We start from the raw sequence: 55,945 nt of genomic DNA, 5'->3' as shown, positions 1-55,945 counted from the left end.
CCCCAGTGGTCCCTGCTGATACGCGCCCTGGGGCAAGGGGCCGACGCCACACCCGGCATGTGCCTGCACGACGCCCAGCAGGGAGACCGATACCTGTTCTGCTCCGACGGCCTGTCCACCGTCGTGCCGACCGAAGAGATCCGCCGGGTGCTCTCCAAGTCGGCTCCCCGATCCATGCCGACGAGCGCATGGCGACCGACTCCACAGCGCCTGCCGGCTTGGCTCCGCGGGTGAACCATCACGCTGCCTACGGTTGAGCGGGACACCGACCGCCGACCTGTCCCAATGGCCGGGCAGGGCCGGCGAGATTCACAGCGGTCGGCCGTCGGGGTCGGTGACGACCCGCACGTTTCGCGCGAAGTCCTCATTCACCCGTCACGCGAACGTGCGCAAGGGCGCGTCGAGGTCCTCCGTGCCCCTCTCGCCTCCCGTGCGATCTCCGTTGTCGAGCCGTTGGCGGCATGCTACGGTTACACGTGTCAGACAAAACTTACACATGTAGAGGCGCTGTGACGGCAAGCGGGCCGAGCGGAGACGACCTGGTCGAGATGCTGGCGGCTCTGGCCAACCCGATACGGCTGCGCATTGTCGCGACGTTGGCCGACCGCCGTGACTACGTGAGCCATCTGGCCCGCGAGATCGGTGTGAGTCGTCCGCTCCTGCACATGCACTTGCGGCGGCTGGAAGCCGCGGGGCTGGTCGTCGGCCACCTGGAGCTGTCCGAGGACGGCAAGGCCATGAAGTACTACGACGTCACCGACTTCAGCCTGCATCTGACCGCGTCGGCGTTGGCCGAGGCGGCCAAGACCCTCACCAGGCCGGACTCCGAGAAGGGTCCCGGACTCAAGGAGCAAACCTGATGGACCCCTTTGGAGGGGAAATGAGCTGGCCGTCGGCGATCTTCCTCCTCGTCGTGGTGATCGTGGCGGCCTTCCTGGTCGCCATGGTCATCGTCGGCATGTTCGAAACCCGCAAGGAGAAGCAGCGGGCTGTTCAGGCGGACGCCCTGCGTCAGCTCATAAACCGTTTCGAGCAGCTCGCCGAGAAGACCCTCGACACCCAGCAGCGCACAGCCGGCGATCTCGCGGAGCTGCGCGCGCGGACGTCGTCGATCGAACAGATACTGCGCAGCGTCGAATGAGTGGGACGAGAGGCGGCTCCATGCAAGGGATCCGGTTTCACACCTACGGTTCGCCCGAGGTCCTCAAGCTTCAGGACCTCGACATGCCCGTCGTCGGCGACGACGAGGTGCTGGTGCGTGTCCGGGCGACTTCGGTCAACCCGGCGGACTGGCATTCCATGAGAGGCATGCCGTATGTCATGCGGGCCCAGGGAGGGCTGTCGCGGCCCAAGGCCGGCGGGCTGGGCCTCGATCTGGCAGGGCATGTCGAGGCGGTGGGGAGGAACGTCACCACGTTTCAGGTGGGAGACGAGGTTTTCGGCTGTCAGGACCTCGAACGCGCCGGTACGTTTGCCGAGTACGTCACGATTCGACACGACGCCGGAGTGCTGAGGAAGCCGGACAGCCTGACCTTCGCGCAGGCTGCCTCCGTTCCGGTGGCGGCAGTCACCGCCTACCAGGCTCTTCGCCACCATGGGCGGCTGCAACCCGCGCACAAGGTCCTGGTGAACGGGGCGGCAGGCGGTGTGGGGACGTTCGCGGTGCAGATCGCCAAGGCACTGGGTGCTGAAGTGACCGGCGTGTGCAGCACCAGGAACGTCGAGATGGTGCGGTCCATCGGCGCCGACCACGTCATCGACTACACCAAGGAGGACTTCACCACGGGCGGGAAGCGGTACGACCTCGTCCTCGACAATGTGGGTAATCATCCGCTGTCCGCGTGCAGGCGTGCCCTCACCCCCCAGGGGTCCCTCGTCCTCATCAGCGGCGAGGGTGGCCGCTGGCTCGGCCCTCTGGGCCGCATCATGCACGCGCTCGTGCTGTCGCTGTTCGTGCGGCAGCGGCTGGTCTTCTTCATGGCGCGCCCGACGAAGGACGACCTGGAGGCGCTCCGCGAACTGCTCGAATCCGGAAAGGTCACGCCGGTCATCGACCGGACGTATCCGTTGAGCGAGCTTCCTGAGGCCATCAGATACCTCGAGACAGGACACGCCCGGGGAAAGGTCGTCATCACCGCCTGAAGGCCTCAGGCCGCCCGTGGCTGTTGGCCGGAACTCGTGGCGCGGTGTGCGGGCGGCGCCGCGGCGCGAACGGCTGAAACCGGTCGCCGGACACCTCTTGCGCGCGGGCGTGGAGCCGCGTCCCGGCACTGGTGGCTGTCGCAATCCCTGCCTGGTCTTCCGGTGGGCTTCTGACACCACCCGGCCTGCAGCGCCCGCTCGGCGGTGGTGCCCTTCCCCGCCGGGTAGTCGGTGACCTCCTGGCGGTGGTCGGGAAGGCCGAGCGTGGTGAAGAAGCGGGAGTTGAGGCGGTCGTTGCTCAGCGGGTGGTCGGCGGCGAGGTCAGCCGGGGAGGCCCCGGCGAGGGAGAGAAGCAGCAGGGTGACCGGCCCGGCGCGGTCCCGCCCGGACCGTTGCCGCACACGTTCCAGAACCCGGCGATCGGGGCCGGCGCATCGTCCAGAACGACGTCGGGCTGGGGAAACGCCCGGCGGCTGAGTTCGCGCATCGCCCGGTGTGGACCGCCTGGCAGGGCGGCGGCCGGCGGGTGGTGAACACCGCCACCGGCGACGACGAGATCCGGTACGCCGAGCAGGGCGCACGCCGACTCCCCGACGGCACCGCCATGACCCTCGCCGCGTACCGGACCGGGCGACGGCCGCCTACGGCGACAAGCTGTCCGGCTCGGAATACGCCGGCGCGGGCAAGGCGGGCGGCTACGACCGCGCCGACGGTACGGGCAGGACCAGCAGTACGGGCGGCACCGACCGTACGCGCGACACCGACCAGTCCGGCCGCGCCACGTCGGCCGCCCGGCCTGCCGAAGCCGGGCTCTCCGGTCCGGTGACCGCCCCTGCCATCTGTACGGCCCTGCCGGCGGCGGCCCCGGCCCGCGGCCCCCGGCCTCCCGCCCGAGGCCGGCCGCGCGCCCCCGGGCTGTCGGTGGCCGCCAGTAGGGTGTGAGGTATGGCAGACCCCTCCAGCTACCGCCCCAAGCCGGGACAGATCCCCGACTCGCCGGGGGTCTACAGGTTCCGCGACGAGCACCGCCGGGTGATCTACGTCGGAAAGGCCAAGTCCCTGCGCCAGCGGCTCGCCAACTACTTCCAGGACCTGGCGGGCCTGCACCCGCGCACCCGGACGATGGTGACCACGGCCGCCTCCGTCGAGTGGACGGTCGTCTCCACCGAGGTGGAGGCGCTCCAGCTGGAGTACTCCTGGATCAAGGAGTACGACCCCCGCTTCAACGTCAAGTACCGCGACGACAAGAGCTATCCGTACCTCGCCGTCACGCTCAACGAGGAGTTCCCGCGCGTTCAGGTCATGCGGGGCCACAAGCAGAAGGGCGTGCGCTACTTCGGGCCGTACGCGCACGCGTGGGCCATCCGCGAGACCGTCGACCTGCTCCTGCGCGTCTTCCCCGTACGCACCTGCACCTCCGGGGTGTTCAAGAACGCGGCCCGCACCGGCCGCCCCTGCCTCCTCGGCTACATCGGCAAGTGCTCGGCGCCCTGCGTGGGCCGCATCGGCCCCGAGGAGCACCACGAACTGGCCGAGGAGTTCTGCGACTTCATGGCCGGCCGCACCGGCACGTACCTCCGCCGCCTGGAGAAGGACATGACGGTGGCCGCCGAGGACATGGAGTACGAGCGGGCCGCCCGCCTCCGCGACGACATAGCGGCCCTCCGGCGGGCCATGGAGAAGAGCGCCGTCGTCCTCGCCGACGCCACCGACGCCGACCTGATCGCCGTCGCCGATGACGAGCTGGAAGCCGCCGTCCAGATCTTCCACGTCCGCGGCGGCCGGGTCCGCGGCCAGCGCGGCTGGGTCACCGACAAGGTCGAGGCCGTCGACACCGCCGGGCTCGTCGAGCACGCCCTCCAGCAGCTGTACGGCGAGGAGAGCGGCGACGCCGTCCCCAAGGAGGTCCTCGTCCCGGCGCTCCCCGAGGACCTCGACGCCGTCACCCAGTGGCTCAGCGACCGCCGCGGCTCCCAGGTGTCCCTGCGCGTCCCGCAGCGAGGCGACAAGAAGGACCTGATGGAGACCGTCGGGCGCAACGCCCAGCAGGCTCTCGTGCTGCACAAGACCAAGCGCGCCAGCGACCTCACCACCCGCTCCCGTGCCCTGGAGGAGATCGCCGACGCCCTCGGCCTCGACACGGCCCCGCTGCGCATCGAGTGCTTCGACATCTCCCACCTCCACGGCGAGGACGTCGTCGCCTCGATGGTCGTCTTCGAGGACGGTCTGCCCCGCAAGAGCGAGTACCGCCGCTTCCAGATCAAGGGCTTCGAAGGGCAGGACGACGTCCGCTCCATGCACGAGGTGATCGGCCGCCGCTTCCGGCGCTACCTCGCCGAGAAGGAGCGGACGGGGGAGTGGGTCGGCGGGAACGGCCGTACCGCCACGGACACCGCCACCCACGTGGACCCGGCCCTTGCCGCGGACACCGCCGCCGACCCGGACCTCTCCGACGCCGGTCCGGCCGAGGAGAACGGACGACCCAAGAAGTTCGCCTACCCGCCCCAGCTCGTCGTCGTCGACGGCGGACAGCCCCAGGTGGCCGCCGCCCGCCGCGCCCTGGACGAGCTCGGCATCGACGACGTCGCCGTGTGCGGCCTGGCCAAGCGCCTGGAGGAGGTCTGGCTGCCCGGCGAGGACGACCCCGTCGTCCTGCCCCGCACCAGCGAGGGCCTCTACCTCCTCCAGCGGGTCCGTGACACGGCTCACGACTTCGCCATCCGCTACCAGCGCAGCAAGCGCAAGAAGCGCCTCAGGACCAGCCCTCTGGACACCGTCCACGGCCTCGGCGACGCGCGCAAACGGGCGTTGATCAAGCATTTCGGTTCGGTGAAACGGCTCCGGCAGGCGACAATCGAGCAGATCTGCGAGGTCCCGGGCTTCGGCCGCAAGACCGCCGAGGCCGTCGCCGTGGCCCTCGCCCAGGCCGCCCCGGCCGCTCCCGCCGTGAACACGGCGACAGGAGAGATCATTGAAGACGACGACGGGGGGACCACGCATGGACGGGGATCCGGACATGAATGACCACACCGCGCACGGCGAAGACCCAGAAGACCGCGAAGACCGAGAAGACGGAGCAGCAGACGTGAGTACGGGCACGACACTCGAGCCCGGGCAGGCCGCCGATGCGGCCATCCCCGAACTGGTGATCATCTCCGGCATGTCCGGGGCCGGCCGCAGCACCGCCGCGAAGTGCCTGGAGGACCTCGGCTGGTTCGTCGTCGACAATCTGCCGCCGGCCCTGATCCCCACGATGGTGGAGCTCGGTGCCCGCTCGCAGGGCAATGTGGCGCGGATCGCCGTCGTCGTCGACGTCCGCGGCCGCCGGTTCTTCGACAACCTCCGCGAGTCCCTCGCCGACCTGGACGCCAAGCAGGTCACCCGCCGGATCGTCTTCCTGGAGTCGTCCGACGACGCGCTCGTCCGCCGCTTCGAGTCGGTGCGCCGCCCGCACCCGCTCCAGGGCGACGGCCGGATCGTCGACGGCATCGCGGCCGAGCGCGACCTGCTGCGCGAGCTGCGCGGCGACGCCGACCTGGTCATCGACACCTCCAGCCTGAACGTGCACGAGCTGCGCGCCAAGATGGACGCCCGGTTCGCCGGCGACGAGGAGCCCGAGCTGCGGGCCACGGTCATGTCGTTCGGCTACAAGTACGGGCTGCCCGTCGACGCCGACCTCGTCGTCGACTGCCGCTTCCTGCCGAACCCGCACTGGGTGCCCGAGCTGCGGCCCTTCACCGGTCTCAACGAGGAGGTGTCCGGTTACGTCTTCAACCAGCCGGGCGCCAAGGAGTTCCTCGACCGCTACACCGAGCTTCTCCAGCTGATCGCCAACGGCTACCGCCGCGAGGGCAAGCGGTACGTCACCGTCGCGGTCGGCTGCACCGGCGGCAAGCACCGCTCCGTCGCCATGTCCGAGAAGCTCGCCGCCCGGCTCGCCTCGGAAGGGGTCGAGACCGTCGTCGTGCACCGGGACATGGGGCGCGAGTGAAGCGCCCGTACCGGCGGCGTACGAGCACCCTCTCCGCTCGTACGCTGCGCAGACGCGGCGCACAGCCGAAGGTCGTCGCCCTCGGCGGCGGCATGGGCCTGTCTGCCTCGCTGGCCGCGCTGCGCCGTATCACCGGTGACCTGACCGCCGTGGTCACCGTCGCCGACGACGGCGGCTCCAGCGGTCGGCTCCGCGAGGAGCTCGGCGTGCTGCCCCCCGGCGACCTGCGCAAGGCGCTCGCGGCGCTGTGCGGCGACGACGACTGGGGCCAGACCTGGGCCCGGGTCATCCAGCACCGCTTCCAGTCCAAGGGCGATCTGCACGAGCACGCCGTCGGCAATCTGCTGATCGTCGCGCTCTGGGAGCAGCTCGGCGACCACGTCCAGGCGCTGGACCTGGTCGGCAGGCTGCTCGGCGCGCACGGCCGGGTGCTGCCCATGTCGGCCGTACCCCTGGAGCTCCAGGCCCTGGTCAAGGGCCACGACCCGGAACGGCCCGACGCGGTGGACACCGTGTGCGGCCAGGCGACCGTGGCGCTCACGCCGGGGGAGGTGCAGTCCGTCCACCTGGTGCCGAACGACCCGCCGGTGGTCCCCGAGGCGGTCGCCGCCGTGCTGGACGCCGACTGGGTGGTGCTCGGCCCCGGCTCCTGGTTCTCCTCCGTGATCCCGCACCTTCTGGTGCCCGAGCTGCTGGACGCCCTCGTCGAGACCAAGGCCCGCAGGGTCCTCTCGCTGAACCTCGCGCCGCAGCCGGGCGAAACCGCCGGATTCTCTCCGCAGCGTCATTTGGAGGTTTTGGCCCGACACGCCCCTAAACTCGCCCTGGACGTGGTGCTGGCCGACGAGGCCGCCGTGCCCGACCGCGAGTCGCTCGTCGACGCCGGCAAACGGCTCGGTGCGGCGGTCGAGCTGGCCCCCGTGGCCAGGAAGGACGGCCTGCCCAAGCATGACCCGGAGCTGCTGGCCGCCGCGTACGACCGTATTTTTCGGATGCATGGAAGGATCGGCCCATGGCGATGACGGCAGCGGTGAAGGACGAGATCTCCCGGCTCCCCGTCACCCGCACCTGCTGCAGAAAGGCCGAGGTCTCGTCGATCCTCCGGTTCGCCGGCGGCCTGCACCTGGTGAGCGGCCGGATCGTGATCGAGGCGGAGCTCGACACGGCGATGGCGGCGCGCCGCCTGAAGCGGGACATCGCGGAGATCTTCGGCCACGGCTCGGAGCTGATCGTGATGGCCCCGGGCGGGTTGCGCCGCGGCTCCCGGTTCGTGGTGCGCGTGGTGGCGGGCGGCGACCAGCTGGCCCGTCAGACGGGGCTCGTCGACGGCCGGGGCCGCCCCATCCGGGGCCTGCCCCCACAGGTCGTGTCCGGCGCGACATGTGACGCCGAGGCCGCCTGGCGCGGTGCCTTCCTGGCGCACGGCTCGCTCACCGAGCCCGGCCGCTCCTCGTCGCTGGAGGTCACCTGCCCCGGCCCGGAGGCCGCGCTCGCGCTGGTCGGCGCCGCCCGCCGGCTCTCCATCGCCGCGAAGGCCCGCGAGGTGCGGGGCGTGGACCGGGTCGTCGTCCGTGACGGTGACGCGATCGGCGCTCTGCTGACCCGGCTCGGCGCCCATGAGTCGGTGCTGGCCTGGGAGGAGCGGCGGATGCGCCGCGAGGTCCGCGCCACGGCCAACCGGCTGGCCAACTTCGACGACGCCAATCTGCGCCGCTCGGCCCGCGCCGCCGTCGCCGCCGGGGCCCGAGTGCAGCGCGCACTGGAGATCCTCGGCGAGGAGGTGCCCGAGCACCTGGCCGCGGCCGGCCGGCTGCGCATGGAGCACAAGCAGGCGTCGCTGGAGGAGCTCGGCGCTCTCGCCGACCCGCCGCTGACCAAGGACGCGGTCGCCGGCCGTATCCGGCGCCTGCTCGCCATGGCCGACAAGCGCGCTCAGGACCTGGGCATTCCGGGTACGGAATCGAACCTGACGGAGGAAATGGCGGACGGTCTCGTCGGCTGACCGCACGCCCCTGATGCCCCCGCCGCGCCCGACAGCCGTGCGCACGGCGGGGGTTGTCGTGTCCGTACGCGATTCGTATACGGGCTACCCGGTAGTAGGTTGCGAGGTCGGAGTCGTACGGGTGCGCTCGATGTCACTCCGGCGGCCCGGGAGAGGTAGGGTCGTAAGCGGTCGGGGACATCCCATACAGCTCGCCGGCGTCGAAACCCGGCGTACCTAACGAGGAGATCGGTTCGTGACGATCCGCGTAGGCATCAACGGCTTTGGCCGCATCGGTCGTAACTACTTCCGCGCGCTGCTGGAGCAGGGTGCAGACATCGAGATCGTGGCTGTCAACGACCTGGGTGACACCGCGACCACCGCTCACCTGCTGAAGTACGACACCATTCTGGGTCGCCTCAAGGCCGAGGTCAGCCACACCGCCGACACCATCACCGTCGACGGCCACACCATCAAGGTGCTCTCCGAGCGCAACCCGGCCGACATCCCGTGGGGTGAGCTGGGCGTCGACATCGTCATCGAGTCGACCGGCATCTTCACGAAGAAGGCCGACGCCGCCAAGCACATCGCCGGCGGCGCGAAGAAGGTCCTCATCTCGGCTCCGGCCACCGACGAGGACATCACCATCGTGATGGGCGTCAACCAGGACAAGTACGACGCGGCCAACCACCACGTCATCTCGAACGCCTCCTGCACCACCAACTGCGTGGCGCCGATGGCCAAGGTCCTCGACGAGAACTTCGGCATCGTCAAGGGCATGATGACCACGGTCCACGCCTACACCAACGACCAGCGCATCCTGGACTTCCCGCACAAGGACCTGCGCCGCGCCCGCGCCGCCGCGGAGAACATCATCCCGACCTCGACCGGTGCCGCCAAGGCCACCGCCCTGGTCCTCCCGCAGCTCAAGGGCAAGCTCGACGGTATCGCCATGCGCGTCCCGGTCCCGACCGGCTCGGTCACCGACCTGGTTCTGGAGCTGGACCGCGAGGTCACCAAGGACGAGATCAACACCGCCTTCCAGAAGGCCGCCGAGGGTCAGCTCAAGGGCGTCCTCGAGTACACCGAGGACCCGATCGTCTCCTCCGACATCGTGAACTGGCCGGCCTCCTGCACCTTCGACTCCTCCCTGACCATGGTCCAGGGCAAGCAGGTCAAGGTCGTCGGCTGGTACGACAACGAGTGGGGTTACTCCAACCGCCTCGTCGACCTCACCGTCTTCGTCGGCGGTCAGCTCTAAGCATCACGGCAGGCACTTCGATGTGAGCACAGGGCTCGGGCAGCGCAACGCCGCGCTGTGCGAGCCCTGTCGCTTGCGCCGGTTTCTCCAAGGAGTCAGTACGAGATGAAGACGATCGACGAACTTCTCGCCCAAGGGGTCGACGGCAAGCGGGTATTCGTACGCGCCGACCTCAATGTGCCGCTGGACGGCACCACCATCACCGACGACGGCCGCATCCGCGCCGTCCTGCCCACGATCAAGGCCCTCACCGCGGCCGGCGCCAAGGTCGTCGTGGCCTCGCACCTCGGTCGGCCCAAGAGTGACGGGGACCTGGCGCTCTCCCTCCGCCCGGTCGCCGCGCGCCTCGCCGAGCTGCTCGGCACGTCCGTGGCGTTCGCCGCCGACACCATCGGCAGCGAGGCCCACGACGCCGTCAACGGTCTGGGACCCGGCGAGGTCGCGGTCATCGAGAACCTGCGCTTCCAGCCCGGTGAGACGTCCAAGGACCCCGCCGCCCGCGCCGAGCTGGCCGCCCGCCTGGAAGCTCTCGCGGATGTGTACGTCGCCGACGGCTTCGGCGCCGTCCATCGCACGCACGCCTCCGTGTACGAGCTGCCGCGCAGGATGCCCGCCTACGCCGGCTACCTCATCGCCGGCGAGGTCGGCGTCCTGAAGAAGCTCACCGACGATGTCCGGCGGCCGTACGTGGTCGTCCTCGGCGGCGCCAAGGTCTCCGACAAGCTGGGCGTCATCGACCACCTGCTGGAGAAGGCCGACCGCATCCTGATCGGCGGCGGCATGGCGTACACCTTCCTCAAGGCCAAGGGTCACGAGGTCGGCATGTCCCTGCTCCAGGAGGACCAGATCCCGGCCTGCCTGGAGTACCTGGCCCGTGCCGAGAAGCGCGGCGTGGAGTTCGTACTCCCCGTCGACGTCCTGGTCTCGTCCGAGTTCCCGGACCTGAAGACCAAGGCCCCGGCCAACCCCGCCACGGTCGGCGCGGAGGCCATCCCGGCCGACCAGGAGGGCCTGGACATCGGCCCGAGGACCCGCGAGCTCTACGCCGCGAAGCTCGCCGACGCCGCCACCGTCTTCTGGAACGGCCCCATGGGCGTCTTCGAGCACCCCGACTACGCCGAGGGCACCAAGGCCGTAGCCCAGGCGCTCGTCGACTCCCCGGCCTTCACCGTGGTCGGCGGCGGCGACTCCGCCGCGGCCGTCCGCATCCTGGGCTTCGACGAGAACGCATTCGGCCACATCTCGACCGGCGGCGGCGCGAGCCTCGAGTATCTCGAAGGCAAGACGCTTCCCGGCCTCGCCGCACTGGAGGACTGAACACCGTGACCGCACGTACCCCGCTGATGGCGGGCAACTGGAAGATGAACCTCAACCACCTCGAGGCCATCGCACACGTCCAGAAGCTCGCCTTCGCCCTCACCGACAAGGACTACGACGCCGTCGAGGTCGCCGTCCTGACGCCGTTCACCGACCTGCGCTCCGTGCAGACCCTGGTCGACGGCGACAAGCTGAAGATCAAGTACGGCGCCCAGGACCTCTCGGTCCACGACTCCGGCGCGTACACCGGCGAGATCTCCGGCGCCATGCTGGCCAAGCTGAAGTGCACCTACGTCGCCGTGGGCCACTCCGAGCGCCGCCAGTACCACGGCGAGACCGACACCACCTGCAACGAGAAGGTGAAGGCCGCGTACAAGCACGGCCTGACCCCGATCCTCTGCGTCGGCGAGGGCCTGGACGTCCGCAAGGCCGGCGACCAGGTCGCGTACACCCTCGCGCAGCTCGACGGGGCCCTGAAGAGCATCCCCGCCGAGCAGGCCGAGTCGATCGTGATCGCCTACGAGCCGGTGTGGGCCATCGGCACCGGCGAGGTCGCCACCCCCGAGGACGCCCAGGAGGTCTGCGGTGCCATCCGCGGCCGCCTCGCCGAGCTGTACTCGCAGGAGCTGGCCGACAAGGTCCGCATCCAGTACGGCGGCTCCGTCAAGGGCGGCAACATCGCGGCGATCATGGCGAAACCGGATGTCGACGGCGCCCTGGTCGGCGGCGCCTCGCTGGACGTGGAGGAGTTCGTCAAGATCGTCCGCTTCCGCGACCAGTGAGTATGCGGTAGGGCGGAATCGTCGTACCCTTGCGGGGGCCCGGGGCTTTTTGTGAGCCTGGGCCCCCGTCGTCCATCCAGTCCGAGAGAATTGCCAGGAAGTAGGGTCCAGCCGTGATTATGGGGTTCTCGATCGCCCTGATCGTGTTCAGCCTGCTGCTGATGCTGCTGGTGCTGATGCACAAGGGGAAGGGCGGCGGTCTCTCCGACATGTTCGGTGGCGGTATGCAGTCCTCCGTCGGTGGTTCCTCGGTCGCCGAGCGTAACCTCGACCGCATCACCATCGTGGTGGCGCTGCTCTGGGTCGCCAGCATCGTCGTCGTGGGTCTGCTGATCAAGCTGGACGGCTGAGCCGGCCTTCCTCGTCCCGCGTCCCGTGTCCGGTGAGAGGGGTAACTCCCGTCACTGGACGCGCGTTGGGCCTTACGTAGACTGGGGCATCCTCGAGCACCATCACGCAGGGAGTGACGACCGTGGCAAGTGGCAACGCGATCCGGGGAAGCCGGGTCGGAGCGGGGCCGATGGGGGAGGCCGAGCGCGGCGAGTCCGCACCCCGGCTCCGCATCTCCTTCTGGTGCTCCAACGGGCACGAGACACAGCCGAGCTTCGCCAGTGACGCGCAGGTCCCGGACACCTGGGACTGCCCCCGGTGCGGCTTCCCGGCAGGCCAGGACCGGGACAACCCGCCGGACCCGCCGCGCACCGAGCCGTACAAGACGCACCTCGCGTACGTCAGGGAGCGGCGCAGCGACGCGGACGGCGAGGCGATCCTGGCCGAGGCGCTCGCCAAACTGCGCGGCGAGATCTGACTTGGCACACCACAGCACGGGCCCTGCCCGCGAAATCCACCGGGTTTCCGCGAGCAGGGCCCTTTCGCGTCCGTGGACACGCCGGTTGTGGACAAGCCGGTCGTGGACAAGTCCCCTGTGGACAAGTCCATGAGGGGCCCCCAGATCAATTAAGTTGGAGGGGCAGCGGGGCAAGCAGGCAGGTACGAGAAGAAGTGGGCTATCAGTGAACGCACAAGGCCGTACGAGGCTCAACCGGACGCCGGAGTGGGCCGCCCTGGGCAAGCACCGTGAGCAGCTGGGCCGGACGCATCTGCGCGAGCTGTTCGCCGCCGACCCGGCGCGCGGCACCGGCTACACCCTGCGCGTCGGCGATCTGTATCTGGACTACTCCAAGCAACTCGTCACCGACGAGACGTTGACGCTGCTGCGCGAGCTGGCCGCAGCCACCGGGGTCGCGCAGCTGCGGGACGCCATGTTCCGCGGCGAGAAGATCAACACCACCGAGAAGCGAGCCGTCCTCCACACAGCGCTGCGCGCCTCGCGCGACGCCGTCATCGAGGTCGACGGCGAGAACGTGGTGCCCGGCGTGCACGCCGTCCTCGACAGAATGGCCGCGTTCTCGGAGCGGATCCGCTCCGGTGAGTGGACCGGCCACACCGGGAAGCCCATCAAGAACGTCGTCAACATCGGCATCGGCGGCTCCGACCTCGGCCCGGCGATGGCGTACGAGGCACTGCGCTCCTACACCCGCCGCGATCTGACGTTCCGTTTCGTCTCGAATGTCGACGGCGCCGATCTGCACGAGGCGATCCACGACCTGGACGCGGAGGAGACCCTCTTCATCATCGCGTCCAAGACGTTCACCACGATCGAGACCATCACCAACGCCACCTCCGCCCGCGAGTGGCTGCTCGGTGAGCTCAAGGCCGGCCAGGAGGCCGTCGCCAAGCACTTCGTGGCCCTGTCGACGAACGCCGGGAAGGTCGAGGACTTCGGCATCGACACGGCCAACATGTTCGAGTTCTGGGACTGGGTCGGCGGCCGCTACTCGTACGACTCCGCCATCGGCCTGTCCCTGATGGTCGCCATCGGCCCGGACCGGTTCCGCGAGATGCTCGACGGCTTCCGGCTGATGGACGAGCACTTCCGCACCGCCCCGCCGGAGGAGAACGCCCCGCTGCTCCTCGGACTGCTGGGCGTCTGGTACGGCGCGTTCTTCGACGCCCAGTCGCACGCGGTGCTTCCGTACTCGCACTACCTGTCCAAGTTCACGGCGTATCTCCAGCAGCTCGACATGGAGTCGAACGGCAAGTCCGTGGACCGCGACGGCAACCCCGTCGACTGGCAGACCGGCCCGGTGGTGTGGGGCACTCCCGGGACGAACGGGCAGCACGCCTACTTCCAGCTCATCCACCAGGGCACGAAGGTCATCCCGGCCGACTTCATCGGCTTCGTCAAGCCGGTCGACGATCTGCGGCCCGGGCTCGTCGCCCAGCACGACCTGCTGATGGCGAACTTCTTCGCCCAGACGCAGGCCCTGGCCTTCGGCAAGACCGCCGCCGAGGTACGGGCCGAGGGAGTCGCCGAGGAGCTGGTGCCGCACAAGACGTTCCACGGCAACCACCCGACGACCACGATCCTCGCGGACGAGCTGACCCCGTCCGTGCTGGGCCAGCTGATCGCCCTGTACGAGCACAAGGTCTTCGTCCAGGGCGCCGTCTGGAACATCGACTCGTTCGACCAGTGGGGCGTCGAGCTCGGCAAGGTCCTCGCCAAGCGCATCGAGCCCGTTCTGACCCAGGGCGTGGGCGGCGAGGACCTCGACAGCTCCACGGCGGCCCTGGCCGACGCGTACCGGGCACAGCGGGCGGAGTGAGCTGATGGCGGGGGAGAGCGCGGTGCGGCTGAGGCCGCCCAGGAACACACTGGACGAGCGGGCCATCGCCTGGTGGCGCGCGCAGTGGCTGGTGGCGACGGCCGTGCCCGTGGTCGCCCTGGTCGTCCTGGGTGGCCTCGTGGAGCCCGCGAGGGTGTGGCTGCTGGCCACCGCCGCCGCCGCGGCGGCGGCCGGGCTCGCCTGCACCGCGTTCTTCCCCCGCTGGTGGTTCAAGGTCCATCGCTGGGAGGTCACCGAGGACGCCGTGTACGTCAGGACCGGCTTCTTCTGGCAGGAGTGGCGGATCGCCCCCATGTCCCGCATCCAGACCGTCGACACGGTACGGGGCCCGCTGGAGCAGGCGTTCCGGCTGGCCACGGTCACGGTGACCACGGCGTCCGCCAAGGGCGCGGTCACCATCGCGGGGCTCGACCACCAGCTGGCCGCCGACCTGGCCGAGCGGCTGACCCGGATAACCCGGGACACACCCGGGGACGCGACATGAGCGACGCGGCGGCCCCGCGGGACACCGCCACGAGCGGCCTCGACGCGGTGAGCGGCTCCGGCGCCCAGGGCGGCTCCGGTGCCGGGGGCCGCCTCGCCGCGGGCGTGGAGTGGCGGCGGCTGGACAGGCGGACGCTGCTCGTCACGGCGCTTGTCTTGTGCGGGGTCGCCGCCGGTGGCGCCGTGCCCGCGTTCCTCGCCCTGTCCAGGGGGATGGCCGTGTGGCGTGCACTGCTGCTGGTGGCCGTCGGCGCGGTCGTCCTGGTGCTGGGCGGCACGGGGATCGACTACGTACGGTGGCGCAGGACGCGGTATCGGATCGGCGCCGAACGGGCCGAGCTGCGCACCGGGCTGCTGCTCGTCAAGCGGCGCTCACTCGCCCGGGAGCGGATCCGCAGCGTCGACCTGACGGCGAACGTGCTGTTGCGGATACTGGGCCTCGTCAAGGTCCGCATCGGCACCGGCGAGCACACCGGCGGCGGCGAGTCCACGCTGGAGCTCGACCCGGTGACCCGAGCCGAGGGCGAGCGGCTCCGCCGGGAGCTGCTGCGCCGCGCACCCGAACCGGGCGCCGCCCCTGAGCAGGACGGTGAGATCGCCGTCCTGGACCCCGCCTGGATCCGGTACGCGCCCGTCTCGTTCGTCGCCCCGCTGCTCGGCGGTGCGGCGGTGGGCGCTGTGATGCAGGTCAGCGAATGGTTCGGGGTCCAGAGCGAGGTCCTCGACTGGATGGCCGACCTCTTCCGGGCGACCCCGCTCGTCTGGGTCGTCCTCACACTGGGCGCCGCGGCGCTGCTCGCAGGAGTCGTCGGCGCGCTCGCGCTGTGGGTCGAGATGTGGTGGAACTACCGGCTGGAGCGTGAACCGGGCGGCACTCTCCGGGTCCGGCGCGGGCTGCTCACCGCGCGCTCGCTGTCCATCGAGGAGCGGCGGCTGCGCGGCGTCGAGCTCGTGGAGCCGCTCGGCGTCCGGCTGTTCCGCGCCGCACGGATAGACGCCATCGCCACCGGCCTCGTCAAGGAGGACGACGACAAGGGCTCCGGACACAAGTCGCTGCTGCCCGCCGTGCCCCGCGCGGTCGCGGACGGCGTCGCCGCGCGCGTCCTGCGCGAGCCCGAGTCCCCGACGGGTGCCCGGCTCACGGCACATCCCCGGGCGGCCCGCACCCGGCGCCTCCGCTGGTCACTGGCCGCCGCCCTGCTCCCCGTACCGGTGCCGGCGGTGCTCGGTGCCGTGCTGGACGTCTCCACCCTGCTGTACGCGGCTGTGGCCTGTGCCCTGGTGCTGCTGCCGGCCGCGGTGGCCCTCGCCGTCGACGCGTACCGGAACCTCGGCCACGGCATCGGGGGCGGTTACCTCGTGGCGCGCTCCGGGACCGTACGCCGCACCACCGTCGCCCTCCAGCGCGGCGGCGTCATCGGCTGGACGGTGAAGCAGTCGTACTTCCAGCGCCGCGCCGGACTGCTCACGCTCACCGCGACCACGGCGGCCGGCGACGGCGCGTACGACGTGTACGACGCCGACGAGAGCGAGGGCCTGCGCTTCGCGGCCACCGCTGTCCCGGGACTCCTGGAGCCGTTCCTCGAACGGCCCGAGTGACGCACGCCACATTGCCGGAATGGTCTCATCCGGCCGGACTTGGTGATCATGAGGCGCATGACGTTCACCAGCCGACGCACCGTCCTCACCGCACTCGCCACCGCCGCCGTCAGCGGCCCTGTCCTGGGCACGCTGACCGCGTCACCGGCCCACGCCACCGGTGAGTTCGACATCTACACCTCGAACACCGACCTCTACACAAAGCTGGCCGGGCAGGAGGGCGTGGACTTCGCCCGCCGGTACAAGCGGCACGCGTACGCCGACCACAGCCTGAGTGACAGATACCCCTACAACCGCACCACGGTCATGGCGATGCACGGCGGCGGCATCGAGATGGGTACCTCCGAGCTCTGCCTCGGCATAGCCGGCTACCACCCCGCCACCCTCCAGCCCGCCGACGACGGCCTCGGCGCGCACGACTACTGGATGTTCGAGGGCCTGCGCAGCTCCAACAACCGCGAACTGCACGTCACCGCCAAGAACAACGACGACCACGTGGCCATCTCCATGGCCCTCTCCAGCCTCAACGTGCTCAGCCTGCACGGCTGCACCGCCGCTCAGGCGGGCACCGCGAACCCGCAGGCCGTGGTCGTCGGCGGGCTCAACGAGCGGTTCAAGACCCTCCTCAAGGCCGAGTTCGACAAGGTGAACATCGCCTGGCGGGACGGCAACGACCCCGAGGTCCGCAACCTCGCCGGCATCAACACCGACAACCCCTGCAACCGCACCATGCTCGGCGAGGGCGGCCAGCTGGAGCTCACCACCGACCTGCGTGCCGCGATGTTCTCCGTCAACACCCGAGCCGGGCGCGCCGGCAGTACGACGGACAAGTACTGGGACTTCGTCCGCGCCTGCCGTACCGCGATCGCCGCCCTGCACCAGGACCCGGAGCAGGTCATCCTCTGACGCCCGGGCCCCGGCCCACCGGCGGACGACGGAGGCCCGGTCCGCGCACCACCGCGGACCGGGCCTCCACCCACGCTCAGCCGACCTGCCGTCAGGGCGACGCCACCGGGTACAGGTCGCGGGGAAGCCGCGCGGCCGCAGCCGCGTCCAGCAGCCACAGCGTTCTCGCCCTCCCGTACGCGCCCGCCGCGGGGGCCTGCACCGCGCCGGCACCCGACAGGGAGATCGCCACGGCCTGCGACTTGTCCTCGCCCGCCGCCAGCAGCCACACCTCACGGGCCGACCGGATCGCCGGAAGCGTCAGCGAGATACGGGTCGGCGGCGGCTTCGGCGCGCCGTGCACGCCCACCACCATGCGCTCGCTCTCCCGGACCGCGGGGTGTTCGGGGAACAGCGACGCGACATGCGTGTCCGGTCCGACGCCCAGCAACAGCACGTCGAACGTCGGCACCGGGCCGTGGTTCTCCGGGCGCGCCACCGTGGCCAGTTCCTCCGCGTACGCCGCGGCCGCCGCGTCCGCGTCCTTGCCGTACGCACCGTCCGACACCGGCATGGTGTGCACCCGGGCCGGGTCCAGCGGCACGCTGTCGAGGAGAGCGGCCCGCGCCTGCGTGTCGTTCCGGTCGGGATCCCCCTCCGGCAGGAACCGCTCGTCGCCCCACCACAGGTCGAGCCGCGACCAGTCGATCGCGTCCCGGGCGGGTGCCGAACTCAGTGCGGCCAGCAGGCCGTTGCCGTTGCGGCCGCCGGTGAGCACCACGGAGGCGGAGCCGCGGGCGGCCTGGGCGTCGACGATGCGCGTGATGAGCCGGGCCGCGGCGGCCTGGGCCATCAGCTCCTTGTCGCGATGGACGACGAGTTGGGGTGCGCTCACTTCGTCGCCGCCTTCCGCGCCGTGGCCTTCTTCGAGGTGGTCTTCTTCACGGTCCCGGCCGACGACTCGCCCGACTCACCCGACTCGCCCGACGTATCCGAGTCACCCGACGCATCCGACTCGCCCGACGACGCGGCCGACCCGGAGGGCGCGATGTCCTCCGCCTCGGCCTCCCGCTGACCCAGCCGGTCGACGCCGAAGCGCAGCGCCGACGCGTATGTGTCGTCCGGGTCGAGCCGCCGCAGCTCCTCCGCGATCAGCTCGGCCGTCTCGCGGCGCTTGAGCGCCACCGCCCGGTCGGGCTGGCCCTGCACGGAGAGCGTGGCCAGCAGGGCGTCCGGCCGGTCCAGCACGATCGGGCCGCAGTTGGTCGCCAGCCGTACGGCGGTGAGGCCGGGGCCCTTCGACCCGGAGCGCCGCACGGGCACGCCGAGGCGGTCCGCCAGCCACATGGCCAGCAGCTCCACGCTCGGGTTGAACTCCTCGCCCTCCACCTCCGCCGAAGTGACCTCGCACACGACCTGGTCCAGGGCGGCCGCGAGCATGGAACGCCACGGCGTGATCCGGGTCCAGGACAGGTCCGTGTCACCCGGCGTGTACGCGTCGGCGCGGGCCGCGAGTTCGCGGATCGGGTCCTCGGCGTTGTACGTGTCGGTCACCCGGCGCTGGCCGAGCGCGCCCAGCGGGTCGCTGGCCGGGTCGGTAGGTGCGTTGACCGGCCACCAGACCACCACGGGCGCGTCGGGCAGCAGCAGCGGCAGCACCACCGACTGGGCGTGGTCGATGACCTCGCCGTGCAGACGCAGGATGACCGTTTCGCCGGTGCCCGCGTCCGCGCCCACCCGCACCTCGGCGTCGAGCCGGGCCTTCGCCCGGTCGCGCGGCGAACGCGAGACGCGCTTGATCACGACGAGGGTCCGCGACGGGTGCTCGCGGGACGCCTCGTTGGCAGCCTTGAGCGCGTCGTACGCGTTCTCCTCGTCCGTGACGATGACCAGGGTCAGCACCATGCCGACGGCCGGGGTGCCGATGGCACGCCGCCCCTGGACCAGCGCCTTGTTGATCTTGCTGGAGGTGGTGTCCGTAAGGTCGATCTTCATGGCCGGCGCCAGCTCCGTCCGTCTCGTGCGAGCATTTCGTCCGCCTCGACCGGACCCCACGTGCCCGCCCGGTACTGCGCGGGCTTGCCGTGCCTGTCCCAGTACTCCTCGATCGGGTCGAGAATGCGCCACGACAGCTCGACCTCCTCCACCCGGGGGAAGAGGTTGGCGTCACCGAGCAGGACATCGAGTATCAGCCGCTCGTACGCCTCGGGGCTGGACTCGGTGAACGACTCGCCGTACGCGAAGTCCATCGAGACGTCCCGCACCTCCATCGAGGTGCCCGGCACCTTGGAGCCGAACCGCATGGTCACGCCCTCGTCCGGCTGGACGCGGATGACCAGTGCGTTGTGGCCCAGCTCCTCGGTCGCCGTGTGGTCGAACGGGGAGTGCGGGGCGCGCTGGAAGACGACCGCGATCTCGGTGACCCGGCGGCCCAGTCGCTTGCCGGTCCGCAGATAGAACGGGACGCCCGCCCAGCGGCGGTTGTCGATCCCGAGCTTGATGGCGGCGTAGGTGTCGGTCTTGGAGTCCGGGTCGATGCCCTCCTCCTCCAGATAGCCGACGGCCGGCGCGCCGCCCTGCCACCCGGCCGCGTACTGCGCGCGCACCGTCGAGGCGCCGAGGTCCTTGGGTAGTCGTACGGCGCCCAGCACCTTGGTCTTCTCGGCGGCCAGCGCGTCCGCGTCGAAGGATGCGGGCTCCTCCATCGCGGTCAGCGCGAGCAGCTGGAGGAGGTGGTTCTGGATGACGTCCCGGGCGGCGCCGATGCCGTCGTAGTAGCCGGCGCGGCCGCCGATGCCGATGTCCTCGGCCATGGTGATCTGGACATGGTCCACATACGACCGGTTCCAGATCGGCTCGAAGAGGGTGTTGGCGAACCGCAGCGCCAGAATGTTCTGGACGGTCTCCTTGCCCAGATAGTGGTCGATCCGGAACACCTGGTCCGGAGTGAACACCTCGTGGACGATCGAGTTGAGTTCCTTGGCCGAGGCCAGGTCGTGGCCGAACGGCTTCTCGATGACCGCGCGGCGCCAGGCGCCTTCCCGCTCCTCGGCCAGCCCGTGCTTCTTCAGCTGCTGGACGACCTTCGGGAAGAACTTGGGCGGCACGGAGAGGTAGAAGGCGAAGTTGCCGCCGGTGCCCTGAGCCTTGTCCAGCTCCTGCATGGTGGCCTTCAGCTGCTCGAACGCCGTGTCGTCACCGAAGTCGCCCTGGACGAACCGCACGCCCTGGATCAGCTGCTGCCACACCTCCTCGCGGAACGGGGTGCGGGCGTGCTCCTTGACGGCGTCGTGCACGACCTGAGTGAAGTCCTCGTCCTGCCACTCGCGGCGGGCGAACCCGATCAGCGAGAAGCCCGGCGGCAGCAGCCCCCGGTTCGCCAGGTCGTACACGGCAGGCATCAGCTTTTTGCGTGACAAATCGCCCGTGACGCCGAAGATGACCAGGCCCGACGGCCCCGCGATACGCGGGAGCCGTCGGTCCGCGGCGTCACGCAGCGGATTGCTGCTGTGCTGCAAGGTCCTACGCCTCCGCGGGTGCGAGGCGCTTGAGCTCCGCCTCGGTAGACGCCAGCAGGTCGTTCCAGGACGACTCGAACTTCTCGACGCCCTCGTCCTCCAGGACCTGGACCACGTCGTCGTAGCTGACGCCCAGCTTCTCGAGGGTGTCCAGGTCGGCCCGCGCCTGCTCGTACGTGCCGGCGATGGTGTTGCCGGTGATCTCGCCGTGGTGGGCGGTGGCCTCGAGTGTGGCCTCCGGCATGGTGTTGACCGTGCCCGGGGCGACCAGGTCGTCGACGTACAGGGTGTCCTTGTACGCCGGGTCCTTCACACCGGTCGAGGCCCACAGCGGACGCTGCCTGTTGGCCTGCGCCCGGTCCAGGGCCGCCCAGCGCTCGGAGTCGAACACCTCCTCGTAGGCCTGGTAGGCGAGGCGGGCGTTGGCGAGGGCGGCCTTGCCGCGCATCGCCTTGGCCTCGGGGGTGCCGAGCCCGTCCAGCCGCTTGTCGATCTCGGTGTCCACGCGGGACACGAAGAAGGACGCCACCGAGTGGATCTTCGACAGGTCCAGGCCGCGCTCCTTGGCCTTCTCCAGACCGGCCAGGTAGGCGTCCATGACCGCGCGGTAGCGCTCCAGCGAGAAGATCAGCGTGACGTTGACGCTGATACCGAGGCCGATGGTCTCGGTGATCGCCGGGAGCCCCGCCTTGGTGGCCGGGATCTTGATGAGCGTGTTCGGCCGGTCGACCAGCCAGGCCAGCTGCTTGGCCTCGGCGACCGTCGCCTTGGTGTTGTGGGCGAGCCGCGGGTCCACCTCGATCGAGACCCGGCCGTCCTGGCCCTGCGTCGCGTCGAAGACGGGCCGCAGGATGTCGGCGGCGTCCCGGACGTCCGCCGTCGTGATCATGCGGAGGGCCTCCTCAACGGTGACCCCGCGGGCGGCCAGGTCCTCCAGCTGACGGTCGTAGCCGTGGCCCTCGGAGATCGCCTTCTGGAAGATCGACGGGTTGGTGGTCACACCCACCACATGCTGCTCGTCGATCAGCTCCGCCAGATTGCCGGAGGTGATCCGCTTGCGGGACAGGTCGTCCAGCCAGATCGCGACGCCTTCGTCGGAGAGGCGCTTGAGTGCGTCTGTCATGAGAGTTGCATCTCCTACTTCTGCTTGTGTTGGCGTCAGCGCGTGGCGGCCGCGATCGATTCCCGCGCGGCGGCGGCGACGGCCTCCGGGGTGAAGCCGTACTCGCGGAACAGCAGCTTGCCGTCCGCCGAGGCACCGAAGTGCTCCAGCGACACGATCCGGCCCGCGTCACCCACGTACCGGTGCCACGTCAGCCCGATACCGGCCTCGACCGCCACCCGCGCCTTCACCGACGGCGGCAGCACCGAGTCCCGGTACCCCTGGTCCTGCTCCTCGAACCATTCGACGCACGGCATCGACACGACCCGGGTCGGCACGCCCGCCGCCTGGAGCTGCTCACGCGCCTCCACGGCCAGGTGCACCTCCGAACCGGTGGCGATCAGCACGGCCTGCGGCTCGCCGCCCTCGGCGTCCGCCAGCACGTAGCCGCCCCTGGCGGTGCCCTCGTTCGGCTCGTACGTCGGCACGCCCTGACGGGTCAGCGCCAGGCCGTGCGGGGCGCCCTTGCCGAACTCCTTCGTCCAGCGCTTGAGGATCTCCCGCCAGGCGATCGCCGTCTCGTTGGCGTCGGCCGGGCGCACCACGTTCAGACCCGGGATCGCACGCAGCGACGCCAGGTGCTCCACCGGCTGGTGGGTCGGGCCGTCCTCGCCGAGGCCGATCGAGTCGTGCGTCCACACGTAGGTCACCGGCAGGTGCATCAGCGCGGACAGGCGCACCGCGTTGCGCATGTAGTCGGAGAACACCAGGAAGGTGCCGCCGTAGATCCGGGTGTTGCCGTGCAGGGCGATGCCGTTCATCTCGGCGGCCATCGCGTGCTCACGGATACCGAAGTGGATCGTCCGGCCGTAGGGGTCGGCCTCCGGCAGCGGGTTGCCCTCCGGCAGGAACGACGACGCCTTGTCGATCGTCGTGTTGTTCGAGCCGGCCAGGTCGGCCGAGCCGCCCCACAGCTCCGGTACGACCCCGCCCAGCGCCTGGAGGACCTTGCCGGACGCGGCGCGCGTGGCGACGCCCTTGCCCGCCTCGAAGACCGGGAGCTTCTCCTCCCAGCCCTTGGGCAGCTCGCCCGCGGAGATCCGGTCGAACTCGGCGGCGCGCTCCGGGTTGGCGGCACGCCACTCCTGGAGGTCCTTCTCCCACCCGGCGCGGGCCTCACGGCCACGGTCCAGGGCGCGGCGGGTGTGCGCGATGACCTCGTCGGAGACCTCGAAGGTCTGCTCCGGGTCGAAACCGAGGACGCGCTTGGTGGCCGCGACCTCCTCGTCGCCGAGCGCCGAGCCGTGCGACGCCTCGGTGTTCTGCGCGTTCGGCGCGGGCCAGGCGATGATCGAACGCATCGCGATGAACGACGGGCGCCCGGTCTCCGCCTTGGCGGCCTGGATCGCCGCGTACAGCCCGGCCGGGTCCAGGTCCCCGTTCTCCTGCTGCTCGACGCGCTGCACGTGCCAGCCGTACGACTCGTACCGCTTCATCGTGTCCTCGGACACGGCGGTCTCGGTGTCGCCCTCGATCGAGATGTGGTTGTCGTCCCACAGCATGATCAGGTTGCCGAGCTTCTGGTGCCCGGCCATCGAGGACGCCTCGGCGGCGATGCCCTCCTGGAGGCAGCCGTCACCGGCGACGACATAGACGAAGTGGTCGAACGGAGAGGTGCCGGGCGCCGCCTCCGGGTCGAACAGACCGCGCTCGTAGCGGGCGGCCATCGCCATGCCCACGGCGTTCGCGACACCCTGGCCCAGCGGGCCGGTCGTCGTCTCGACGCCCTCGGTGTGGCCGTACTCCGGGTGGCCCGGAGTCTTCGACCCCCAGGTACGGAACGCCTTCAGGTCGTCCAGTTCCAGGCCGAACCCGGCCAGGTACAGCTGCGTGTACAGCGTGAGGGACGAGTGGCCCGCGGACAGTACGAACCGGTCGCGGCCGGTCCAGTCCGGGTCGGCCGGGTCGTGGCGCATGACCTTCTGGAACAGCGTGTACGCCGCCGGGGCCAGGCTCATCGCCGTACCAGGATGGCCGTTGCCGACCTTCTGTACGGCGTCCGCGGCCAGGACACGGGCGGTGTCGACGGCACGCTGGTCCAGTGCGGTCCAGTCGAGGTCTGCGGTGGTCGGCTTGGTGCTCACCCTCGGTCAGGGCTCCTCTCCACATGTCATGCATGCCGATGACGTCGGTCGCACCGGCCGCTGCCGAGCCTATCCCCTCACGAGGCCCGATTTTCCGGCTCGTAACCGGGTCTTGCCACCCGCGTCGACCTGCGTGCACCAGCTGTCCACGGGGCCGCTCATCCGATCGCTCATCCGTCGGCCTTCGGCCCGTTCCCCGCTCATCCGAGCGCTCGGTCAACACGGTCGACCCCCGGGGAGGGCGACGTATGGGCAACGTCTAGAGTGGCGTGGTACGCGCGAGCCTTCACCGGCCCTTCATGTCAAGGGCGGGCTCGCAGGGATGTCTCTGTCAGGGGTGTGCGTGACGGCCGTCGAATCCCGTCCAGCGGGTGGGGGCACCTCCCATGCTCTCAAGGCTATGGGGGAGCCCGGAACGAGCCCGGTCCATCGGCCGTTCGGTGCCCGCGCCAAGGCTTTCGTGGCGCTGACCAAGCCGCGGATCATTGAACTGCTGCTGATCACGACCGTACCGGTGATGTTCCTCGCCGAACAGGGTGTGCCGGACCTGTGGCTGGTGCTTCACACCTGCTTCGCCGGCTATCTCTCGGCGGGCGGCGCGAACGCGCTGAACATGTACATCGACCGGGACATCGACGCCCTGATGGACCGTACGTCCCAGCGCCCCCTGGTCACCGGCATGGTCTCGCCCCGCGAGGGTCTGGTCTTCGGCCTCGGCCTCGGTGTGGTCTCCACGCTCTGGTTCGGGCTGTTCGTCAACTGGCTCTCGGCCTGGCTCGCGCTCGGCGCGCTGCTCTTCTACGTCGTCGTCTACACGATGATCCTCAAGCGCCGGACCGCGCAGAACATCGTGTGGGGCGGCATCGCCGGCTGCATGCCGGTCCTCATCGGCTGGTCCTCCGTCACGAACTCCATGTCGTGGGCCGCCGTCATCCTCTTCCTCGTCATCTTCTTCTGGACGCCGCCGCACTACTGGCCGCTTTCCATGCGGGTGAAGGAGGACTACGCGCGCGTGGGCGTGCCGATGCTCCCCGTCGTCGCCTCCAACAGGGTCGTGGCGCGGCAGATCGTCCTCTACAGCTGGGTGATGGTCGCCGTCTCGCTGCTGCTCCAGCCGCTCGGCTACACCGGCTGGTTCTACACGGCCGTGGCGCTGGCCACCGGCGGCTGGTGGCTGTGGGAGGCACACGCCCTGCAGCACCGCGCACGGTCCGGCGAGACCGGCACCAAGCTGAAGGAGATGCGGCTCTTCCACTGGTCCATCACCTACGTCTCGCTGCTCTTCGTGGCGGTCGCGGTGGACCCCTTCCTGCGCTAGCCGGGACCCTGGACCCCGGGCGTGGCCAAGGCCACGTGACCCGCCAGTCGCGGGTTGATCTACCCGGCAGTAGCATCCTGTTCATGGCAGACACCACCAAGCAGGCAGAGCGCACGGCGGCGAAGCTCGCCAAGCAGATCCAGGCGTTCGCCAAGAAGCACGGCGGCGCCCAGGGCCAGCTCGCCTACATCGGGCAGGCGGGCACGCGCATCGTGCTGGTCGGCGAGGACGGCGAATGGGGCGACCTGGTCGCACCGGACAACAAGACCGCGCAGGGCGCCGCCGAGAAGGCCGGCCTCACCCTGCACGAGTCCTTCGACGGCGAACTGGCCGCGAAGGTCCGCACAGGACCGTACGAGTGGAGCCGCATGGCGGGCATCCAGCTGGGCGGCCCGGCCAACGGCTGAGTACCGGCCGGCCAGATAAAACGATCAGCCGGAGAAATCGACCGCCTGAGGCAACACCTCACTCGGGGTTCACCCGTTAGGACGTGTGGAAAGCCGCCACGTCCTCCGAGGGAGCCCTCGCAATGATCGACACCCCGACGCTGGTGGACCAGTACTGCCACGGGGTGCTCCGCACGGAGCTGGGCCTCGGCACCTTCGAGGCGCAGCTCGGCCGGACCGCGGGACCGCCCGCGTCCGGCACCACACTCTTCGACACCCAGACCGGTTTCGCGGTACGGCGCTGGTGCCCGCCGCCGCTCGGTCTGGAGCCGCACTGCACGCCCGCCCGCTACCTCGCCCGGCGGCGCGAGCTCGGCACCCTCGAAGCGGGCAGGCGGCTGCTGCGGTCCACCGGGATCTCCACGTACCTCGTGGACACCGGGCTGCCCGACGACCTCACCGGGCCCGGGGAGATCGCCGCGGCCGGGGCCGCCGAGGCCCATGAGATCGTCCGCCTCGAACCGCTGGCCGAGCAGGCCGCCGAGACGTCCGGCACCGTCGACGGGCTCCTCGCGAACCTCGCGCAGGCCGTACACGGCGCCGCCGTCTCGGCCGTCGCCTTCGCATCGGGCTCCGCCGTACGGTTCGGCCTCGCCCACGCCGCCGAACCGCCGGAGCCGGGGGAGGTGCGCGCGGCCGCGGGGCGCTGGCTGGCCCGGCGCCGGGCGGGCGGCCCGCTGACGGACCCCGTCCTGCTGCGGCACCTGCTGTGGATCGCCGTCGCCTCCGGCCGCCCCCTCCAACTGCACGCGGGCGCCGACGACCCGATGCCGCTCGGCGAGTTCGCGGCGGCCACCGGCGGGCTCGGCACGGACCTGGTGATCCTGCACGGCTACCCCTACCACCGGCAGGCCGCGCACCTGTCGAGCGTGTTCCCCCACGTCTACGCCGACCTGGGCCCCGCCCTGGCCAGGACCGGGGCGCGGGCGGCGGCCGTCCTCGCCGAGACCCTGGAGCTGGCGCCGTTCGGCAAGCTGCTGTTCTCCAGCGGCGCCCGTGGACTGCCGGAGCTGCACGTGGTGGGCGCCCGGGTGTTCCGGGAGGCGCTCACCCGGGTGCTGGCCGGCTGGGTCCACGACGGCGCCTGGTCCCGTACGGACGCCCAGCGCGTCGCCACCATGATCGCGTCCGGCAACGCCCGGCGGGTGTACGGGCTCGGCTGAGCCGTCGGGCCGTTACGCCGCCGTCAGAGCGGAGCCGTCCGACTGGGCCGGCACCGGGGCCGAGGCGTGCGGCCGCTCCCGAAGGCTCAGGGCGAGCCGCAGCACCGCGATCCACAGCAGCGCGGAGCCGAGCATGTGGGCACCGACGAGGACCTCGGGGACGCCCGTGAAGTACTGCACATAGCCGATGGCGCCCTGGAGCAGTACGACCAGCAGCAGGTCGCGGGCGCGGGCCCGGATGTCGTCCGGGGCGTCCACCACGCGCAGCACGAAGAACATGGCGACCGCGCCCACGCACACCACCCATGCGAGCGCGGCGTGGACCTGCGCGACGGACGTGTAGTCGAACGGCATACGCGGCACGTCACTGCTGTCGCCCGCGTGCTTGCCGGTGCCCGTCACTCCCGTACCGGCCAGGATGAGCACTCCCGTCAGGACGACGAGCCCCCAGCCCAGCCTGCGCACCGGCCCCGGCACGCGCGGACGCGGCGCCCCGTCGCCCTCGCCTGCCCGCACCCATGTGATCGTGGTGACGGTGAGCAGCGCGTTCGCGGCGACGAAGTGACCGGCCACGGTCCACGGGTTCAGATCCATCCAGACCGTGATGCCGCCGATCACGGCGTTGCTCATGACGATCCAGAACTGCAGCCAGCCCAGCCGGGTCAGCCCCCGTCGCCACGGCTTGGTGGACCGGGCCGCGATGATCGCCCAGCCGACGGCCGCCGACAGGACGTATGTGAGCATCCGGTTGCCGAACTCGATGGCGCCGTGGATGCCCTGTTCCGGCGTGGCGAAGAGGCTGTCGTCGGTGCACTTGGGCCAGGTGTCACAGCCGAGGCCGGAGCCGGTCAGCCGGACGGCGCCGCCGGTGACGATGATGACGACGGTCATGACGACCGCGGCCAGGGTGGCTCGCCGGAGCATCCTGGGGGAGGGGGTCCAGCGCTGGGCGATGTGGGCGAGGGGGGTCAGCACGGGCCTATCGTAGGCGGCCGCTTGTGCATGGATTCACGAGGGGTGCCAAAAGCGGACGAGGCGGCTGCTCCCAGGCGTGACGGCCATGGCCGGGAGGGCTCCCCGGCCGCCTCTCCCGAGGCTTCCAGGCGACTGCTCCCGCGGCTTCCCGGCGGCTACTCCCAGCGGAAGAACCGGGCCGCCGCGCCGAGCCCCGCCACCGCCCACACGCCTAGGACGCCGAGGTCGCTCCACGGCATCCCGGCGCCGTGCTGGAGCACGTCCCGCAGGCCGCCCGAGAGCGCCGAGATGGGCAGCAGCTCCAGCGCCGCGCGCGCGGCGTCGGGGAACCTGTCGAGCGGGACGACCACGCCGCCGCCCACGAGGAGGAGCAGAAAGACCAGGTTCGCGGCGGCCAGGGTCGCCTCGGCCTTCAGGGTGCCCGCCATCAGCAGGCCGAGCCCCGAGAACGCGGCGGTGCCGGCGACCAGGAGCAGGAGCACGGAGAGCGGGCCGCCCTGCGGGGACCAGCCGAGCCCCAGGGCGATGGCCGCCAGCAGCAGGATCTGGAGGACCTCGGTGACCAGCACCGAAAGCGTCTTCGCGGTCATCAGGGCCCAGCGGGGCAGGGGGGACGCGGCGAGCCGCTTGAGCACCCCGTAGCGGCGCTCGAAGCCCGTCGCGATGGCCTGCCCGGTGAACGCGGTCGACATCACGGCGAGCGCGAGGACGCCGGGGGTGAGGAAGTCCACGGCCTTGCCGTCGCCGGTGTCGACGATGTCGACGGTGGAGAACAGCACGAGCAGCAGGGACGGGATGACGACGGTCAGCAGGAGCTGCTCACCGTTGCGGAGCAGCATCCGGGTCTCCAGCGCGGCCTGCGCGGCGATCATGCGCCCCACGGGGGCGGCACCCGGCTTCGGGGCGTGGGTACCGGTACTCATCCGCGCAGCTCCTTGCCGGTCAGCTCCAGGAAGACGTCCTCCAGCGTGTGCCGTTCGACCGCGATGCCGTCGGGCATCACCCCGTGCTGGGCGCACCAGGTGGTGACCGTGGCGAGCAGCTGCGGGTCGACCGTGCCGTGGATCCGGTACGCGCCCGGGGTGACCTCCGCGGCGGCCGTGCCGTCCGGCAGGGCCTTCAGGAGCGAGCCCAGGTCGAGTCCGGGGCGGCCGGTGAAGCGGAGGGAGTTCTCGGCGCCGCCGCGGCACAGTTCCTCCGGGCTGCCCTGGGCGACGACCCGGCCCGCGTCGACGATCGCCACGTCGTCGGCGAGCTGCTCCGCCTCGTCCATGAAGTGTGTGGTGAGGACCACGGTCACCCCGTCGGCGCGCAGCTCCCGCACCAGCTCCCAGGTGGCGCGGCGGGCCTGCGGGTCCAGGCCAGCGGTCGGCTCGTCCAGGAAGACCAGCTCCGGGCGGCCGACGACGGCCATGGCGAGCGCCAGGCGCTGCTGCTGGCCGCCGGAGAGCCGCCGGTACGTCGTACGGCCGCAGGAGCCGAGCCCGAGGCGCCCGATCAGCGCGTCCACATCCAGCGGATGGGCGTGCAGCCGCGCCATATGGCGGAGCATCTCGTCCGCGCGCGCGCCGGAGTAGACGCCACCCGACTGGAGCATCACGCCGATGCGGGGCCGCAGCAGGGCCGCGTCGGCGACCGGGTCGAGGCCCAGGACCCGGACGGTGCCCGCGTCGGGGCGGCGGTAGCCCTCGCAGGTCTCGACGGTGGTGGTCTTGCCGGCCCCGTTGGGGCCGAGGACGGCGGTGACGGTGCCCGCGCGGACGTCGAGGTCGAGCCCGTCCACCGCGGTCTTCGTCCCGTACCGCTTGACCAGGCCCCGTACCTGGACGGCGGACTCGTTTCGCATGTCAGCGAGTCTAGAGAGCCGCCGGGCGGGCCCGGTCCGCGGGGCCGCGCGCCGGCCGGAACCCGCTGCTCGGCGCGGCAGGGGTGATCATTTCCGCAGGTCAGGTTAGGTTTCCCTAAGTGATGCACGGCACCGTCGGGTGATCCAGGCGCGGCTTGTCACCCTCTCCCGAATTACGCAACAATGGCGTTGTGAAAAACGTCGGTGAGACTCCCACGACCTCCGGGGAGGAGCTCGCGACCGGGGAGCGCTCGACGCGCAACCGGGTCGCGCGGTCCATCCTGGACCACGGACCGTCCACCGTCGCGGAGCTCGCCCAGCGGCTCGGACTCACCCAGGCGGCCGTACGCCGACACCTCGACGCGCTCGTCACGGACGACGTGGTCGCTCCGCGCGAACAGCGCGTCTACGGCGCCCGCACCCGAGGCCGCCCCGCCAAGGTGTTCGCCCTGACCGACTGCGGCCGGGACGCCTTCGACCAGTCGTACGACAGCCTCGCGGTCGACGCCCTACGCTGGATCGAGCAGAACGCCGGAGGCGAGGCCGCCGTCGCGGCGTTCGCCCGGGACCGGATCGAGACCCAGGCGGAGGCGTACCGCGAGGCCGTCGAGTCGGCGCCGCCGCACGAACGCGCCGAGGCGTTGGCCAGGGCGCTGAGTGTCGACGGGTACGCTGCGACGGCACGCAAGGCGCCGGTCGGGCAGGTCGGACAGCAGCTGTGCCAGCACCACTGTCCGGTCGCCCATGTCGCGGAGCGCTACCCGCAGCTCTGCGAGGCGGAGACGGAGGTCTTCTCCCGTCTCCTCGGCACCCACGTCCAGCGCCTGGCCACCATCGCGCACGGCGACGGGGTCTGCACGACGTTCATTCCGCACAGCAGCCCGCACAGCCCGAATACCCCGCAGTCCCCTTCATCAGCATCCGCAAGCACGGCCGGGAGGAACCCCGCATGACCACCGAGATCAGCCACCCCGAGCTCGAGGGCCTGGGTCGGTACGAGTACGGCTGGGCCGACTCCGACACCGCCGGTGCCAGCGCCCGGCGTGGCCTGGGCGAGGACGTCGTCCGCGACATCTCCGCCAAGAAGAACGAGCCGGAGTGGATGCTGAAGCTGCGGCTGAAGGGTCTGCGCCTGTTCGACAAGAAGCCCATGCCGACCTGGGGCTCCGACCTGTCCGGCATCGACTTCGACAACATCAAGTACTTCGTCCGGTCCACCGAGAAGCAGGCCGAGTCCTGGGAGGACCTGCCCGAGGACATCAAGAACACGTACGACAAGCTCGGCATCCCCGAGGCGGAGAAGCAGCGTCTCGTCGCCGGTGTCGCGGCCCAGTACGAGTCCGAGGTCGTGTACCACCAGATCCGCGAGGACCTGGAGAGCCAGGGCGTCATCTTCCTCGACACGGACACCGCGCTGAAGGAGCACCCGGAGCTCTTCAAGGAGTACTTCGGCACGGTCATCCCGGTCGGCGACAACAAGTTCGCCTCGCTGAACACGGCCGTGTGGTCCGGCGGCTCCTTCATCTACGTGCCGAAGGGCGTGCACGTCGACATCCCGCTCCAGGCCTACTTCCGGATCAACACGGAGAACATGGGCCAGTTCGAGCGGACGCTGATCATCGTCGACGAGGACGCCTACGTCCACTACGTCGAGGGCTGCACCGCCCCGATCTACTCCTCGGACTCCCTGCACAGCGCCGTCGTCGAGATCATCGTCAAGAAGGGCGCGCGCTGCCGCTACACGACCATCCAGAACTGGTCGAACAACGTCTACAACCTGGTCACCAAGCGTGCCGTGGCGTACGAGGGCGCGACCATGGAGTGGGTCGACGGCAACATCGGCTCCAAGGTCACCATGAAGTACCCGGCCGTCTACCTGATGGGCGAGCACGCCAAGGGAGAGACCCTCTCCATCGCCTTCGCGGGCGAGGGCCAGCACCAGGACGCCGGCGCCAAGATGGTCCACATGGCCCCGAACACCTCCTCGAACATCGTCTCCAAGTCGGTGGCGCGAGGCGGCGGCCGCACCTCCTACCGCGGTCTCATCGAGATCGGTGAGGGTGCCCCGGGCGCCAAGTCCAACGTGCTCTGCGACGCCCTGCTCGTCGACACGATCTCCCGCTCCGACACGTACCCGTACGTCGACGTGCGCGAGGACGACGTGTCCATGGGCCACGAGGCGACCGTCTCCAAGGTCTCCGAGGACCAGCTCTTCTACCTCATGAGCCGCGGCCTCTCCGAGGACGAGGCCATGGCCATGATCGTGCGCGGCTTCGTCGAGCCGATCGCCAAGGAGCTGCCGATGGAGTACGCGCTGGAGCTCAACCGGCTGATCGAGCTGCAGATGGAGGGCGCGGTCGGTTAAGACCGGCCCGCCTGAACGACCGACGACGTAAGCACGTAGGAAGAGAAACCCAGACAGCCATGGCTGAGGCCCAGAATTCCCCCGAGCCCTCGACTCCGCTCGGACAGGGGGGACCCCCGCCGGTGGGGTCCACCACCGCCGGCTCCATCGCGGTGGCCGCCGAGTCGACCGTCGCCACGCGTATGAGCGCCCCCCCGTCCTTCGACGTCGCGGACTTCCCCGTCCCGCACGGCCGTGAGGAGGAGTGGCGGTTCACCCCGCTGGAGCGGCTGCGCGGCCTGCACGACGGCACCGCCACCGCCACCGGCGAGGGGGTGCGCGTAGACGTCACCGCGCCCGGCGCCGTCACCGTCGAGACCGTCGGCCGCGACGACGCCCGGCTGGGCAAGGCCGGCATGCCCGTGGACCGGGTCGCGGCCCAGGCGTACTCCTCCTTCGAGAAGGCCACGGTCGTCTCCGTACCCAAGGAGGCCGTGCTCGCCGAGCCCGTCCGTATCGCCGTGCACGGCCAGGGCGGCACCTCGTACGGCCACCTGGTCGTCGAGCTCGGCGCCTTCGCCGAGGCCGTCGTGGTCATCGACCACACCGGTGACGCCGTCCTCGCCGCCAACGTCGACTACATCCTGGGCGACGGCGCCAAGCTGACCGTCGTCTCCGTCCAGGACTGGGACGCCGAGGCCGTCCATGTCGCCCAGTACAACGCGCTGGTCGGCCGCGACGCCTCCTTCAAGTCCGTCGTGGTCACCTTCGGCGGCGACGTCGTCCGCATCCACCCGCGCGTCGAGTACGCCGGGACCGGCGGCGAGGCCGAGCTGCTCGGCCTGTACTTCACCGACGCCGGCCAGCACCAGGAGCACCGCCTCCTCGTCACCCACAACGCACCGCACTGCAAGTCGAACGTCGCCTACAAGGGAGCCCTCCAGGGCGAAGGCGCGCACGCCGTGTGGATCGGCGACGTCCTCATCCAGGCCGCCGCCGAGGGCACCGACACCTACGAGCTCAACCGGAACCTCGTCCTCACCGACGGTGCCCGGGTCGACTCGGTGCCGAACCTGGAGATCGAGACCGGCGAGATCGCCGGCGCCGGCCACGCCTCGGCGACCGGCCGCTTCGACGACGAGCAGCTCTTCTACCTGATGGCGCGTGGTATCCCGGAGACCGAGGCCCGCCGCCTCGTCGTCCGCGGCTTCTTCGCCGAGCTGGTCCAGCAGATCGGCCTCGCCGACGTCGAGGCGCGGCTCATCGAGAAGATCGAGGCCGAACTGGAGGCGTCCGTCTGATGGCCTTCGTCCGCGTCTGTGGCATGAGCGAGCTGGAGGAGGACACCCCGAAGCGGGTGGAACTCGACGGCACGCCGGTGTCCGTCGTCCTCACCGAGGGCGAGGTGTTCGCGATCAACGACATCTGCTCGCACGCGAACGTCTCCCTCTCCGAGGGCGAGGTCGAGGACTGCGCCATCGAGTGCTGGCTGCACGGCTCCAGCTTCGACCTCCGTACCGGTAAGCCGTCCGGCCTGCCCGCGACGCGCCCCGTCCCCGTATACCCCGTAAAGATCGAAGGGGACGATGTGCTCGTCTCCGTCACCCAGGAGTCCTGAGTCACCCATGGCAACGCTTGAAATCCGCGACCTGCACGTCTCCGTCGAGGCCGACAACACCACGAAGGAGATCCTCAAGGGCGTCGACCTGACCGTGAAGCAGGGCGAGACACACGCCATCATGGGCCCCAACGGCTCCGGCAAGTCGACCCTCGCCTACTCCCTCGCCGGTCACCCCAAGTACACGATCACCGGCGGCACCGTCACCCTCGACGGCGAGGACGTCCTCGAGATGTCCGTCGACGAGCGTGCCCGCGCCGGTCTCTTCCTCGCCATGCAGTACCCGGTCGAGGTCCCCGGCGTCTCGGTCTCCAACTTCCTCCGCACCTCCGCCACCGCCATCCGCGGCGAGGCCCCCAAGCTGCGCACCTGGGTCAAGGAGGTCAAGGAGGCCATGGAGCGCCTCAACATGGACCCCGCCTTCGCCGAGCGCAACGTCAACGAGGGCTTCTCCGGCGGTGAGAAGAAGCGCCACGAGATCCTCCAGCTGGAGCTGCTCAAGCCGAAGATCGCCGTCCTCGACGAGACCGACTCCGGCCTCGACGTCGACGCGCTGCGCATCGTCTCCGAGGGCGTCAACCGGGTCCGCGAGACCGGTGAGGTCGGCACCCTGCTGATCACCCACTACACGCGTATCCTTCGCTACATCAAGCCGGACCACGTGCACGTCTTCTCCGCCGGCCGCATCGTGGAGTCGGGCGGCCCCGAGCTGGCCGACAAGCTGGAGGCCGAGGGCTACGAGGCCTACGCGAAGCACGACGGAGTCGACACGAAGGGTGGCGTATCCGCGTGACACAGCTCCCGGGCCTCCTCGACACCGAGGCGATCCGCAAGGATTTCCCGATCCTGGACCGCGTCCTCCACGACGGCAAGAAGCTCGTCTACCTGGACAACGCGGCGACCTCGCAGACGCCGCGCCAGGTGCTCGACGTGCTCAACGAGTACTACGAGCAGCACAACGCCAACGTCCACCGTGGTGTGCACGTCCTCGCCGAGGAGGCCACGGAGCTGTACGAAGGCGCCCGCGACAAGGTCGCGGCCTTCATCAACGCGCCCAGCCGCGACGAGGTGATCTTCACCAAGAACGCCTCGGAGTCGCTGAATCTCGTCGCGAACATGCTGGGCTGGGCCGACGAGCCCTACCGCGTGGACTCCGACACCGAGATCGTCATCACGGAGATGGAGCACCACTCCAACATCGTTCCGTGGCAGCTGCTGTCGCAGCGCACCGGCGCGAAGCTGAAGTGGTTCGGGCTGACGGACGACGGCCGGCTCGACCTCTCCCGCATCGACGAGGTCATCACCGAGAAGACGAAGATCGTCTCCTTCGTCCTGGTCTCCAACATCCTCGGCACCCTCAACCCGGTCGAGGCCATAGTGCGCCGCGCCCAGGAGGTGGGCGCGCTCGTCCTCGTCGACGCGTCTCAGGCCGCCCCGCACATGGTGCTGGACGTCCAGGCCCTCCAGGCCGACTTCGTGGCCTTCACCGGCCACAAGATGTGCGGCCCGACCGGCATCGGCGTGCTCTGGGGCCGCCAGGAGCTGCTTGAGGACCTCCCGCCGTTCCTGGGCGGCGGCGAGATGATCGAGACGGTCTCGATGAGCTCGTCGACATACGCGCCGGCGCCGCACAAGTTCGAGGCGGGCACGCCGCCGATCGCCCAGGCCGTCGGTCTCGGCGCGGCGGTGGACTACCTCGCCTCGATCGGCATGGACAAGATCGCCGCCCATGAGCACGCGATCACGGAGTACGCGGTCCAGCGCCTCCAGGCCGTGCCGGACCTGCGGATCATCGGCCCCGCCACGGCCGAGGACCGGGGCGCCGCGATCTCCTTCACGCTCGGCGACATCCACCCGCACGATGTGGGCCAGGTCCTCGACGAGCAGGGCATCGCGGTCCGGGTCGGCCACCACTGTGCTCGGCCCGTCTGCCTCCGGTACGGAATTCCTGCGACCACGCGAGCGTCGTTCTATCTGTACTCCACGCCGGCCGAGGTCGACGCCCTGGTGGACGGCCTGGAGCACGTCCGTAACTTCTTCGGATGAGGGGCTGACTGAGGCGTGCTGTGTTTTCCCGGGGACGGCCCCCGGACCCCCGGCAGACACGCGACGGAGCCGGCGATGGGACGCGAGGTTAATCGTTGTGAAGCTTGATTCGATGTACCAGGACGTCATCCTGGACCACTACAAGCACCCGCACGGGCGGGGCTTGCGTGACGGTGACGCCGAGGTGCACCACGTCAACCCGACATGCGGCGACGAGATCACGCTCCGCGTGAAGTACGACGGCTCGCGCATCGCGGACGTGTCGTACGAGGGGCAGGGCTGCTCCATCAGCCAGGCCTCCGCCTCCGTGCTGAACGAGCTCCTCGTCGGCAAGGAGCTGGAGGAGGCGCGGAAGATCCAGGCGACGTTCCTGGAGCTGATGCAGTCCAAGGGCAGGATAGAGCCGGACGACGCGATGGAGGAGCTGCTGGAGGACGCGGTCGCGTTCGCCGGCGTCTCCAAGTACCCGGCCCGGGTGAAGTGCGCGCTGCTCAGCTGGATGGCATGGAAGGACGCGACCTCCCAGGCACTGGGCGAGGAGCCCGCGAAGGCGGATAGGAAGACGGCATGAGCGAGAACGAGACGACGACGGTGAAGCCGGCGTCCGAGGACGAGGTCCGTGAGGCGCTGTACGACGTGGTCGACCCCGAGCTGGGCATCGACGTCGTCAACCTCGGCCTCATCTACGGCATCCACATCGACGACTCCAACGTCGCGACGCTGGACATGACGCTGACGTCGGCGGCCTGCCCGCTGACCGATGTGATCGAGGACCAGGCGAAGGCGGCGACGGACGGCATCGTCAACGAGCTGAAGATCAACTGGGTCTGGATGCCGCCGTGGGGCCCGGACAAGATCACGGACGACGGGCGCGAGCAGCTGCGCGCGCTGGGCTTCAACGTCTGAGGCCCCGGACACGTGAAACGGCCATGCCCGCCGGGGGAGATCCCGGCGGGCATGGCCGTTCCCGTGTGCGACTCAGCCGGCGGGCGGCGGTCCGTACGGGCCGGCCTGTGGCGGGATGTACGGCTGCGGCGGCTGAGGCTGGGCGGGAAGCCGCACACCCGCGGCCTCGGCCAGCGACACGGCGAGATTCTCGGTGCGGATACGCCGGTCGACGTACAGCAGTCCGTTCGCGAGAGGCGTCAGCGGTGCCGCGACGCACTGGCCCACGAACTGGCCCACCATTCCGATGACCATCGGAATGATCATGGCGGAGAAGAAGGAGTCGACGGTGGGAATCTCGTCGGCGTCCGGCAGCACCTCCGAGAAGAGCGCGACCATGCCGACGAGCTGGAACGGCAACTGGATCACCAAGGCGGCGGCCGCCGCGATCACGAGGGCGAGCAGCGAGATCCCGAAGACCCGCCACGAGTCACCCTTCACCAGCTGCGCGGAGCGGCGCATGGCCGCTATCGGGCCGAGCCCCTCCAGCACGACGGCGGCCGGGGCAAAGGTGAACCGCACCCAGAGCCAGATGCCCAGGATCCCGGTCAACAGACCGCCGAGGAGGCCGACCGGGATGAGCCAGCCCGGCAGGTTGATCAGTGCGGGGCCGCCGGCCGCGTCCCACGCGGACGCCACCGCGGCCTGGATGCCCAGTACGAGCAGCACGTACGGGACGACGAAGATCAGCGCGGTGAGCAGGCCGACGACGATCACCGCCCGGACCCGGGGCCGCACCTCACGCCACAGCGCTCCGAACGTGACGGCCCGCCCGACGACCGTGTGCCGCAGCGCGGCCACGGAGGCGGTCTGCAGCACGGCGTTGCCGATGAGCATGGCCAGCAGCCCGCCCAGCGACAGCAGTATGGCCGCCGCCGACGCCGCCGAGAACAGGTCCAGGTCGGGCAGCCCGCCCGGAGCGCCGAAACTGAGCTCCCTGAAGTGCTTTTTGGTCGTGGAGTAGCTCTGGTACATCGAGGCGCCGGTGAACACGGCAGGCACGCAGAAGACGATCAAGGCGAGCCCGTACAGCGGCTTCCACGCGCGGCGCACCGTGGCGAACGCGCCGCCGAGCACCTGGCCCAGGCCCAGCGGGCCCAGCGGTATGACCCCGGGCTTCGGCGGTGGTGGCATCCACCAGCCGCCCCAGCCCCCTGGGCCGGGCGGGTAGGGCCCGTTCGGGCTGTTCGGGGGCTCCGGTGGTGTTCCCCGCCCCATGTCGTGCGTCATCGGTGCGCTCCTGCCATTGTGATCTCCCCCCGGTACGACCGGGACACGGTAGCCCTCGGGGCCGCGGATATGGCAGGTGGGGTGGCGACCGGGACCTGAGACCGGTTCGCACGGGGGTGGGCCGGGCGGTTAGGTTCGGTGTCATGACTTCTGCACCTCGTACCACCGGAGCCGTGGCCGCCGGCCTCGCCACCATCGCCGGTGACGGCACCGTTCTCGACACCTGGTTCCCCGCCCCCGAGCTCGTCGAGGCGCCCGGGCCGGCCGGGACCGAACGGCTCACGCCCGACCAGGCCGTGAACCTCCTCGGTGACGGCGCCGCGAAGGCCCTCGGTGTGGACGCGCGCCGCGGCGTCGAGGTCGTCGCCGTCCGCACCGTGATCGCCTCGCTGGACGACAAGCCGCTGGACACGCACGACACATACCTGCGCCTGCACCTGCTCAGCCACCGCCTGGTCGGGCCGCACGGCCAGAACCTCGACGGAATCTTCGGCCTGCTGGCCAACGTCGCCTGGACCAGCCTCGGCCCCGTGGCCGTCGACGACCTCGAAAAGGTCCGCCTCAACGCCCGCGCCGACGGCCTGCACCTCCAGGTGACCAGCGTGGACAAGTTCCCGCGCATGACGGACTACGTCGCGCCCAAGGGTGTACGCATCGCCGACGCCGACCGCGTCCGGCTCGGCGCCCACCTCGCGTCCGGCACGACCGTGATGCACGAGGGCTTCGTCAACTTCAACGCCGGCACTCTCGGCACCTCCATGGTCGAAGGTCGCATCTCCGCCGGTGTCGTCATCGGCGACGGCTCGGACATCGGCGGCGGCGCCTCCACCATGGGCACCCTGTCCGGCGGCGGCAACGTGGTCATCTCCGTCGGTGAGCGCTGCCTCATCGGCGCCGAGGCGGGCGTCGGCATCGCCCTGGGCGACGAGTGCGTCGTCGAGGCCGGTCTGTACATCACGGCCGGTACGCGCGTCACCATGCCGGACGGGCAGGTCGTCAAGGCCCGCGAGCTGTCCGGCGCGTCCAACATCCTCTTCCGCCGCAACTCCGTCACCGGCACCGTCGAGGCGCGCCCGAACAACGCCGTCTGGGGCGGTCTCAACGACATCCTGCACAGCAACGACTGACCCGCCGCGCCGTGTCCCGTCACCGTTCGTGTGACCCCGCGTGACCTTCCGGCCTTCAGGCCGATTAACAGGTCGATTAACAGGTCGACGCAGGGTCACACGAACGGCAAGGCGGGGAACGTATATGAAGATCAGCAGGACGATCGTGCTCACCGGGGTGCTCGCTCTGGCGGGCGCCTTCTCGTCCGGCGTCGCGTACGCGGACGAGGCGAACCAGGGCTCGCACAACGGGCCCCGCGTGGCGCTGATCAACGCCGGGCAGATCGACGACCCGATGGAGGACGTGCTGGAGAACGCCGCGGTCCTCACCGGGCTGAGCCTCGTCAAGCGCTGAGCAGCTCCTCGTACGCCTTGCGCAGCCCGTCGGCCGTCTCCCGGTCGGCGGGCTGCAGCGGTTCCCGGACCGGGCCACTGGCCAGCAGCGCCTTGACGGTGACCGTACCGGGCAGGCCCGACGCCATCATCAGCTCGGCCAGCGGGAGCAGGCGCTGGTTCAGCCGGGCCGCCTCCGCCGTGTCGCCCGCGTCGAACGCGTCCAGCACCGCCCGCACCGCGCCCGGCGCCACGTTCGCCACCGTGCTGATGAACCCCGCGCCGCCCACCGCGTACAGCGGCAGGTTCAGTTCCTCGCAGCCCGAGTAGTAGGCCAGCGAGCTGCGCGCGATCACCTTCGTCGAGCCCATGAGGTCGTACGCGCAGTCCTTCACGGCCACGATCCGCGGATGCTCAGCGAGCCGCAGCATCGTGTCCGGCTCGATGCGGGTGCCGGTGCGGCCGGGGATGTCGTACAGCGCCAGCGGCAGGCCCGTGGTGTCGGCGACCCGGCGGAAGTGGGCCTCGACGGCGGACTGCGGCGGCCGGCTGTAGTACGGGGGGATCACCAGGAGGCCGTCCGCGCCCGCCTCCTCCGCCAGTCGGGCCAGCTCGACCGTGTGCGCGGTGTCCGCCGTACCGATGCCCGCCACGAGCGGCACCGTGCCGCCGACCGCCTCCCGGACCGCCCGGATCAGGGCGCTCTTCTCCGCGTCGGAGGTGGTCGGGGACTCCCCGGTCGTACCGCTCAGCACGAGTCCGTCGCAGCCGCCGGCGACCAGGTCGGCCGCGAGCTCCCCGGCCCGGTCCAGGTCGAGCGCGTCGCCGGAGACGGTGAAGGGCGTGACCATCGCGCACAGGGCGCGGCCGAAGGGAGGTGGGCTGCCGTTGAACGTCATCCACGCAGTGTCCGGCGCCATGATGTCGTAGGTCTACTTAGTTCTGCTTCGCTGCGTGATGAAGTGATTCTTAAGCGTTGCATGGTGGCCGGATGGCCGGGTACTCGGGATGCCCTTATACGTATACATATGGACGGTGAGGAAAGGAGGCGATCCGCCGTGGCCGCAGAACCGTCGGTCGGAGCGCTGGTCAAGCGGGCGTCGGAGCAGTTCTCCGATCTGGTCAGGGCAGAGCTCCGCACGGCCCAGGCTGAACTCACCACGAAGGGCAGGCGCGCCGGAGTCGGCGGCGGACTGCTCGGAGGCGCCACCGCCGTCGCCTACATCGGGCTCATGGCGCTGGCCGGGTCCGGCGTGGCGCTGCTCGCCCTGGTCCTGGAGGTCTGGGCCGCGGCCCTGATCGTGACCGGTGTGCTCTTCGTCATCGCCGGCGTACTGGGTCTACTGGGTCGCGCCCAGATTCGGCGCGCGGTGCCACCGATGCCCGAACGGGCCATCGGCGCCATGCGCTCCGACTTCGACGAGCTCAGGGAGAGGGTGCACCGATGACACGGCCGGACGAACTGCGACTCGAGGCGGAGCGGAAGCGCCAGGAGCTGGCGGAGACGCTCGACCAGCTCATGGCCAAGACGGATCTGCGGGCGCGTGCCGCTCAGGTGGACTACCGGCCGGTGCTTCTGGTCGCGGCCGCCATGGCGGCCGCGGCTCTGGTGGCCGGGGTGCTGCTGAGCCGGACGAGGCACGGGGGAGGCCGGCGGTGACGGAGGCGAAGCCCCCCGAGCAGAAACAGCGGAAGAGGAAGCGGAAGCAGAAGGCGCTCTACCGGCCCGTCGGCCTGCTCCTCGGCATGGCGAGCGGCGCCCTCGCGACCGCGCTCTTCACCCGTGTGTGGAAGGCCGTCGGGCGCGGCAGCGACGCGCCCGACGCACTGGACGAGGACCGCTCCTGGCGGGAGATCCTGCTCGCCGCGGCCATCCAGGGTGCGATCTTCGCGGTGGTGCGGGCAGCCGTGAACCGGGGCGGCGCGGCCGGTGTGCGACGGCTCACCGGAAGCTGGCCCGCCGAGTCTTGACGTACGGCGGTACGCGCCCGCGCTCGGTCTGAGCGCGGGCGCGTAGCGGCCGGCGGCGCGTAGCGGCCGGCTACGGGCGGAAGCGCAGCACCTGCGGGTCGTGGTCGCTGTTCTGCTCCGCGAACTCGGCGTTGATGTGCACGCTGTCGTACTCGAAGCGGCGGATCGACGGGCTGGTCAGGATCTGGTCGAGGACCTGGCTGTTGCCCTGGTAGACGTACGAGTAGCGCTCGCTGCGCGGCAGGCATGTGATGGCCGCGCGGAGGGCGCCGCCGTCGGTGAGGAGCTTGGTCGTCTGCGAGAACTCGAAGTCGTTGATGTCGCCGAGGACCACGACCCTGGCGTTCCGCTGGACCGCGAGGACGTCCTTGACGAAGGCGTTCACGACCTTCGCCTGCTGGTGACGGTCCACCTCGGAAGGACGGTTCGGCGGCTGCTGGTGCGAGACGATCGACTGGTCGCCGCCCTTCGAACCGAAGTGGTTGGCGACGACGATGACCTTCCGGCCGCGGAAGACGAACTCGCCCGCGAGCGGCTTGCGGCTGTTCTGCCAGGCGCTGTTCGCCGGGTCGATCCGGCCGGGGGAGAGAGTGAGGGCGGCCCTCCCGCGCTCCCTGACCACACCGGTCGCCGTGGTGGCGTCGCCGCCCGCGCGGTCCGTGAACGAGACCCGCCCCGGGTTGAAGAGGAAGACCTGGCGGATATTGCCGCCGGGCTGGCCGCCGTCCTTGTTGTTCTCCGGGTCGATGCCGCGCCACTCGTACGCCGGACCGCCGGCCGCGACGATCGCGTCCGTGAACTTCTTCAGCGTCTCGTCGGCGGCGACCGTACCGTCGTTCTTGGGCCCGTTGTCGTCCTGGATCTCCTCCAGGGCGAGGATGTCGGGCGAGGCGAGGTTCTCGACGACCGCCTTCGCGAGCGCGTCGAACTTCTCCTGCGGGTCGGCGGCGTCGAGGTTCTCCACGTTGTACGTGGCGACGGCGAGTTCGCCACGGCGCTGCGGGCGGGTCTTCTCGGGCTCCAGGCCGCGGTCCTCGACGGTGCCGAGGGTGCGCGCGGTGAGCGTGTAGCCGCCGTACCGGTTGAAGTCGAGCGGGCCCTCGGTCTCGCCGTTGAGCATGTCGCCGACGTTCGCGGCCGGGAAGGGCTGCTCGGCGAGCGGGGTCAGTGACTGGACCTTGAGGCGCCCGGTGTTCTGGGAGTCGTACGAGCCGTAGACCGTACCGCCGCGCCGGTTGGCGTTCTCGCCCGGCTTGACGGTCACCCACAGCTCGGCGTGCGCGTTGCTGGCGCCGACGACCCGTGACGAGCCGATGCGGATGTTGGTTCCCTCGAGCGACTCGTAGTAGTCCAGGGCGTATTCGGCGGGCTTGAGCGTCAGACCGTTGACGGAGCCGCCGTTCGCCGGGTCGCCGTCGGGCGTGTACGCCGCCGGCACGGACGCGGCGGTGACGGTCACCGGCGCGGGCAGCGGGTTGCCGGAGGAGACGACGGTGACGGCCGGCCTCGAGATCTGCGTGAGCGACTGGTTGCCGGAGTTCAGGCCGCCGGGGACGTACTCGGTGACCGTGCCCGACACCTTGACGGCGTCGCCGACGGCGACGGTCGGCCGCGAGCCGGTGTAGACGAAGATCCCCTCGCTGGTCGCCGCGTCGTCGTCCCCTTCCGGGTCCTGGAACCAGAAGCCCTTCGAGCCGTATGTGCGCACGCCGGTGACGATGCCCGGCACATCGGTGACGGGCTTGCCGACGAGCGGGGATATCCGGGTGGAGCCCTGAATGTCGTGAACGCGGACCGCGTAGGTCGTGTCCGCCGCCGAGGAGGAAGCCCCGGTGAGCAGTCCGGCGGCCAGGGCGGTGGCGACGACGGCCGAGACGGCTGCGGTTCTCGGCAGGGAGGAAGCCATTGATGAGCTCCAAGAGGTTGTGGGAGGTGAGGGTGTCGGCGAGTGGCTGAAAAGGAGGGGCGGCCGCTCTACGCGCGTCAATCTCTTTTGTGGGCGGGGTACTTGTCAAGAGGTTCCCGGTGTACGTCGCCTGACAGGTGCATGAACGCCTGAGTTGCCCGCGAATGCGTCTACGCTGGGGGCGGCTTGGAGAGCTTGACCGCCGCCGCACGTCCCGAGGAGAAGTCACTGATGCCCGGAGACCGACCGACCCTGCCGCCGGTGCGGCTGCGCCCGGACGCCGAACTGGCGCGCGAGGCCCTGGCCGCGCCCCTGTTGGCGCGCGCCGTCCGGCTCGCCCGCTGGGCCGGTCCGGAGACCCGGGTCGGGGCGGGCGGTGAACTCGTCGACGCACAACTGGCGGCCGCCGCCGAGGTGTTGGGGCTGGCCCCGGACGAGGACGGGGAGGCGTACGCGAGCGAGGCGTGGCGAGTCGCGGTGGACACGGGGCTCGTGGAGGTCGACGACCCGAAGGAGGGCGCGTCCGGAGAGGGCGGTGAGGGCGGTGAGGACGGCGAGCTGGGCACCGTCACGGCGGGAGAGGTCCTCCCGCTGGTGACCGGTGGCACGCCACAGGACGTGCTCGGCCTCTGGCTGGACGGCCTGGAGACCGTGTTCGCCGACGCCGCCGCGCCCGTCCTGGACGACATCGACGCCCTCGTCGGCGAGGACGGGGCCATCGACTTCGAGGCGCTGGACTGGGACCCCGAGGCGGAGGCGGAGTTCCTGGACCGGGTCCTGGCCAACCTCTACCTCCTCACCGTCGCCGAGGGCGGGTCCGGCGACGGGCCGGTGCCGCTGCCGGCCCTCGCCGCGTCGGTGATCGTGCCCGAGGACATGGGCGAGCCGACCGACGACGTCCTGGAGCAGGTGTCGCAGGCGATGATGCGGCTCGACGACCAGTTCCGGGTGCTGGAGCCCATGGGGCTGGTCGAGTACCTGCCCGTCGACGAGGCGCTGATGACCGAGGAGCCCGAGGAGCCCGAGGAGCCCGAGGGGCCGCCGTCCGCCGACGTCGACGAGGAGGACGTGTCGCGGTACGGCATGGTGCGGCTGACGCCCCTCGGCCTGTACGGCGTCCGCAACCGCCTGCTGGAGGCGGGTGTGGCCGCCCCCGCGGTGGGCGACCTCGCGGAGCGGGGCGCGGACGCGCTGCTGGGTGCGGTGGGGGGCTTCCCGCAGGACGCCGCGCGCGCGGAGACGGAGCTGTGGGTGGCCCGGCGTGAGCCCGTGGCCGCGGCGCGGGAGCTGCTCGCCGCCGCGAAGGGCACCGACGCGGGCTCGCCCCTGCGGCGGCTCCACTGCCAGCAGGCCCTCGCTCTGGTCGGCGCCCAGGCGGAGCCGGCCGTGCGCGAGGTCCTCGACGACCCCGAGCTGGGCGGGCTGGCCCGGGTGTGGCTCGCCGAGCGGGGCGCCGCGGATGTGCCGGCGCCGCCCGAGTCCATGATCTTCTGGCTGGCCATCGACACGATCGCCGCCCAGCTCGACGCCAACGGCGACCTCGCCGAACTCCGCGACCTCGTAGAGGGCCTGACGGGGCGCCACAGCGGCTTCTTCGACCAGGCGTGGCGCGTCGCGCACCCGGCGACGGCCGAGGTGCTGGAGGCGATGGGCCGCCTCCACAGCGACAAGCAGCTGGCGAAGGAGGCCCGAAAGGCCGCCTTCAAGTCCCGCTCCCGCTCGAGCAGCTGAGCGGGCTCCCGGCCCGAACGCAGCGCCCGTAGGGCGGGGGCGCCACAACCTGTTGAGGCGGCGCCTCCGCCGGGGCGGGTCCCATCCCTTTCCGTTGTGGGCAGCTCCGCTGGGGCGATGGGGGACCCCGCTCTGGGGTCCCCCTGCCTGAGTGGAGTCGAGAACTCGGGCAGGGGGCACAACGGGACGCCGCCCTGCCCCGGGGGCCACGCACGAGGGCGGTGGGTGGGTCGGGGCCCCTCCGGGCTCACCTCCTCGGGGCCGACGGGCAGTGCCGTCCCGCACGGCCCCCGCCGACAGCGGCCGGCCTGCCGCGTGGGCGGAAGCTCGTGCTTACAGCGCTGCCGCCGCCGGCTTCACCATGCCACGTACCGTGCGCGACTTCACGAAGTCGCCCATCGCCGTCATCTCCCACTCGCCGGAGAACTGCCGGATCAGCTTGCACATCATGACGCCCGTCTGCGGCTCCGCGTTCGTCAGGTCGAAGCGGACCAGCTCCTCGCCGGACGCCGCGTCGAGCAGGCGGCAGTATGCCTTGGCGACCTCCGTGAACTTCTGGCCCGAGAAGGAGTTCACCGTGAAGACCAGCCCCGTCGCGTCGGCGGGCAGGCGGCCGAGGTCGACCGTGATGACCTCGTCGTCGCCCGCGCCCTCGCCGGTCAGGTTGTCGCCGGAGTGCTGGATCGCGCCGCTCAGGACGGTGAGCTTGCCGAAGTAGCAGCTGTCCAGGTGGTTGCGCTGGGGGCCGTACGCGATGACGGACGCGTCCAGGTCGATGTCCTTGCCGCGGTACGCGGGCTCCCAGCCGAGGCCCATCTTCACCTTCGACAGCAGCGGACGGCCGCCCTTGACCAGGGAGACCGTCTGGTTCTTCTGGAGGCTCACCCGGCCCTTGTCCAGGTTGATCTTGCCGGTGGCGGGGGGAGCGGCGGCCACCGGAGCGGCGGCCGGTGCCGGAGCGGCGGCCACCGGAGCGGCGGCCGGTGCCGGAGCGGCGGCCACCGGAGCGGCGGCCGGTGCCGGAGCGGCGGCCGCGGGCTCCTCGTCCACCGACACGCCGAAGTCCGTCGCGATCCCCGCCAGCCCGTTCGCGTACCCCTGGCCCACCGCGCGTGCCTTCCACGCGCCGTTGCGCCGGTACACCTCGACCATGACCAGCGCCGTCTCGGAGCCGAGCTGCGGTGGTGTGAAGGTCGCCAGGACCGCGCCGGTGTCCGCGTCCCGTACGGTCGCGGTCGGCTCGACGCCCTGGAACGTCTGGCCGGCCGCGTCGGGGCTCGCCGTGACGACGATCTTCTCGATGTCCGCGGGCACCGAGCCCGTGTCGACGGTGATCGCGTCGGGCGCGGCGCCGCCGCCGGACCGGTAGGTGACGCCGGGGCCCGACGGCTGGTTGTAGAAGATGAAGTCGCCGTCGGAGCGCACCTTGCCGCTCGTGGTGAGCAGCAGGCCCGATACGTCGAGCCGCACCGGTGCGGCGACGTCCACCGCCACGCGCGCGGCGGACAGGGGGATGTTCGAGCCGGGGGTCATAGCTGTCATGCCTGGCGTAACGATCGAGTCCGCTTTGCCGTTCCCTTACCCGGACACCCTCGCCCGGTCGGGCCACTGGTCCTTCCGTTTATCCTTCCGGTCCGTGACTGCAGGCACTATTTTTCGTACGGGGGACGTGGACGAGGCGCGCCGGGAGATCGGTGCGCGCTTCTACGCCAACTCCATGGACGTCATCGAGGGGCAGGAGCGGCCGTTCGCGGCGCGCTTCGAGACGGTCGTCCTCGGGCCGCTGGTCGTCGGCGACCTCCAGTGCGGCGCCGATGTGCGGATGCGCTTCGGGGAACTGGGCGCGTACCACGTGAACGTGCCGCTGAGCGGGCGGCTCGAACTGCGGCAGGGGAGCGGGCGCGGGGCCACCGCGACGCCGGAGCGCGGCACCGTGCTCGACCCGGCCGGGAAGGTCGTCGTGGAACGGTGGACGGGGGACTGCCGGGTGGTCGCCGTCAAGGTGGAGACGGCCGCGCTGCGGCGCAGGCTCGAGGAACTGCTGGGCCGGGCCCCGCGCCGCCGGCTCGTTCTCGCGCCCACGCTGGACCTCGCGCGCGGGGCGGGACGCGACTGGGCTGCGCTGGTGCGGCGGATGGCCCACGAGGCCGCCGACCCGGCCGGGCTGGCCCAGCATCCGCTGGTCGCGAGGCCCGTACAGGACGCGCTGCTCACCGGGTTGCTGCTGGCCACGGGACACCCACACCGCGACGAGCTCGCCGAGCCGGTCCGTACCCTGCGCCCCGCACCCGTCAAGCGAGTCATGGACGCCGTACGGGAGCGTCCGGAGCACCCGTTCACCACCACGGAGCTGGCCGAGCTCGCCCGGGTGAGCGTACGGCGGCTGCAGGAGTCGTTCCGCGCCCATGTCGGGACGACGCCGATGGGGTACGTACGGGACGTTCGGCTGGCGCGGGTCCGCGACGAGCTGCGGGCGGCCGAGTCGGGCGGCGGGCTGACGGTGAGCGAGGTGGCCTGGCGCTGGGGCTTCACCCACCTGGGGCGGTTCGCCGCGCGGTACCGGGAGCGGTTCGGCGAGACGCCCTCGCAGACGCTGCACGCCCCGCCGTCCGGCCGGCCGTGATCTGTGCTTCCGCGTGCTGCGGTGCGCCGCGTTCTACGGACAGGGGCCCGCGCATCGCGGATCATTGATCGTTTCAGGGGCCTCTAGTGTCATCCGGGACGCGGACGCGGACGCGTCTGTCCCCCGTGGGCGCGCCGCGTCCGCGACACAGGTCCGGCCGGATTCACCCCCCGTGAGACCCGGCCGGACCACAGTGTCGCCCGGTCGGCCGCAGCGGCGCCGGGCTCGCCACGGTCGGCGCCAGAGACATCGACGGACTGTTCGCAGTCAAGTAGCCGGACCCCTGTCCAGACCCCTGCTCAGTCCGCTGCCCGGTCCTCGGCCGCTCCCCGGCGCTCGTAGCGCAGCGCCGCCCAGGTCGCCGCCGCGCCCACGCCTTCCCACAGGCCCACGCCGAGGAACCCGGCCGGGGCTCGGCCGGCGGCGACGGCGGCCGTGAACACCGTGCACGTCAGCAGCCGGAAAGGAACCGTCCAGCGGAAGAACGCCCGCCAGTCGGCCAGCGCCGCCAGCATGTAGTACGCGCCCATGTTCACCGCCGCCATCGACGAGGCTGTCAGGAACACGAGCGTGTGGTCACCCTCCGCCCGCGCCCCGTCCGGTATGGGTGCGAACCCCATGGCGACCAGCAGTAGGTCCGGTGCGACCAGCCCCACCGCGCCGAGCACCGTCGCGAGCAGCCCGAAGACCGCCATGGTCCAGCCGGACAGGGAACGGGGGCGGGACGACATACGTAGGCGCACGTGAATCTCCAAGTGGCGGGGTGGGCAGGGGTGTTGTCGCCTGAACAGCGAACAGCACCCTGCTTACCACCCGCCGCCGGGCGTCACTTCAGCGCCGCCTCCATCATCCTCTTCGCCACCGGCGCGGCCAGCCCGTTGCCGCTCACCTCGGCGCGCGCCGCGTCCGAGTCCTCCACGAACACCGCGACGGCCACCTCCTTGCCGCTCGCCGGGTCCTTCGCGTACGAGGTGAACCAGGCATACGGCTTCTCGCTGTTGTTCACGCCGCGCTGCGCCGTGCCGGTCTTGCCGCCGACCTCGGCGCCGTCGACGCGCGCGTTGCCGCCGGTGCCCTGCTCGACGACCGTGACCATCGCGGACCGCAGCTGCTCGGCGGTGGACGACGACACGATCCGCCGCCCGTCCCCGTCCCCGTCCCCGCCCCGGTCTTCGTACGACTGGAGGGTGTCGCCGTCCGCGTCTACGACCTTGGACACCATATGCGGCGCCGCCAGGACTCCGTCATTGGCTATGGCCGCCGACACCATGGCGATCTGCAGAGGTGTCGCGGTCACATCGAACTGTCCGATGCCGGACAGCGCCGTCTCCGCCTTGTCCATGTCCGCCGGGTACACGCTGGTGTACGCCCGCACCGGCACGTCCTGCTTCTGGTCGTTGAAGCCGAACTTCTCCGCCATCGCCCTGACCTTGTCCTGGCCCAGGTCGACGGCCATCTTCCCGAAGACGTTGTTGCAGGAGTGGCGCAGCGCGGTGCGGATCGACGCGTTCGCGCAGGGCGCCGACGGGTTCTCGTTCTCCAGGACGCGCGTGGACAGCGGCAGCTTGAACGGGTCGGGGCTGTCCGTGGGCTCGTCGACCGAGCCGTAGAGCCCGTCCTCCAGCGCCGCCGCCGCGACCACCAGCTTGAATGTCGAGCCGGGCGCCACCGGCTGCCGGATCGCCCGGTTCACCAGCGGCTTGTCCTCGTCGTCCGTCAGCTTCTTCCAGGTGGCGCCGTCGTTCGAACCGGCGATGGCCGACGGGTCGTACGACGGGGTGCTGACCATGCCGAGGACGCGGCCCGTCTTCGGGTCGATCGCCACGGCGGCGCCCTTCTTGCCGCCCAGCGCCTCGAAGCCGGCCTTCTGCACCGCGGGGTCGATCGTCGTCAGCACGTCACCCGGCTCGGTCTGCTTGCCGGTCAGCGCGTCGAGCGGGTTCTTCAGCCGGGTGTCGGAGCCGTCGAGGACCTTGGAGTAGATGCCCTCCAGCTGGTTCGCCCCGTACACCTGCGAGCTGAACCCGGTGACCGCCGCGTACAGCTCGCCGTCCGTGTACGTCCGCTTGTACGACAGGTCGCCGCTCCGCGTGCGGACCGAGCCCGTGACCGGCGAGCCGCCCACGACGATGTCGCCGAGCGGCCGCTCGTACTGCGCGATGATGTTCCGCCGGTTCTTCTTGTTGTCCGCCAGGGCCTTCGCTTCGTACGCCTGCACCCAGGTCGCCCGCAGCAGCAGGGCGAACACCAGCAGCAGGGAGAAGACGGCCGCTCTTCTGATCGTCTTGTTCATCCCGTACGGAGTGACGAGCGGTGCGGTGGGTACGTTCCGTTCCGTCCCGTTTCTCAGGGAATCCTCATCTGCGGGCGCGCCCGTCCCGGCCCCCGGTCCTGCACCCGTCCCCGTCCCGTCCCGGTGGCCGGCGCCTCACCCCGGCGTGATGAAGCCCGACTCGTACGCCGCGATCACCGCCTGCGTCCGGTCCCGCGCGCCCGTCGTCGCCAGCACCGACGCCACATGGGTCTTCACCGTCGCCGCCCCGACCTCCAGCCGCCTGGCGATCTCCGCGTTCGTCAGGCCCGTGGCCATCAGCCGCAGTACGTCGGCCTCCCGCTCGGTCAGCCGCGTCACCCACGGGGCCGCCTGGTCGGCCTGCCCGCGGGTCCCGTGCTCCGCGGCGAGCCCGCGCAGCGCCGCCGGGTACAGCAGCGAGTCGCTCCGCGCGACCAGCCGCACCGCCGCGACCAGATCCTCGGCCGCAGCACGTTTCAGGAGGAACCCGGCCGCGCCGACGCGCAGCGCGTCGTACACGTACTGGTCGTTCTCGAAGGTCGTCACGACCACGATCCGCGGCGGCTCAGGCATGGACGAGACCAGCTGCTCGGTGGCGCGTATCCCGTCGATCTCCGGCATACGGACGTCCATGAGGACGACGTCCGGCCGAGCCTCCCGCACCACGGACACCGCCTCCGCCCCGGTCGCCGCCTCCCCGACGACCTCCAGGTCCGGTTCGGCGGCCAGGATGACGCGCAGCGCGGTACGGACCATCCGCTCGTCGTCGGCGAGCACGACGCGGATCACCGGCCGCCTCCGCCCAGGGGCAGGAGCACGCTCAGCCGCCAGGCCGTCCCGCCGGCCGTCGGCCCGCAGAGCGCCCGCCCGCCGAGCAGGGCCGCCCGCTCGGCGACCCCGCGCAGGCCGCGGCCGCCGCCCGGCCGTACCACCGGCGCGCGGCCTGGCAGCGGATTCTCCATCGTGACCTCCAGTTGGTCGTCCGCCGCGCGCAGGCGCAGCGACACCGGCGCGGCCTCTCCGTGGCGCAGCGCGTTGCTGAGCCCCTCCTGCACGATCCGGTACACCTCCTGCGAGACCGGCCGCGGCACCGTGGCAGCCCGGTCGCCCTCCAGCTCGCACGTCACCTTCAGGCCACTGTGCGCGAGCAGCGTGTCCAGTGCCTCCAGCCCCGGGCCCGGCAGCTCCGCGTCGTCCTCGCCCTGCCGCAGCAGGCCCAGTACGGAGTCGAGTTCGCCGACGGTGCGCCGCGTCGTCTCCTCGATGGCGGTCAGCGCCTCCCGTACGAAGGTGAGATCGGGGTCCGCCGCGCCGAGCACCCGCCGGGCCGCGCCCGCCTGGAGGGTGACGGCGCTCAGCGCATGGCCCACCGAGTCGTGCAGCTCCCGCGCCAGCCTGTTCCGTACGGCCAGTTCGGCGGCGTGCCGCTCCGCCGCCGCGAGCCGGTCGGCGGGCGTCGGTCCGAGCAGCACCGGCGCCTGCCGGGCCAGCAGCGCCCCGGCCCCGGCGGAGGCCGCGGCGAGGGCCAGCAGCATCAGCAGCCCCGCCGGGATACCGAGAGCCGACCACCAGGGGTGGTCCAGCCCGTAGGCCAGGCTCGCCGCCGACGTTCTCAGGTCCTGCGAGAACGGCAGCAGCATCGTCGCCACCGCGAACGGCGGCAGCGCCAGCGACGCCCCGGCGACCAGCCCGCCGAGCCCGACATGCAGCGTGAACCAGCCCGCCGTGCCCGCCTTCGCCGCGCACGACCGGGCGGGGCCGTCAGCGAACCGCTCCGCCGGAACCCCGCACAGGGCCCGCGCCACCGCCACCGAGATCGGCCGGGTCAGCGGGAAGAAGGCCGTCGCGGCGGCCAGGGGCAGGGCCATCGCGTACGACCCGAACTGCACCGCGAGGGAGCCGCCGAACGCGCCCCGCGTGTCCGTGACCAGGGTGAGGAACACGCTGCACAGCAGCCAGTACGGCATCAGCAGCGCGCCGCCCAGGACGAGGTGCACCCAGCGGAGCCCCGCGCGGCGCCCGAGCAGCGCCGCGCCGACCCGGCTCGGCCCGCTCCTCACCCGGCTCCTCGGTCCGCTGGTCACCCGGCCCCCCGGTCCGCTCGTCACCGGGCTGCCCAGCCGGCGGCGTGTCGCCTCAGCAGGAACACCGCCACACAACCGGCCAGCGCCGTCCCCACGATCATCTCGCCAGCGTAGACGAGGGTCAGCAGCGCGGTGGGCTCCTTCGCCGGATCGCTCGCCGGACTGAGGGAGGCCAGCAGCCTCCAGCCGCCCCAGCAGCCCACGGCGCCCGAACCGGCCCAGCCGAGGGCGAGCGGCAGCCCCACCGGGAGGGAACGGCCGCGCCGGAACGCCAGCAGCAGGACGCCGGTCACCGCGGCCGCCGCGTACAGCGCCCGGAGCGCCTCCAGGGCGTGGAACCCGGCGGTGCGCCCGGCGATCTGCGCCGGGGTCAGCCCACCGGTCGCGCCCAGCGCCCAGCTCAGGTGCAGCGCGGCGAGCGGCAGCAGGGCGAGTGACGCGACGGCGGCGGCGGCCCGCAGCGACGGCCCGGACATGGAGGGGGAGAGGTCCCACACCGTGCCCCTCCACACATGTCCCCAGCGGCCCCACGCGTACCGCACGAACAGCGCGCCCAGCGCGAGGCCCTGCACGATGAACCCGCCGTAGACGACGGGGAAGACCCACTCGTCGAGGAACGGCTCCGACGCGTCGGCCACCCCCGACTCCCCGCCCGCCACCAGCCGGACCAGGAGGTCCACCGGGAACCCGATCATGATGGGGGTGAGCAGCCCGGTCGCGACCCACATGGGGAACGCCAGCAGCCAGGCCCGTACGCGCAGCCCCCACCGCTGGGTGAGCAGCAGCGCCAGCACGACCACGGCGGCGTCCATGAGGATCGTCACGGAGTTGGCGACCGCCATCAGCCCGGGCCGCTCCAGCAGCACACTGCCCTCGGGGATACCGATCCTGCTCCCGGCCACCCAGGCGACCTTGAGGGCGAGGTAGGGAAGGCAGGCGGCGATGGCGACGGCGCGCAGCGCGCGGTGGACGGTGCTCGGGGCCGCGGCCGGGGCAAGCGGGGCCCGGGCCAGGGGGCTTGGGGCGTTTGGGCTCGGTGTCATGCCTCCACGATCCCGCCCAGGCCGCCGCCGGCGCCTCCTGCGAGCCGACGATCCGCCTCCGCCGCACGGCGGAGACGCGGTGGCCCGCAGGAGGAAGCCGCAGCTCACCAGTGCAAGGTCAGCACCACCTCGGCCGTCTCCGCGCCGCGCCCGTGCGCCCAGCCGCTGTCGTGCCCGGTGACGGTGAACCCGCACTTCTCCAGGACGCGGATCGAGCCCGCGTTGTCGGCCGCCGCGCGCGCATGGAGCGGGCGCTCGGGCACCAGCTCCAGCAGCGCCCGCAGGGCGGCGGTCGCCACACCCCGCCCCCAGAGCGCGCGGTCGATCCAGTATGTGACCTCCCGCTCGCCCTGCGGTCCGTACACGGCCGTGTGACCGGCCACGGCGCCGTCCACGAGGACCGTACGGTTCACGTCGCCCGAGGCGAGGACGCGCGACCAGTGGGCGTCGAACCGGGCTCGGTCGGCCGGGTCCTCGGGTGTGAACGCGGCCATCCGCGCCGCTTCCGGGTCCCTCATGAGCGTGAAGAAGCGGTCGAGGTCCGTATCCCGCACCGGGCGCAGCGTCACCGTGACCGGGGCCGTCATCAGAGCCTCCGGGTGGCGAGCGTGAGCCGGTCGCGGGCGTCGGACAGCGCGTCCTTGATCGTCTGCTCGTGCGCGGGCGTGAGCCGGGCCACCGGCACCGAGCAGCTGATCGCGTCGCGCGCGGGGGTGCGGTACGGGATGGCGACGCCGAAGCAGCGCAGGCCGAGCGTGTTCTCCTCGCGGTCGACGGCGTACCCCTGTTCGCGGACGGCGCGCAGCTCCTCGATGAGCTTCTCGCGGTCGGTGATCGTGTGCTCGGTCAGGGCCGGCAGGGTCTCCGGGAGCAGCTTGCGGACCTGCTCGTCGGAGTAGGTGGCGAGCAGCGCCTTGCCGAGCGAGGTGGAGTGGGCGGGCAGCCGGCGGCCGACCCGGGTGAAGGGGCGGAGGTGGTGCTGGGACTGGCGGGTGGCGAGGTAGACGACGTTCGTGTCGTCCAGCCGGGCCAGGTGGATGGTCTCGGTGGTGTCGTCGGAGAGCCGGTCGAGGGTGGGGCCGGCGGCCGCGACGACCTCGTCGCCGTCGATGTACGACGTGCCGACGAGCAGGGCGCGCACCCCGATGCCGTACCGGGTGCCCGTCGCGTCGGTCTCCACCCAGCCGAGTTCGACGAGGGTGCGGAGCAGCATGTACAGGCTGGACTTCGGGTAGCCGAGGGCCTCCTGGACGGCGGCCAGCGAGTGCATGCCGGGGCTCCCGGCGAAATGCTCGAGCAACTCCACCGTCCGTACTGCGGACTTGACCTGCGCTCCGCCGGTTTCCGTAGCAGACATCGCTCTTGACCCCTTCAGACACCCGTTAATAGAGTCCCCAGCATATTCATCATCAGGAACATCGTTCAGAATACCGAACAAACGAGAAGCACACAGTCGGAGAGGACGTCCGCGGTGTCAGCAGCGCAAGTCTGGAGTGTCGACCCCCGAACCGGGAAGCGGCGGGAACAGGTGGCGTCGGAGGCCACGGCGGCCGACGTAGACCGCGCCGTACGGGCCGCGCACGACGCCCGGGCCGCCCTGGCCGACCTGGCCGTACGCGCCGCGTTCCTGCGGACCGCCGCGGACCGGCTGGAGGCGGCGAAGGACCGCCTGGTCGAGGTGGCCGACGCGGAGACCGCACTGGGGACGCCCCGCCTGCCCGGTGAACTCGCCCGAACCTGCTACCAGTTGAGGGCCTTCGCGGACATCGTGGACGAGGGTGCCTTCCTCGACGTGATCATCAACCACTCGGACGCCACGGCGACGCCGCCGATCCCTGACCTGCGCCGCTACAAGGTGCCGCTGGGCGTCGTCGCGGTCTACTCGGCGTCCAACTTCCCGTTCGCCTTCTCGGTGCCCGGCGGGGACACGGCAAGCGCCCTGGCGGCGGGCTGCCCCGTCGTCGTGAAGGCCCACCCCGACCATCCGGCCACCTCCGAGCTCGCCGCGGCCGCGCTCCGTGAGGCCGCGGCCGAGCACGGCGTCCCGGAGGCGGTCGTCGGGCTGGTGCACGGCTTCGACGCGGGCGTCGAGCTGGTCCGGCATCCACTGGTCGCCGCCGCCGGGTTCACCGGTTCGGTACGCGGCGGGCGGGCGCTGTTCGACGCGGCGGCCGCGCGTCCGGTGCCCATTCCCTTCCACGGTGAGCTGGGCTCCCTGAACCCGGTCGTGGTCACCGAGGGAGCCGCGGCCGAGCGCGCGGAGGAGATCGGCACGGGCCTCGCGGGCTCCATGACGCTGGGAGTGGGCCAGTTCTGCGTGAAGCCGGGCCTGGTGCTCGCGCCGGCGGGCGCGCCGGGTGACCGGCTGGTCAAGTCCCTGGCGGACACGGTCGGCCAGGTGCCGGAAGGGGTGCTCCTCGACCAGCGCATGCGCGACAACTTCGTCGCGGGCGTCGCCGAGCGGGCCGCGCTGGCGGACGTCGATGCGCCGGTCACGCCCGGCGCGGGCGGCGACCGCACGGTGAGCGCCGGCTTCCTGACCGTACCGGCCGCCCGCCTGGCCGCCGAGGGGCCGCACGACCTGCTCCTGGAGGAGTGCTTCGGCCCGGTCACGGTGGTGGCGCGGTACGAGACGGAGGCCGATGTCACCGCGGTCCTGTCCCGCCTCCCGGGCAACCTCACGGCGACCGTCCACCTGTCGTCGTCGGAGGCCGAGGGCCAGGGGGACGCCGCGGCGCTCCTGGCCCAACTGACCCCGCTCGCGGGCCGCGTCCTGGTCAACGCCTGGCCCACCGGCGTCGCCGTCGCGCACGCCCAGCAGCACGGCGGCCCCTACCCGGCCACCACCTCCACGTCCACCTCCGTGGGCGGCACCGCCGTCGAGCGCTGGATGCGCCCGGTCGCGTACCAGTCCACCCCGCAGGCCCTGCTGCCGCCGGAGCTCCGCGACGGCAACCCGCTGGGGCTGCCGCGCCGCGTCGACGGCCGCCGCGAGGGCTGACGGCCGCGGGGCGGTGCGGCCGGGGCGGCGG

Annotated in this window: 56 protein-coding genes and 1 pseudogene (1 of these 57 cut by a window edge); 36 read left to right on the top strand and 21 right to left on the bottom strand. The window is 71.2% G+C overall.

All coding sequences use genetic code 11. The features are described 5' to 3' along the window. The 4 genes and pseudogenes from FVS66_RS35680 to FVS66_RS04055 all read left to right on the top strand — a co-directional run. Positions 1-159 (top strand): annotated as a pseudogene (locus FVS66_RS35680) (PP2C family protein-serine/threonine phosphatase); its annotated part reaches 47 nt to the left of the window's first position; the annotation flags it as partial. A 389-nt stretch (positions 160-548) separates the two neighbouring features. Then, a complete protein-coding gene (locus FVS66_RS04065) occupies positions 549-860 on the top strand; it encodes a winged helix-turn-helix domain-containing protein (protein WP_262386802.1) in 312 nt (103 codons plus the stop codon). Then, positions 860-1,141, top strand: a complete 282-nt coding sequence (locus FVS66_RS04060) for a hypothetical protein (RefSeq protein WP_149179581.1) — start codon at positions 860-862, stop codon at positions 1,139-1,141. Before FVS66_RS04065 ends, FVS66_RS04060 begins: the two co-directional genes overlap by 1 nt. A gap of 20 nt (positions 1,142-1,161) precedes the next feature. Beyond that, positions 1,162-2,142 (top strand): NAD(P)-dependent alcohol dehydrogenase, encoded by a 981-nt coding sequence (locus FVS66_RS04055; protein ID WP_149179580.1) that lies wholly within the window; start codon positions 1,162-1,164, stop codon positions 2,140-2,142. Between the two features lie 5 nt (positions 2,143-2,147). On the opposite strand, the gene FVS66_RS04050 is transcribed toward FVS66_RS04055, so the two are convergent. Both FVS66_RS04050 and FVS66_RS36730 read right to left on the bottom strand, forming a co-directional pair. After that, on the bottom strand, positions 2,148-2,543 hold the full coding sequence (locus tag FVS66_RS04050) for a tyrosine-protein phosphatase (protein WP_187645375.1): 396 nt from the start codon (positions 2,541-2,543) through the stop codon (positions 2,148-2,150). A gap of 294 nt (positions 2,544-2,837) precedes the next feature. Continuing rightward, the gene (locus FVS66_RS36730; RefSeq protein WP_187645374.1) at positions 2,838-2,981 is read right to left on the bottom strand and encodes a hypothetical protein; all 144 of its coding nucleotides are present in this window, start codon (positions 2,979-2,981) and stop codon (positions 2,838-2,840) included. A gap of 106 nt (positions 2,982-3,087) precedes the next feature. On the opposite strand from FVS66_RS36730, the gene uvrC reads away from it, so the two are divergent. The 13 genes from uvrC (at position 3,088) to FVS66_RS03985 (ending at position 17,149) form a co-directional block, all read left to right on the top strand. Then, positions 3,088-5,166: an excinuclease ABC subunit UvrC gene (uvrC, locus tag FVS66_RS04045; RefSeq protein WP_149179578.1), complete on the top strand. Its 2,079-nt coding sequence runs from the start codon at positions 3,088-3,090 to the stop codon at positions 5,164-5,166. Further along, entirely contained in the window at positions 5,159-6,133 is a 975-nt protein-coding gene (gene rapZ / locus FVS66_RS04040) for an RNase adapter RapZ (RefSeq protein ID WP_149179577.1), read from the top strand. The genes uvrC and rapZ overlap by 8 nt, the downstream gene beginning before the upstream one ends. Beyond that, the gene (yvcK, locus tag FVS66_RS04035; RefSeq protein ID WP_187645373.1) at positions 6,130-7,155 is read left to right on the top strand and encodes a uridine diphosphate-N-acetylglucosamine-binding protein YvcK; all 1,026 of its coding nucleotides are present in this window, start codon (positions 6,130-6,132) and stop codon (positions 7,153-7,155) included. Before rapZ ends, yvcK begins: the two co-directional genes overlap by 4 nt. Next, positions 7,146-8,135, top strand: coding sequence for a DNA-binding protein WhiA (gene whiA, locus FVS66_RS04030; protein ID WP_064073084.1), 990 nt, complete (start codon positions 7,146-7,148; stop codon positions 8,133-8,135). The genes yvcK and whiA overlap by 10 nt, the downstream gene beginning before the upstream one ends. Positions 8,136-8,370: 235 nt before the next feature. Then, entirely contained in the window at positions 8,371-9,375 is a 1,005-nt protein-coding gene (gene gap / locus FVS66_RS04025; RefSeq protein ID WP_149179576.1) for a type I glyceraldehyde-3-phosphate dehydrogenase, read from the top strand. 105 nt (positions 9,376-9,480) lie between these two features. Beyond that, positions 9,481-10,692, top strand: coding sequence for a phosphoglycerate kinase (locus FVS66_RS04020; RefSeq protein ID WP_149179575.1), 1,212 nt, complete (start codon positions 9,481-9,483; stop codon positions 10,690-10,692). A 5-nt stretch (positions 10,693-10,697) separates the two neighbouring features. Continuing rightward, the gene (gene tpiA / locus FVS66_RS04015) at positions 10,698-11,474 is read left to right on the top strand and encodes a triose-phosphate isomerase (protein ID WP_149179574.1); all 777 of its coding nucleotides are present in this window, start codon (positions 10,698-10,700) and stop codon (positions 11,472-11,474) included. A gap of 119 nt (positions 11,475-11,593) precedes the next feature. After that, positions 11,594-11,824, top strand: coding sequence for a preprotein translocase subunit SecG (gene secG / locus FVS66_RS04010; protein WP_187645376.1), 231 nt, complete (start codon positions 11,594-11,596; stop codon positions 11,822-11,824). Between the two features lie 122 nt (positions 11,825-11,946). Next, positions 11,947-12,282: an RNA polymerase-binding protein RbpA gene (locus FVS66_RS04005; protein WP_003957010.1), complete on the top strand. Its 336-nt coding sequence runs from the start codon at positions 11,947-11,949 to the stop codon at positions 12,280-12,282. A 205-nt stretch (positions 12,283-12,487) separates the two neighbouring features. Further along, a complete protein-coding gene (pgi, locus tag FVS66_RS04000) occupies positions 12,488-14,140 on the top strand; it encodes a glucose-6-phosphate isomerase (protein ID WP_149179572.1) in 1,653 nt (550 codons plus the stop codon). A gap of 4 nt (positions 14,141-14,144) precedes the next feature. After that, positions 14,145-14,645: a PH domain-containing protein gene (locus FVS66_RS03995; protein WP_149179571.1), complete on the top strand. Its 501-nt coding sequence runs from the start codon at positions 14,145-14,147 to the stop codon at positions 14,643-14,645. Beyond that, entirely contained in the window at positions 14,642-16,243 is a 1,602-nt protein-coding gene (locus tag FVS66_RS03990; protein ID WP_149179570.1) for a PH domain-containing protein, read from the top strand. Before FVS66_RS03995 ends, FVS66_RS03990 begins: the two co-directional genes overlap by 4 nt. Before the next feature lie 57 nt (positions 16,244-16,300). Next, positions 16,301-17,149: a poly-gamma-glutamate hydrolase family protein gene (locus FVS66_RS03985; RefSeq protein WP_149179569.1), complete on the top strand. Its 849-nt coding sequence runs from the start codon at positions 16,301-16,303 to the stop codon at positions 17,147-17,149. Positions 17,150-17,240: 91 nt separating this feature from the next. Here the strand turns inward: FVS66_RS03985 and pgl are convergent, their stop codons facing one another. Genes pgl through tkt form a run of 5 tightly spaced genes read right to left on the bottom strand, consistent with a single transcriptional unit; the run spans position 17,241 to position 23,892 of the window. Continuing rightward, a complete protein-coding gene (pgl, locus tag FVS66_RS03980; protein ID WP_149179568.1) occupies positions 17,241-18,023 on the bottom strand; it encodes a 6-phosphogluconolactonase in 783 nt (260 codons plus the stop codon). After that, positions 18,020-19,123 carry a glucose-6-phosphate dehydrogenase assembly protein OpcA gene (gene opcA / locus FVS66_RS03975; RefSeq protein ID WP_149179567.1) on the bottom strand — a complete coding sequence of 368 codons (1,104 nt, stop codon included), beginning with the start codon at positions 19,121-19,123 and terminating at the stop codon, positions 18,020-18,022. The genes pgl and opcA overlap by 4 nt, the downstream gene beginning before the upstream one ends. Next, on the bottom strand, positions 19,120-20,646 hold the full coding sequence (zwf, locus tag FVS66_RS03970; protein WP_149179566.1) for a glucose-6-phosphate dehydrogenase: 1,527 nt from the start codon (positions 20,644-20,646) through the stop codon (positions 19,120-19,122). The genes opcA and zwf overlap by 4 nt, the downstream gene beginning before the upstream one ends. Positions 20,647-20,650: 4 nt before the next feature. Beyond that, positions 20,651-21,769 (bottom strand): transaldolase, encoded by a 1,119-nt coding sequence (gene tal, locus FVS66_RS03965; protein ID WP_149179565.1) that lies wholly within the window; start codon positions 21,767-21,769, stop codon positions 20,651-20,653. A gap of 35 nt (positions 21,770-21,804) precedes the next feature. Further along, the gene (gene tkt / locus FVS66_RS03960; protein ID WP_149179564.1) at positions 21,805-23,892 is read right to left on the bottom strand and encodes a transketolase; all 2,088 of its coding nucleotides are present in this window, start codon (positions 23,890-23,892) and stop codon (positions 21,805-21,807) included. 343 nt (positions 23,893-24,235) lie between these two features. Between tkt and FVS66_RS03955 the strand changes: the two genes are divergently transcribed. The 3 genes from FVS66_RS03955 to FVS66_RS03945 all read left to right on the top strand — a co-directional run bounded on the left by FVS66_RS03955 (position 24,236) and on the right by FVS66_RS03945 (position 26,819). Beyond that, complete coding sequence (locus tag FVS66_RS03955; protein ID WP_399224817.1) at positions 24,236-25,210, top strand: heme o synthase; 975 nt, start codon at positions 24,236-24,238, stop codon at positions 25,208-25,210. Positions 25,211-25,293: 83 nt separating this feature from the next. Next, the gene (locus FVS66_RS03950) at positions 25,294-25,617 is read left to right on the top strand and encodes a hypothetical protein (RefSeq protein WP_149179562.1); all 324 of its coding nucleotides are present in this window, start codon (positions 25,294-25,296) and stop codon (positions 25,615-25,617) included. 122 nt (positions 25,618-25,739) lie between these two features. Further along, complete coding sequence (locus FVS66_RS03945) at positions 25,740-26,819, top strand: amidohydrolase family protein (RefSeq protein WP_149179561.1); 1,080 nt, start codon at positions 25,740-25,742, stop codon at positions 26,817-26,819. A gap of 12 nt (positions 26,820-26,831) precedes the next feature. On the opposite strand, the gene FVS66_RS03940 is transcribed toward FVS66_RS03945, so the two are convergent. The 3 genes from FVS66_RS03940 to FVS66_RS03930 form a co-directional block, all read right to left on the bottom strand. Further along, positions 26,832-27,794 (bottom strand): COX15/CtaA family protein, encoded by a 963-nt coding sequence (locus FVS66_RS03940; protein WP_187645372.1) that lies wholly within the window; start codon positions 27,792-27,794, stop codon positions 26,832-26,834. Between the two features lie 155 nt (positions 27,795-27,949). Then, positions 27,950-28,717: an ABC transporter permease gene (locus FVS66_RS03935; RefSeq protein ID WP_149179560.1), complete on the bottom strand. Its 768-nt coding sequence runs from the start codon at positions 28,715-28,717 to the stop codon at positions 27,950-27,952. Further along, positions 28,714-29,640, bottom strand: coding sequence for an ABC transporter ATP-binding protein (locus tag FVS66_RS03930; protein WP_149179559.1), 927 nt, complete (start codon positions 29,638-29,640; stop codon positions 28,714-28,716). The genes FVS66_RS03935 and FVS66_RS03930 overlap by 4 nt, the downstream gene beginning before the upstream one ends. Before the next feature lie 191 nt (positions 29,641-29,831). Between FVS66_RS03930 and FVS66_RS03925 the strand changes: the two genes are divergently transcribed. From FVS66_RS03925 to FVS66_RS03890, 8 genes are all read left to right on the top strand, one after another. Beyond that, positions 29,832-30,593, top strand: a complete 762-nt coding sequence (locus tag FVS66_RS03925) for a metalloregulator ArsR/SmtB family transcription factor (protein ID WP_149179558.1) — start codon at positions 29,832-29,834, stop codon at positions 30,591-30,593. Next, positions 30,590-32,005, top strand: a complete 1,416-nt coding sequence (gene sufB, locus FVS66_RS03920) for a Fe-S cluster assembly protein SufB (RefSeq protein WP_149179557.1) — start codon at positions 30,590-30,592, stop codon at positions 32,003-32,005. Before FVS66_RS03925 ends, sufB begins: the two co-directional genes overlap by 4 nt. A gap of 59 nt (positions 32,006-32,064) precedes the next feature. Beyond that, a complete protein-coding gene (gene sufD / locus FVS66_RS03915) occupies positions 32,065-33,285 on the top strand; it encodes a Fe-S cluster assembly protein SufD (protein ID WP_187645371.1) in 1,221 nt (406 codons plus the stop codon). Then, complete coding sequence (locus tag FVS66_RS03910; RefSeq protein ID WP_149179555.1) at positions 33,285-33,602, top strand: non-heme iron oxygenase ferredoxin subunit; 318 nt, start codon at positions 33,285-33,287, stop codon at positions 33,600-33,602. Before sufD ends, FVS66_RS03910 begins: the two co-directional genes overlap by 1 nt. Positions 33,603-33,609: 7 nt before the next feature. Beyond that, positions 33,610-34,395, top strand: coding sequence for a Fe-S cluster assembly ATPase SufC (sufC, locus tag FVS66_RS03905; protein WP_149179554.1), 786 nt, complete (start codon positions 33,610-33,612; stop codon positions 34,393-34,395). Beyond that, a complete protein-coding gene (locus FVS66_RS03900; protein ID WP_149179553.1) occupies positions 34,392-35,648 on the top strand; it encodes a cysteine desulfurase in 1,257 nt (418 codons plus the stop codon). Before sufC ends, FVS66_RS03900 begins: the two co-directional genes overlap by 4 nt. 97 nt (positions 35,649-35,745) lie before the next feature. Then, complete coding sequence (sufU, locus tag FVS66_RS03895; RefSeq protein WP_149179552.1) at positions 35,746-36,219, top strand: Fe-S cluster assembly sulfur transfer protein SufU; 474 nt, start codon at positions 35,746-35,748, stop codon at positions 36,217-36,219. Continuing rightward, on the top strand, positions 36,216-36,554 hold the full coding sequence (locus FVS66_RS03890) for a metal-sulfur cluster assembly factor (RefSeq protein ID WP_149179551.1): 339 nt from the start codon (positions 36,216-36,218) through the stop codon (positions 36,552-36,554). Before sufU ends, FVS66_RS03890 begins: the two co-directional genes overlap by 4 nt. A 72-nt stretch (positions 36,555-36,626) precedes the next feature. On the opposite strand, the gene FVS66_RS03885 is transcribed toward FVS66_RS03890, so the two are convergent. Then, positions 36,627-37,823, bottom strand: a complete 1,197-nt coding sequence (locus FVS66_RS03885) for a hypothetical protein (protein ID WP_149179550.1) — start codon at positions 37,821-37,823, stop codon at positions 36,627-36,629. Positions 37,824-37,966: 143 nt separating this feature from the next. Between FVS66_RS03885 and dapD the strand changes: the two genes are divergently transcribed. Continuing rightward, on the top strand, positions 37,967-38,950 hold the full coding sequence (gene dapD / locus FVS66_RS03880) for a 2,3,4,5-tetrahydropyridine-2,6-dicarboxylate N-succinyltransferase (protein WP_149179549.1): 984 nt from the start codon (positions 37,967-37,969) through the stop codon (positions 38,948-38,950). 124 nt (positions 38,951-39,074) lie between these two features. Continuing rightward, on the top strand, positions 39,075-39,284 hold the full coding sequence (locus FVS66_RS03875; protein WP_149179548.1) for a hypothetical protein: 210 nt from the start codon (positions 39,075-39,077) through the stop codon (positions 39,282-39,284). Here the strand turns inward: FVS66_RS03875 and dapA are convergent. Further along, complete coding sequence (dapA, locus tag FVS66_RS03870; protein ID WP_149179547.1) at positions 39,274-40,161, bottom strand: 4-hydroxy-tetrahydrodipicolinate synthase; 888 nt, start codon at positions 40,159-40,161, stop codon at positions 39,274-39,276. The genes FVS66_RS03875 and dapA overlap by 11 nt on opposite strands. 129 nt (positions 40,162-40,290) lie before the next feature. Between dapA and FVS66_RS03865 the strand changes: the two genes are divergently transcribed. The 3 genes from FVS66_RS03865 to FVS66_RS03855 are packed head-to-tail and all read left to right on the top strand — an operon-like array spanning position 40,291 to position 41,233. Continuing rightward, on the top strand, positions 40,291-40,710 hold the full coding sequence (locus tag FVS66_RS03865) for a phage holin family protein (RefSeq protein WP_149179546.1): 420 nt from the start codon (positions 40,291-40,293) through the stop codon (positions 40,708-40,710). Further along, on the top strand, positions 40,707-40,922 hold the full coding sequence (locus tag FVS66_RS03860; protein ID WP_149179545.1) for a DUF3618 domain-containing protein: 216 nt from the start codon (positions 40,707-40,709) through the stop codon (positions 40,920-40,922). Before FVS66_RS03865 ends, FVS66_RS03860 begins: the two co-directional genes overlap by 4 nt. Further along, the gene (locus FVS66_RS03855; protein ID WP_262386797.1) at positions 40,919-41,233 is read left to right on the top strand and encodes a DUF4235 domain-containing protein; all 315 of its coding nucleotides are present in this window, start codon (positions 40,919-40,921) and stop codon (positions 41,231-41,233) included. Before FVS66_RS03860 ends, FVS66_RS03855 begins: the two co-directional genes overlap by 4 nt. A gap of 70 nt (positions 41,234-41,303) precedes the next feature. On the opposite strand, the gene FVS66_RS03850 is transcribed toward FVS66_RS03855, so the two are convergent. Further along, positions 41,304-43,139, bottom strand: a complete 1,836-nt coding sequence (locus tag FVS66_RS03850) for an endonuclease/exonuclease/phosphatase family protein (RefSeq protein WP_149179544.1) — start codon at positions 43,137-43,139, stop codon at positions 41,304-41,306. 231 nt (positions 43,140-43,370) lie between these two features. Here FVS66_RS03850 and FVS66_RS03845 point away from each other — a divergent pair, with 231 nt between their 5' ends. Then, a complete protein-coding gene (locus FVS66_RS03845; RefSeq protein ID WP_149179543.1) occupies positions 43,371-44,870 on the top strand; it encodes a hypothetical protein in 1,500 nt (499 codons plus the stop codon). Between the two features lie 333 nt (positions 44,871-45,203). On the opposite strand, the gene FVS66_RS03840 is transcribed toward FVS66_RS03845, so the two are convergent. Next, entirely contained in the window at positions 45,204-46,403 is a 1,200-nt protein-coding gene (locus FVS66_RS03840; RefSeq protein ID WP_149179617.1) for a TerD family protein, read from the bottom strand. A 103-nt stretch (positions 46,404-46,506) separates the two neighbouring features. Here FVS66_RS03840 and FVS66_RS03835 point away from each other — a divergent pair, with 103 nt between their 5' ends. After that, positions 46,507-47,493 (top strand): AraC family transcriptional regulator, encoded by a 987-nt coding sequence (locus tag FVS66_RS03835; protein WP_262386796.1) that lies wholly within the window; start codon positions 46,507-46,509, stop codon positions 47,491-47,493. Between the two features lie 299 nt (positions 47,494-47,792). Here the strand turns inward: FVS66_RS03835 and FVS66_RS03830 are convergent, their stop codons facing one another. From FVS66_RS03830 to FVS66_RS03800, 7 genes are all read right to left on the bottom strand, one after another. Further along, positions 47,793-48,224, bottom strand: coding sequence for a hypothetical protein (locus FVS66_RS03830; RefSeq protein ID WP_149179616.1), 432 nt, complete (start codon positions 48,222-48,224; stop codon positions 47,793-47,795). A 95-nt stretch (positions 48,225-48,319) separates the two neighbouring features. Beyond that, a complete protein-coding gene (locus FVS66_RS03825; RefSeq protein ID WP_149179541.1) occupies positions 48,320-49,786 on the bottom strand; it encodes a penicillin-binding protein 2 in 1,467 nt (488 codons plus the stop codon). Positions 49,787-49,921: 135 nt separating this feature from the next. After that, the gene (locus tag FVS66_RS03820) at positions 49,922-50,542 is read right to left on the bottom strand and encodes a response regulator (protein ID WP_399224836.1); all 621 of its coding nucleotides are present in this window, start codon (positions 50,540-50,542) and stop codon (positions 49,922-49,924) included. Positions 50,543-50,571: 29 nt separating this feature from the next. Next, positions 50,572-51,846, bottom strand: a complete 1,275-nt coding sequence (locus FVS66_RS03815; RefSeq protein ID WP_262386795.1) for a histidine kinase — start codon at positions 51,844-51,846, stop codon at positions 50,572-50,574. Between the two features lie 44 nt (positions 51,847-51,890). Next, positions 51,891-52,913 carry a hypothetical protein gene (locus FVS66_RS03810; protein ID WP_187645370.1) on the bottom strand — a complete coding sequence of 341 codons (1,023 nt, stop codon included), beginning with the start codon at positions 52,911-52,913 and terminating at the stop codon, positions 51,891-51,893. A 104-nt stretch (positions 52,914-53,017) separates the two neighbouring features. Continuing rightward, on the bottom strand, positions 53,018-53,500 hold the full coding sequence (locus FVS66_RS03805) for a GNAT family N-acetyltransferase (protein WP_149179540.1): 483 nt from the start codon (positions 53,498-53,500) through the stop codon (positions 53,018-53,020). Then, positions 53,500-54,270: an IclR family transcriptional regulator gene (locus tag FVS66_RS03800; RefSeq protein WP_149179539.1), complete on the bottom strand. Its 771-nt coding sequence runs from the start codon at positions 54,268-54,270 to the stop codon at positions 53,500-53,502. The genes FVS66_RS03805 and FVS66_RS03800 overlap by 1 nt, the downstream gene beginning before the upstream one ends. 114 nt (positions 54,271-54,384) lie before the next feature. Between FVS66_RS03800 and FVS66_RS03795 the strand changes: the two genes are divergently transcribed. Further along, positions 54,385-55,914: an aldehyde dehydrogenase (NADP(+)) gene (locus FVS66_RS03795; protein ID WP_149179538.1), complete on the top strand. Its 1,530-nt coding sequence runs from the start codon at positions 54,385-54,387 to the stop codon at positions 55,912-55,914. Positions 55,915-55,945: the final 31 nt, after the last annotated feature.

It is taken from the genome of Streptomyces sp. TRM49041 (genome assembly GCF_008271805.1).
Classification (GTDB): Bacteria; Actinomycetota; Actinomycetes; order Streptomycetales; family Streptomycetaceae; genus Streptomyces.
The sequence above is the reverse complement of the archived record's forward strand: the minus strand, read 5'-3'. Positions and strand labels throughout refer to the sequence as shown.

Excerpts from the sequence above, each read along its gene's own strand:
- FVS66_RS04065 (WP_262386802.1), top strand. The coding sequence starts at position 549 with ATGCTGGCGGCTCTGGCCAACCCGATACGGCTGCGCATTGTCGCGACG.
- FVS66_RS04060 (WP_149179581.1), top strand. The coding sequence starts at position 860 with ATGGACCCCTTTGGAGGGGAAATGAGCTGGCCGTCGGCGATCTTCCTC.
- FVS66_RS04055 (WP_149179580.1), top strand. The coding sequence starts at position 1,162 with ATGCAAGGGATCCGGTTTCACACCTACGGTTCGCCCGAGGTCCTCAAG.
- FVS66_RS36730 (WP_187645374.1), bottom strand. The coding sequence starts at position 2,981 with ATGGCAGGGGCGGTCACCGGACCGGAGAGCCCGGCTTCGGCAGGCCGG.
- uvrC (WP_149179578.1), top strand. The coding sequence starts at position 3,088 with ATGGCAGACCCCTCCAGCTACCGCCCCAAGCCGGGACAGATCCCCGAC.
- rapZ (WP_149179577.1), top strand. The coding sequence starts at position 5,159 with ATGAATGACCACACCGCGCACGGCGAAGACCCAGAAGACCGCGAAGAC.
- whiA (WP_064073084.1), top strand. The coding sequence starts at position 7,146 with ATGGCGATGACGGCAGCGGTGAAGGACGAGATCTCCCGGCTCCCCGTC.
- FVS66_RS04020 (WP_149179575.1), top strand. The coding sequence starts at position 9,481 with ATGAAGACGATCGACGAACTTCTCGCCCAAGGGGTCGACGGCAAGCGG.
- secG (WP_187645376.1), top strand. The coding sequence starts at position 11,594 with ATGGGGTTCTCGATCGCCCTGATCGTGTTCAGCCTGCTGCTGATGCTG.
- FVS66_RS03995 (WP_149179571.1), top strand. The coding sequence starts at position 14,145 with ATGGCGGGGGAGAGCGCGGTGCGGCTGAGGCCGCCCAGGAACACACTG.
- FVS66_RS03990 (WP_149179570.1), top strand. The coding sequence starts at position 14,642 with ATGAGCGACGCGGCGGCCCCGCGGGACACCGCCACGAGCGGCCTCGAC.
- FVS66_RS03985 (WP_149179569.1), top strand. The coding sequence starts at position 16,301 with ATGACGTTCACCAGCCGACGCACCGTCCTCACCGCACTCGCCACCGCC.
- opcA (WP_149179567.1), bottom strand. The coding sequence starts at position 19,123 with ATGAAGATCGACCTTACGGACACCACCTCCAGCAAGATCAACAAGGCG.
- tal (WP_149179565.1), bottom strand. The coding sequence starts at position 21,769 with ATGACAGACGCACTCAAGCGCCTCTCCGACGAAGGCGTCGCGATCTGG.
- FVS66_RS03950 (WP_149179562.1), top strand. The coding sequence starts at position 25,294 with ATGGCAGACACCACCAAGCAGGCAGAGCGCACGGCGGCGAAGCTCGCC.
- FVS66_RS03945 (WP_149179561.1), top strand. The coding sequence starts at position 25,740 with ATGATCGACACCCCGACGCTGGTGGACCAGTACTGCCACGGGGTGCTC.
- FVS66_RS03935 (WP_149179560.1), bottom strand. The coding sequence starts at position 28,717 with ATGAGTACCGGTACCCACGCCCCGAAGCCGGGTGCCGCCCCCGTGGGG.
- FVS66_RS03930 (WP_149179559.1), bottom strand. The coding sequence starts at position 29,640 with ATGCGAAACGAGTCCGCCGTCCAGGTACGGGGCCTGGTCAAGCGGTAC.
- sufB (WP_149179557.1), top strand. The coding sequence starts at position 30,590 with ATGACCACCGAGATCAGCCACCCCGAGCTCGAGGGCCTGGGTCGGTAC.
- sufD (WP_187645371.1), top strand. The coding sequence starts at position 32,065 with ATGGCTGAGGCCCAGAATTCCCCCGAGCCCTCGACTCCGCTCGGACAG.
- FVS66_RS03910 (WP_149179555.1), top strand. The coding sequence starts at position 33,285 with ATGGCCTTCGTCCGCGTCTGTGGCATGAGCGAGCTGGAGGAGGACACC.
- sufC (WP_149179554.1), top strand. The coding sequence starts at position 33,610 with ATGGCAACGCTTGAAATCCGCGACCTGCACGTCTCCGTCGAGGCCGAC.
- FVS66_RS03890 (WP_149179551.1), top strand. The coding sequence starts at position 36,216 with ATGAGCGAGAACGAGACGACGACGGTGAAGCCGGCGTCCGAGGACGAG.
- FVS66_RS03885 (WP_149179550.1), bottom strand. The coding sequence starts at position 37,823 with ATGACGCACGACATGGGGCGGGGAACACCACCGGAGCCCCCGAACAGC.
- dapD (WP_149179549.1), top strand. The coding sequence starts at position 37,967 with ATGACTTCTGCACCTCGTACCACCGGAGCCGTGGCCGCCGGCCTCGCC.
- FVS66_RS03875 (WP_149179548.1), top strand. The coding sequence starts at position 39,075 with ATGAAGATCAGCAGGACGATCGTGCTCACCGGGGTGCTCGCTCTGGCG.
- dapA (WP_149179547.1), bottom strand. The coding sequence starts at position 40,161 with ATGACGTTCAACGGCAGCCCACCTCCCTTCGGCCGCGCCCTGTGCGCG.
- FVS66_RS03865 (WP_149179546.1), top strand. The coding sequence starts at position 40,291 with ATGGACGGTGAGGAAAGGAGGCGATCCGCCGTGGCCGCAGAACCGTCG.
- FVS66_RS03860 (WP_149179545.1), top strand. The coding sequence starts at position 40,707 with ATGACACGGCCGGACGAACTGCGACTCGAGGCGGAGCGGAAGCGCCAG.
- FVS66_RS03850 (WP_149179544.1), bottom strand. The coding sequence starts at position 43,139 with ATGGCTTCCTCCCTGCCGAGAACCGCAGCCGTCTCGGCCGTCGTCGCC.
- FVS66_RS03845 (WP_149179543.1), top strand. The coding sequence starts at position 43,371 with ATGCCCGGAGACCGACCGACCCTGCCGCCGGTGCGGCTGCGCCCGGAC.
- FVS66_RS03840 (WP_149179617.1), bottom strand. The coding sequence starts at position 46,403 with ATGACCCCCGGCTCGAACATCCCCCTGTCCGCCGCGCGCGTGGCGGTG.
- FVS66_RS03830 (WP_149179616.1), bottom strand. The coding sequence starts at position 48,224 with ATGTCGTCCCGCCCCCGTTCCCTGTCCGGCTGGACCATGGCGGTCTTC.
- FVS66_RS03825 (WP_149179541.1), bottom strand. The coding sequence starts at position 49,786 with ATGAACAAGACGATCAGAAGAGCGGCCGTCTTCTCCCTGCTGCTGGTG.
- FVS66_RS03820 (WP_399224836.1), bottom strand. The coding sequence starts at position 50,542 with ATGGTCCGTACCGCGCTGCGCGTCATCCTGGCCGCCGAACCGGACCTG.
- FVS66_RS03810 (WP_187645370.1), bottom strand. The coding sequence starts at position 52,913 with ATGACACCGAGCCCAAACGCCCCAAGCCCCCTGGCCCGGGCCCCGCTT.
- FVS66_RS03805 (WP_149179540.1), bottom strand. The coding sequence starts at position 53,500 with ATGACGGCCCCGGTCACGGTGACGCTGCGCCCGGTGCGGGATACGGAC.
- FVS66_RS03800 (WP_149179539.1), bottom strand. The coding sequence starts at position 54,270 with ATGTCTGCTACGGAAACCGGCGGAGCGCAGGTCAAGTCCGCAGTACGG.